Source organism: Clostridium sp. UBA4395, assembly GCF_002390995.1.
GTDB lineage: Bacteria > Bacillota > Clostridia > Clostridiales > Clostridiaceae > Clostridium_J > Clostridium_J sulfidigenes.
Genome location: NZ_DGRF01000072.1, coordinates 1 through 57,671, shown reverse-complemented (window position 1 = coordinate 57,671; position 57,671 = coordinate 1). Strand labels below are relative to the sequence as shown.

50 protein-coding genes and 2 riboswitches (1 of these 52 running past the window's edge) are annotated in these 57,671 nt (G+C 29.1%); of the genes, 14 read left to right on the top strand and 36 right to left on the bottom strand.

From position 1 onward, the window contains the following. The 5 genes from B2694_RS12800 to lepB form a co-directional block, all read right to left on the bottom strand. Window positions 1-1,214: the 5' portion of a HelD family protein gene (locus tag B2694_RS12800; RefSeq protein ID WP_346886066.1), read on the bottom strand. 907 nt of this gene lie to the left of the window's left edge; the window shows 1,214 of its 2,121 coding nt (coding positions 1-1,214); its start codon is at window positions 1,212-1,214; its stop codon lies off the left edge, out of view. A gap of 128 nt (window positions 1,215-1,342) precedes the next feature. Next, window positions 1,343-2,434: a dipeptide epimerase gene (locus B2694_RS12795; protein ID WP_035132568.1), complete on the bottom strand. Its 1,092-nt coding sequence runs from the start codon at window positions 2,432-2,434 to the stop codon at window positions 1,343-1,345. A 247-nt stretch (window positions 2,435-2,681) separates the two neighbouring features. Next, window positions 2,682-3,056 (bottom strand): PqqD family protein, encoded by a 375-nt coding sequence (locus tag B2694_RS12790; protein WP_346886065.1) that lies wholly within the window; start codon window positions 3,054-3,056, stop codon window positions 2,682-2,684. A 117-nt stretch (window positions 3,057-3,173) separates the two neighbouring features. Beyond that, window positions 3,174-5,099 carry an OPT family oligopeptide transporter gene (locus B2694_RS12785; RefSeq protein ID WP_346886064.1) on the bottom strand — a complete coding sequence of 642 codons (1,926 nt, stop codon included), beginning with the start codon at window positions 5,097-5,099 and terminating at the stop codon, window positions 3,174-3,176. Window positions 5,100-5,387: 288 nt separating this feature from the next. Then, complete coding sequence (gene lepB, locus B2694_RS12780) at window positions 5,388-5,894, bottom strand: signal peptidase I (RefSeq protein ID WP_035132574.1); 507 nt, start codon at window positions 5,892-5,894, stop codon at window positions 5,388-5,390. Between the two features lie 254 nt (window positions 5,895-6,148). On the opposite strand from lepB, the gene B2694_RS12775 reads away from it, so the two are divergent. Both B2694_RS12775 and B2694_RS12770 read left to right on the top strand, forming a co-directional pair. Then, entirely contained in the window at window positions 6,149-6,868 is a 720-nt protein-coding gene (locus B2694_RS12775) for a hypothetical protein (protein ID WP_346886063.1), read from the top strand. Between the two features lie 204 nt (window positions 6,869-7,072). Further along, the gene (locus B2694_RS12770; RefSeq protein ID WP_346886062.1) at window positions 7,073-8,023 is read left to right on the top strand and encodes a hypothetical protein; all 951 of its coding nucleotides are present in this window, start codon (window positions 7,073-7,075) and stop codon (window positions 8,021-8,023) included. A gap of 97 nt (window positions 8,024-8,120) precedes the next feature. Here the strand turns inward: B2694_RS12770 and B2694_RS12765 are convergent, their stop codons facing one another. Both B2694_RS12765 and B2694_RS12760 read right to left on the bottom strand, forming a co-directional pair. Further along, window positions 8,121-9,290, bottom strand: a complete 1,170-nt coding sequence (locus B2694_RS12765; protein WP_346886061.1) for a CD0519/CD1768 family membrane protein — start codon at window positions 9,288-9,290, stop codon at window positions 8,121-8,123. Window positions 9,291-9,614: 324 nt separating this feature from the next. After that, complete coding sequence (locus B2694_RS12760) at window positions 9,615-10,349, bottom strand: acyl-[acyl-carrier-protein] thioesterase (RefSeq protein WP_346886060.1); 735 nt, start codon at window positions 10,347-10,349, stop codon at window positions 9,615-9,617. A 124-nt stretch (window positions 10,350-10,473) separates the two neighbouring features. Between B2694_RS12760 and B2694_RS12755 the strand changes: the two genes are divergently transcribed. After that, the gene (locus tag B2694_RS12755; RefSeq protein ID WP_346886059.1) at window positions 10,474-11,775 is read left to right on the top strand and encodes an ectonucleotide pyrophosphatase/phosphodiesterase; all 1,302 of its coding nucleotides are present in this window, start codon (window positions 10,474-10,476) and stop codon (window positions 11,773-11,775) included. A gap of 72 nt (window positions 11,776-11,847) precedes the next feature. Here B2694_RS12755 and B2694_RS12750 read toward each other — a convergent pair whose 3' ends face one another. Beyond that, the gene (locus tag B2694_RS12750; RefSeq protein WP_346886058.1) at window positions 11,848-12,363 is read right to left on the bottom strand and encodes a phosphatase PAP2 family protein; all 516 of its coding nucleotides are present in this window, start codon (window positions 12,361-12,363) and stop codon (window positions 11,848-11,850) included. A gap of 231 nt (window positions 12,364-12,594) precedes the next feature. Here B2694_RS12750 and B2694_RS12745 point away from each other — a divergent pair, with 231 nt between their 5' ends. The 3 genes from B2694_RS12745 (at window position 12,595) to B2694_RS12735 (ending at window position 19,853) form a co-directional block, all read left to right on the top strand. Next, on the top strand, window positions 12,595-17,448 hold the full coding sequence (locus B2694_RS12745; protein ID WP_346886057.1) for a cytidyltransferase: 4,854 nt from the start codon (window positions 12,595-12,597) through the stop codon (window positions 17,446-17,448). Between the two features lie 14 nt (window positions 17,449-17,462). Then, window positions 17,463-18,722, top strand: a complete 1,260-nt coding sequence (locus B2694_RS12740) for a lactate/malate family dehydrogenase (protein ID WP_346886056.1) — start codon at window positions 17,463-17,465, stop codon at window positions 18,720-18,722. Window positions 18,723-18,800: 78 nt separating this feature from the next. Beyond that, entirely contained in the window at window positions 18,801-19,853 is a 1,053-nt protein-coding gene (locus B2694_RS12735) for a flavodoxin family protein (RefSeq protein WP_346886071.1), read from the top strand. A gap of 71 nt (window positions 19,854-19,924) precedes the next feature. Here B2694_RS12735 and B2694_RS12730 read toward each other — a convergent pair whose 3' ends face one another. Both B2694_RS12730 and B2694_RS12725 read right to left on the bottom strand, forming a co-directional pair. Continuing rightward, window positions 19,925-20,230: a rhodanese-like domain-containing protein gene (locus tag B2694_RS12730; protein WP_051824021.1), complete on the bottom strand. Its 306-nt coding sequence runs from the start codon at window positions 20,228-20,230 to the stop codon at window positions 19,925-19,927. A gap of 73 nt (window positions 20,231-20,303) precedes the next feature. Further along, window positions 20,304-21,476, bottom strand: a complete 1,173-nt coding sequence (locus B2694_RS12725; RefSeq protein ID WP_346886055.1) for an AI-2E family transporter — start codon at window positions 21,474-21,476, stop codon at window positions 20,304-20,306. Between the two features lie 236 nt (window positions 21,477-21,712). Between B2694_RS12725 and B2694_RS12720 the strand changes: the two genes are divergently transcribed. After that, entirely contained in the window at window positions 21,713-22,525 is an 813-nt protein-coding gene (locus B2694_RS12720) for a DUF368 domain-containing protein (protein ID WP_346886054.1), read from the top strand. A 47-nt stretch (window positions 22,526-22,572) separates the two neighbouring features. On the opposite strand, the gene B2694_RS12715 is transcribed toward B2694_RS12720, so the two are convergent. Both B2694_RS12715 and B2694_RS12710 read right to left on the bottom strand, forming a co-directional pair. Continuing rightward, window positions 22,573-23,298, bottom strand: a complete 726-nt coding sequence (locus tag B2694_RS12715; protein ID WP_346886053.1) for a hypothetical protein — start codon at window positions 23,296-23,298, stop codon at window positions 22,573-22,575. A gap of 288 nt (window positions 23,299-23,586) precedes the next feature. Beyond that, window positions 23,587-24,750 carry an iron-containing alcohol dehydrogenase gene (locus B2694_RS12710; protein WP_346886052.1) on the bottom strand — a complete coding sequence of 388 codons (1,164 nt, stop codon included), beginning with the start codon at window positions 24,748-24,750 and terminating at the stop codon, window positions 23,587-23,589. Window positions 24,751-24,984: 234 nt separating this feature from the next. After that, a riboswitch (Fluoride riboswitch) is annotated at window positions 24,985-25,042 on the top strand. A 141-nt stretch (window positions 25,043-25,183) separates the two neighbouring features. Between B2694_RS12710 and B2694_RS12705 the strand changes: the two genes are divergently transcribed. Both B2694_RS12705 and mgtE read left to right on the top strand, forming a co-directional pair. Beyond that, a complete protein-coding gene (locus B2694_RS12705; protein WP_346886051.1) occupies window positions 25,184-26,368 on the top strand; it encodes a cation:proton antiporter in 1,185 nt (394 codons plus the stop codon). 142 nt (window positions 26,369-26,510) lie between these two features. Further along, window positions 26,511-26,670: riboswitch (M-box (ykoK) riboswitch) on the top strand. Window positions 26,671-27,076: 406 nt separating this feature from the next. Then, window positions 27,077-28,414, top strand: coding sequence for a magnesium transporter (mgtE, locus tag B2694_RS12700; protein WP_346886050.1), 1,338 nt, complete (start codon window positions 27,077-27,079; stop codon window positions 28,412-28,414). 132 nt (window positions 28,415-28,546) lie between these two features. Here mgtE and B2694_RS12695 read toward each other — a convergent pair whose 3' ends face one another. The 15 genes from B2694_RS12695 to nagZ form a co-directional block, all read right to left on the bottom strand. Then, window positions 28,547-28,702, bottom strand: coding sequence for a zinc-ribbon domain-containing protein (locus B2694_RS12695; protein ID WP_035132598.1), 156 nt, complete (start codon window positions 28,700-28,702; stop codon window positions 28,547-28,549). Window positions 28,703-29,006: 304 nt separating this feature from the next. Further along, on the bottom strand, window positions 29,007-29,162 hold the full coding sequence (locus B2694_RS12690; RefSeq protein ID WP_035132599.1) for a zinc-ribbon domain-containing protein: 156 nt from the start codon (window positions 29,160-29,162) through the stop codon (window positions 29,007-29,009). A 158-nt stretch (window positions 29,163-29,320) separates the two neighbouring features. Further along, window positions 29,321-30,763, bottom strand: coding sequence for a DEAD/DEAH box helicase (locus B2694_RS12685; protein WP_346886049.1), 1,443 nt, complete (start codon window positions 30,761-30,763; stop codon window positions 29,321-29,323). A 196-nt stretch (window positions 30,764-30,959) separates the two neighbouring features. After that, window positions 30,960-31,115: a zinc-ribbon domain-containing protein gene (locus tag B2694_RS12680; RefSeq protein WP_035132601.1), complete on the bottom strand. Its 156-nt coding sequence runs from the start codon at window positions 31,113-31,115 to the stop codon at window positions 30,960-30,962. 177 nt (window positions 31,116-31,292) lie between these two features. Then, a complete protein-coding gene (clpB, locus tag B2694_RS12675; protein WP_346886048.1) occupies window positions 31,293-33,908 on the bottom strand; it encodes an ATP-dependent chaperone ClpB in 2,616 nt (871 codons plus the stop codon). A gap of 60 nt (window positions 33,909-33,968) precedes the next feature. Beyond that, entirely contained in the window at window positions 33,969-34,406 is a 438-nt protein-coding gene (locus tag B2694_RS12670) for a MarR family winged helix-turn-helix transcriptional regulator (RefSeq protein ID WP_346886047.1), read from the bottom strand. 281 nt (window positions 34,407-34,687) lie between these two features. Further along, a complete protein-coding gene (locus tag B2694_RS12665; protein ID WP_346886046.1) occupies window positions 34,688-36,664 on the bottom strand; it encodes a YgiQ family radical SAM protein in 1,977 nt (658 codons plus the stop codon). 181 nt (window positions 36,665-36,845) lie between these two features. Then, complete coding sequence (gene gap, locus B2694_RS12660; protein WP_150843439.1) at window positions 36,846-37,880, bottom strand: type I glyceraldehyde-3-phosphate dehydrogenase; 1,035 nt, start codon at window positions 37,878-37,880, stop codon at window positions 36,846-36,848. A 305-nt stretch (window positions 37,881-38,185) separates the two neighbouring features. Continuing rightward, a complete protein-coding gene (trxA, locus tag B2694_RS12655) occupies window positions 38,186-38,494 on the bottom strand; it encodes a thioredoxin (protein ID WP_156964322.1) in 309 nt (102 codons plus the stop codon). A gap of 174 nt (window positions 38,495-38,668) precedes the next feature. Continuing rightward, on the bottom strand, window positions 38,669-39,121 hold the full coding sequence (locus B2694_RS12650; RefSeq protein WP_035132610.1) for a DUF4870 domain-containing protein: 453 nt from the start codon (window positions 39,119-39,121) through the stop codon (window positions 38,669-38,671). A gap of 185 nt (window positions 39,122-39,306) precedes the next feature. Beyond that, window positions 39,307-39,690: an aspartate 1-decarboxylase gene (gene panD, locus B2694_RS12645; protein WP_346848912.1), complete on the bottom strand. Its 384-nt coding sequence runs from the start codon at window positions 39,688-39,690 to the stop codon at window positions 39,307-39,309. A gap of 15 nt (window positions 39,691-39,705) precedes the next feature. After that, window positions 39,706-40,551, bottom strand: coding sequence for a pantoate--beta-alanine ligase (gene panC, locus B2694_RS12640; RefSeq protein ID WP_346886045.1), 846 nt, complete (start codon window positions 40,549-40,551; stop codon window positions 39,706-39,708). A gap of 56 nt (window positions 40,552-40,607) precedes the next feature. Further along, complete coding sequence (gene panB, locus B2694_RS12635) at window positions 40,608-41,435, bottom strand: 3-methyl-2-oxobutanoate hydroxymethyltransferase (protein WP_346886044.1); 828 nt, start codon at window positions 41,433-41,435, stop codon at window positions 40,608-40,610. 1 nt (window position 41,436) lies between these two features. After that, window positions 41,437-42,285: a Rossmann-like and DUF2520 domain-containing protein gene (locus B2694_RS12630; RefSeq protein WP_346886070.1), complete on the bottom strand. Its 849-nt coding sequence runs from the start codon at window positions 42,283-42,285 to the stop codon at window positions 41,437-41,439. A 299-nt stretch (window positions 42,286-42,584) separates the two neighbouring features. Further along, window positions 42,585-43,826, bottom strand: coding sequence for a beta-N-acetylhexosaminidase (gene nagZ / locus B2694_RS12625; RefSeq protein WP_346886043.1), 1,242 nt, complete (start codon window positions 43,824-43,826; stop codon window positions 42,585-42,587). A gap of 93 nt (window positions 43,827-43,919) precedes the next feature. Between nagZ and B2694_RS12620 the strand changes: the two genes are divergently transcribed. From B2694_RS12620 to B2694_RS12600, 5 genes are all read left to right on the top strand, one after another. Next, window positions 43,920-44,075, top strand: coding sequence for a hypothetical protein (locus B2694_RS12620; RefSeq protein WP_167402876.1), 156 nt, complete (start codon window positions 43,920-43,922; stop codon window positions 44,073-44,075). Between the two features lie 136 nt (window positions 44,076-44,211). Next, window positions 44,212-44,916 carry a glycerophosphodiester phosphodiesterase gene (locus B2694_RS12615; protein WP_346886042.1) on the top strand — a complete coding sequence of 235 codons (705 nt, stop codon included), beginning with the start codon at window positions 44,212-44,214 and terminating at the stop codon, window positions 44,914-44,916. A 180-nt stretch (window positions 44,917-45,096) separates the two neighbouring features. Next, on the top strand, window positions 45,097-45,630 hold the full coding sequence (locus B2694_RS12610; protein WP_346886041.1) for an ECF transporter S component: 534 nt from the start codon (window positions 45,097-45,099) through the stop codon (window positions 45,628-45,630). 18 nt (window positions 45,631-45,648) lie between these two features. Continuing rightward, window positions 45,649-46,083 carry a DUF1893 domain-containing protein gene (locus B2694_RS12605; RefSeq protein WP_051824025.1) on the top strand — a complete coding sequence of 145 codons (435 nt, stop codon included), beginning with the start codon at window positions 45,649-45,651 and terminating at the stop codon, window positions 46,081-46,083. Continuing rightward, window positions 46,080-46,709: an aldo/keto reductase gene (locus tag B2694_RS12600; RefSeq protein WP_346886040.1), complete on the top strand. Its 630-nt coding sequence runs from the start codon at window positions 46,080-46,082 to the stop codon at window positions 46,707-46,709. The genes B2694_RS12605 and B2694_RS12600 overlap by 4 nt, the downstream gene beginning before the upstream one ends. Here the strand turns inward: B2694_RS12600 and B2694_RS12595 are convergent. The 9 genes from B2694_RS12595 to B2694_RS12555 all read right to left on the bottom strand — a co-directional run bounded on the left by B2694_RS12595 (window position 46,706) and on the right by B2694_RS12555 (window position 57,334). Then, window positions 46,706-47,608, bottom strand: coding sequence for a GGDEF domain-containing protein (locus B2694_RS12595; protein ID WP_346886039.1), 903 nt, complete (start codon window positions 47,606-47,608; stop codon window positions 46,706-46,708). The genes B2694_RS12600 and B2694_RS12595 overlap by 4 nt on opposite strands. 148 nt (window positions 47,609-47,756) lie before the next feature. Then, on the bottom strand, window positions 47,757-49,142 hold the full coding sequence (locus B2694_RS12590; RefSeq protein WP_346886038.1) for a DNA recombination protein RmuC: 1,386 nt from the start codon (window positions 49,140-49,142) through the stop codon (window positions 47,757-47,759). Between the two features lie 218 nt (window positions 49,143-49,360). Beyond that, window positions 49,361-50,635 carry a HAMP domain-containing sensor histidine kinase gene (locus tag B2694_RS12585; RefSeq protein WP_346886037.1) on the bottom strand — a complete coding sequence of 425 codons (1,275 nt, stop codon included), beginning with the start codon at window positions 50,633-50,635 and terminating at the stop codon, window positions 49,361-49,363. A gap of 9 nt (window positions 50,636-50,644) precedes the next feature. Then, window positions 50,645-51,343 carry a response regulator transcription factor gene (locus B2694_RS12580; protein ID WP_346886036.1) on the bottom strand — a complete coding sequence of 233 codons (699 nt, stop codon included), beginning with the start codon at window positions 51,341-51,343 and terminating at the stop codon, window positions 50,645-50,647. 236 nt (window positions 51,344-51,579) lie between these two features. Then, entirely contained in the window at window positions 51,580-54,105 is a 2,526-nt protein-coding gene (locus tag B2694_RS12575; RefSeq protein ID WP_346886035.1) for an ABC transporter permease, read from the bottom strand. A 12-nt stretch (window positions 54,106-54,117) separates the two neighbouring features. Then, a complete protein-coding gene (locus B2694_RS12570) occupies window positions 54,118-54,798 on the bottom strand; it encodes an ABC transporter ATP-binding protein (RefSeq protein ID WP_346877870.1) in 681 nt (226 codons plus the stop codon). Between the two features lie 254 nt (window positions 54,799-55,052). Next, a complete protein-coding gene (locus B2694_RS12565) occupies window positions 55,053-56,147 on the bottom strand; it encodes a hypothetical protein (RefSeq protein WP_346886034.1) in 1,095 nt (364 codons plus the stop codon). Then, entirely contained in the window at window positions 56,140-57,006 is an 867-nt protein-coding gene (locus B2694_RS12560; protein WP_346886033.1) for a DUF1700 domain-containing protein, read from the bottom strand. The genes B2694_RS12565 and B2694_RS12560 overlap by 8 nt, the downstream gene beginning before the upstream one ends. Next, on the bottom strand, window positions 56,999-57,334 hold the full coding sequence (locus B2694_RS12555; protein ID WP_035132636.1) for a PadR family transcriptional regulator: 336 nt from the start codon (window positions 57,332-57,334) through the stop codon (window positions 56,999-57,001). The genes B2694_RS12560 and B2694_RS12555 overlap by 8 nt, the downstream gene beginning before the upstream one ends. Between the last annotated feature and the right edge of the window lie 337 nt (window positions 57,335-57,671).

The window sequence follows — 57,671 nt, the reverse complement described above, 5'->3', positions numbered from 1 at the left end:
TCAATAGTTCTAAACTCTTCATCTCTCACATCCCTAATTCTAGAGAATAAAATCCTTTTAATTTTTTTACTTCTTCTAAATAATGGTAGTGAAGTAAAGTCTTTTGTAAACATGCCTTTTATTTCTTCTTTAGTTGCTATAACTTTATCTCTAAATAAAACCCCATGGCTAAAATAACTATCTTCTTCTAGCTTAATAACAAGTTTATCTAGATCTTCCATAAACCTTAATGATCTCTTATAAATAATTTTCTTCTCAAAACCTTTATCTTTATTAAGAATTCTTTCCATAACATCTTTAATATCTATAACATCATCTACATCTACTAAATCTAAAGCTAAATCTAAAAATGTAGTTTGAAACACTCCGGTCTCTCCTAAAGTTGGAAGAACATTTGAAATATAATCTATAAATATTCTATTAGGTCCTAAAATTAAAACCTTATTTTCTAAAAGATTTCTGTAATTATAAATTAAATAAGCAACTCTATGAAGTGCAATAGTAGTTTTACCACTTCCAGCTACACCATCTACAACTAGTATCTTATTCTTATCTTGTCTTATAATCTCATTTTGTTCTTGTTGTATAGTCATAACTATGTCTTTAAGCTTATCTGAAGAGTTTTTGCTTAATACCATTTGAAGAATATCATCTTTTATATCGATATTAGAATTAAATAATCCCTCTAATTTACCTCTCTTTATGATATATTGAACCCTTCTTAAAATAGAAGCTGTAATTTCTCCTTCAGGTGAATTATACTGTCCAATATTTCCTGAATTATTATAAAAAAGTGCTGAAATTGGAGCTCTCCAATCTATAATTAGTGGTTCAAAGGTTTCCTCTAAAGTTACTCCAAACCTTCCAATGTATATATCTTCTATCCCATAATCTTCTTCTCTAAACGTAACCTTACCAAAATAAGGAGAAGATTTTAACACTGTTAGTTCTTTTAATTTTCTATCAGTGATTTTAAAATTTTCTTCTTTTACGTAGTTTTCATGGTCAAAATACTCTATTATCTTATCTTCATCGTCTTTAAATTCTTCTAAAACATTTTTTCTGTATTCTAATATGGCATTGGTTATATGCTTCCTTTTCTCTATACACTTAAGAATTTCATCATTTATTATTTTTATAACATGTTCTAATCTTTCTTCTTCTATGGCAACCTCTAACTGTTTCTTTAATTGGTCTTTAAGATCATTTGACATAAAACCACTTCCTTTATTAGATTCTTATAAATGAATTTTCATAGTAACTTATTATAAGTTCTATATATTAATCTTAAACTCTTTCATCTATGCAAAATTAGTATAATATATAGATGGATAAAGTTTACTTATACTATTTCTTCCCAACCTCTTATATCAGTAATTCCAAGGCCAGGTTCATCGGACAAAGTGATTTTATTTCCTTCAAAGATTGCTCCTCCAACTATAGGGTCCTCTGCAAAGTATATCATTGTATCTAAATCTGCTGTTATCATATTTCCTCTTGAAGCTGCAAAGCTTGCTGCTGCTGTGATTCCAATTTTGCTCTCTAACATACAACCGACCATACACCTTATACCCATGGTATCTGCCATGTTGTAAATTCTTATGGCATTTTGTATTCCTCCGCATTTCATCAGTTTTATATTGATTAAGTCACAAGCTCTATTCTGAATTACCTTAAAGGCCTCTGGGGATCCAAATACTGATTCATCAGCTAAAATCATAGTATCCACATTATCTTTAATAAATTTTAATCCTTCGATATCCCAACCTTTAACTGGTTGTTCTACAAACTCTATGTCTAAATCTAATTGCTCTATCTTCTTAATTATCTTTATTGCATCTTTAGGTGACCAGCCTTGATTACCATCAACTCTTACTTTTATTCCTTTTCTAATAGCACGCCTAATAAATTTCACTTTTTCAAAGTCTGATTCTACATTATTTCCAAGCTTTATCTTTATATTAGTATAGCCATCTCTAGTAGCTTCATAGGCTGCATTTATCATATTTTCCATCTTATCATCATCTTGTATAGTTATATCTGTAAGTACCGTTGAATTAAATCCTCCTAATAACTTATACAAAGGAGTATTTACTCCTTTACTCCAAAGATCATATATAGCAATTTCTACAGCTGCTTTTGCACTATTATTTCCTTTAATGCATTCATCCATAACTTTAAAAATGCATTGAAGACAAGTAAGATCCATTCCCTTAATAAATGTAGTAATATGTTTAATAGCACCTACAATTGAACTTTCTGTCTCCCCCGTCACTCTTGGTGCTGGAGCTGCACTTCCTATTCCTACATCTCCATTTTCTGTAAAAATCTTTACAACTACTTCGTTAGAATAATTATAAACTCCGTTTTTAGTTACGAATGGTTTTTTTAATGGCATTGTAATTCTACCAACTTTAACATCTGCAATAATCATTTTTATACCCCTACTACTTATAAATTTATATTTTAAATATTATTAATCTATGCGGATTATATTCATATAAAATATGCTTAAAATAAAATATGATAGATTTTTTACATTTCCGTAAAAATTTCTATCTAGTCAAGTCATAATTATACACCAAAGCCTAAAGTAGTCAAGCTATATAGTAGGTTGTTTTTGTTCAATTTATTTATTTAAATAGTAGATATTACTCTCAATGTCTACATATTTCCTAATATCAACCCTTGGTATGTTTTATTCCTATGAATTTTATCCATCTTTTTCTAGCAATATATCTTATGTACATTACAAGCCTTTCTATAGCTACTTCTTCCGTATCACCTAATCTCTTTTCCATCTCAAGTGCAATGTCATATATACTTCTTTTACCATCTATTAAAGTCCATGCCAGCGATGATTTATCATCAAAAACTATATCACTAAGATTATTTTTTTTCACTAACCATCTTGCAAACTTTTCTATAGGTTTGTTATGTTCAAAGTATAAAGTAACTATATTATTATCATTAATTTTATAGTTATCATGTTCAATCTGGGGAATATATAAAAGAAAATTCTTTTCTTTTATATTTTGTATTTTTTTACCTTTCATACAAATCACCTACAAATTAGTTAAGAGCCTCAACGGCTCTTAACTTTAATATTATTAATAAATATATCCATATTTTTTAATATTATAAGAAATATTATCAATAATCATAATTTACCTTTAAGTTCTTTCATTATCTCCACTACAAGAAATAAGATAAATAATTACTCCAAGAATTATAAATATACCTGTTGAGAATATAGAATTTTGGGTTAATCCTTCAAAATTAAGTCCAAATGCTACATTAAGTCCTAAAGTAGCAAACCCTGCAACTACTATACCCATTAATGCATCTCCAGCAACTAATCCAGAAGATATAAGAATACCTCTCTCTACTTTTTCTTTCATAAGGGATTCATTTTTCTTAAATTTTTTCTCAACAAATATTCTAATTATACCACCTGATAATATACCTGCATTTAAATGTATAGGTAAGTATAAACCAAGAGCAACTGGTAATACTGGTAGACCGGATATTTCTGCAAATATAGCTATAGATACTCCCACAAACACAAGTACCCAAGGTAATTCACCAGTCATAACACCTTCTATAACCATTGACATAAGAGTAGCTTGTGGTGCTGGTACTGCTTCTGAACCAATTCCATATGTATTATGAAGCATTAATAATACATACCCAGAAACTACAGCACCAAATATTAACCCTAAATACATTCCAATTTGTACTTTCTTAGGAGAACCACCAATTACAAATGTAGTCTTTAAACTTTGAGCTGTACCACCAGCAACAGCTATAGCTACACATACTATACCACCTACCATAACAGCTGTAACCATTCCCTCTTGCCCTATATTTCCAGTTATCTTTAATATGGCTGTAACAAATAGTAACGTAGCAATAGTCATACCCGATACAGGATTATTTGATGCACCAATTATACCAACCATTCTTGCAGAAACTACTGCAAAGAAGAATGAAAATACTACTGCCATTAGTGAGCCTATTATTCCTACTCTAATTTGTGGCAATAACCATGCAAGAATAAATACCAGTATTGCTGAAGCTATCACCCAAACAATTGGCGGATCTTCATTTATTCTAGTAGTTGCACCACTTTCCTTTTTGCCTATACCTGACATGGCTTCTTTAAAGGATCTAATAATGGTTGGTGCAGATTTTCCTAAAGAAATAAATCCTCCTGCAGCAACAGCTCCCGCTCCTATATATCTTATATATTTACTCCATATATCTGAAGCTCCCATCTCAGAGATTAACATAGTTGAAGGAAATAAAGGTTCTGGAACTGTACTACCTATATATTTAATAAGTGGTATTAGTCCAAGCCAAGCTACAAGAGATCCTCCAAACATAAATGCCGATGCTTTTGTACCTACAATAAATCCAACTCCTAGAAGTGAAGCTAATGTATCTATTCCAAATACGGAATTTTGATATGCAGGTATAACCCATTCTGGTCTTTCACTCCAAAGAGCAAATCCTCCAGAAGCTAACTTATAACCTCCACCAATTCCAAGACCCATTAAAACCATTTTAAATCCACTACCACCTTCACTTCCATTAACTAAAACTTCAGCTGCAGCCATGGACTCAGGATATACTAAACTACCATGCTCTTCAACTATTAAAAATTTTCTTAGTGGTGTAACAAAAAATATACCTACTAGTCCTCCTAGAAGAGTAACAATAACTATTGTAGAGACCCTTAAAGTAATTCCCCATAAAATAATTGCTGGTAGTATAAATATAATTCCACCTGCTATAGATTCTCCAACTGCTGCAATTGAAGCAACCATATTAGCCTCTAATATATTGTTTCTTTTAAACAGCCCTTTTAAAATTCCTGTGGCAAGTATTGCCCCAGGAATACCTGCTGAAATTGTAAGACCAACCTTTAATCCTAAATAAGTGTTTGCAGCAGCAAATATCATTGTAAATACTGCACCCATTAGAATAGAATAAACACTTGACTCAGGCATTGCCGTTGTAGTTGGTATAAAAGGCATATAATCATCACCTTTTATACCACCATAGGCAGTATGGGATAATCTTTTATTTTCTTTCATTCTTAATTCCTCCTTTGTAAAATATATCAGTCATATTGATTACCCATCTTTAGACTTATTTTTAATATTTACTTTTCCACTTATTCCACTACTTACCACTTTATTTTATTGCCGATTTTAGTTATTGTTAAATTACCTTATACCTTTAAATATATTTTATGGATATGAATTTATCTTTCCCTAAATATAGTTTAATTATTATTTTATTTAGCATAAATTTAAATAAAAAAAAGTAGTGAAATAAATTTCACCACTTCAATACTTCTTTGAAATTTTACTACTTATATACTATTTTAATTTACCAAACCTATCAAAAGGAAATATAATAAATTTTCCTTCGCCCTGTATATCTTCAAAAGATATATATGGATTTTCCCATAATCGTGCATCAATAGAATTTCCTCTATTATCTCCCAAAAATAAATAACAACCTTCTGGTACATTAAAAGAACCTGTAGTATCACTAAAACTACTTACATAATTCTCCTCTAGAAACTCACCATTTATATATACACTTCCATCTGATTGAATTTCTACATTCTCTCCTGGAAGACCTACTACTCTTTTAATCAAGTCTTTATTTAGCTCATCAGAATGAAATACTAAAATATCTCCTCTTTTAATAGATGATGGTTTATAAGTTCTCAATGAAAATATTCTATCTCCTGGTGTAATAGTGGGATACATAGATTTAGTTGGGACATTTACATTGAAAAAAATAAACTTATTTATTAAAAATCCTAAAATTATAGCAATTAATGCTGGTATTATCCATTCTTTAAGAAATTTTATCACTAATTATTCCCCCCAAAGTCATTTTAAGTTTTTTATATTACTATATTACCACATTTTAAACAATAAATATCATCTTATCATATATTCTTTTATTATCTAATTTATTCCACTTATTAATTTATTTAATAGTAGGTGAAAAACATACCTACTATTAAATTATAAAAACTACAAATACTAATATCGTAAAATAATTTTATATTAATTAAAATTATTTGTTTATATAAATATTTAATTATATAGTGGGAGGTAATATTTTGATTAATAGAAGAATTGTTACTTATAATCAAGAACAAGATTTTTCTTATTTAAAAACTACTTCTAATCTTTATACTTCTATTGAAAATATGAGTTCAGAACTTTGTATCAAAGAACTAAAAAATATTACCCTAGTTCCTAGAAGTGGAACTCATAATAATTTTAAAATAGGAGAAAAAATTATTATGTATGTAATCTCCGGTGAATTACTATATAGCGATAACATAGGAAATTTAGAAACCCTTTCATCTGGAAATTTTCTTTATATTAATTCTATGGATGGGATAACCTATGATATTTTTAATAGTGGCATTGATTTTCTAGATATCATTGAAATAACCTTATACACCAATAATAACTCTTATATTCAAAAAAAGAATAGTAAATCTCCTATATTAAATAAATATGACTTTAAAAATTCTATTGAAAATCAGTGGATATACGCTATTAGTTCTTTAAATGGTCTGGCTCCTATTAAATCTAATTGTGATATTAATATTTATTTTGCATTATTACAACCTAACAATGATTTAACTTTTACAATTAACAAAGATAGACAAGGCTATTTATTTCAATGTTATGGAGAAACTAAAATTTTTACAAATAATTCTGACAATATTACCTTAACAGGCTCTGACAGTGCTTACATTTCCAATGAAACTTTTGAAGTAAAAGCAAATATACCTAGCAATATACTTCTCATTGAAACTGCAACTTAGTAAACATTAAGGCTATGTGAAATTTATTAGAAATTTTAGCTCTGTATATTTTTTCTTATACATAGCCTTAATACTTTTTCTTATCATATCTTATTTAAAAACTCTTTCTTTAAATTTCAATAGTCTAATATATTTATTATGTGATATTTTATTATTTTTATCGTATAAATAATAAAAGAGTTTTTTGGGGAGGTATCAAGTATTATGAATATTATTGCTATTATAGATATTGGTTCAAATACGGTTCACCTACTAATTGTTAATATAGATGATAAGTCCAATCCAAAGATTATAGATGAAGATAAGGAACATTTAAGACTTGGAGCTACCTTAGCTACCAATAAAATTATAAATTCTGAAAAAACCATTCATGTAATAACAGTTTTAAAAAAATTTTTACGTTCTTGCATTATAAATAAAGTTTCTGAAATCATATGTGTAGCTACGGAAGCGTTAAGAGTAGCTGAAAATAGTAACTATGTTCTTGATTTAATAAAAGCTCATACTGGAATTTTAGTTCAGGTTTTGTCACCTAAAGAAGAAGCTTATTTATCTTACCTAGGAGTTTTTTCTACTTGTGATCTAGATAAAGGTATAATAATGGACACTGGTGGAAATAGTACAGAATTAATTTTTGTAGAAGAGGGTAAATTTACAAATTACACTAGTATTCCTCTAGGTTCTATAAATATAACTGAGAAAATAAAAGTTAATAAGCGTGGCAGATACTTGAGCTGTGACTATAACGAGGACTTTTTCTATAAGCTATTTTCTAATATACCTTGGATTGAAAGCTTTTATGGAAGCTCTTTAGTTGGCATTGGCGGAACTTTTAAGAATCTCGGAAAGATATATTCTAATTATTTAACAAATTCATGTTCATCTACTAACACAATAGAATTTTCCAACCCTCATGAATTAAAAACTCTTTGTGAAAGCCTTAAAGTTATAAGTTTAAAAGAGAGAGAAAACTTACAAGGTCTTTCAAAAAAACGTGCTGATATTATATTAGGTGGATGTGAAATAATAACTCATATTGTAAACTATTGTAACTTCTATAACATTATTATATGTGGTGAAGGCTTAAGGACTGGTATATTAAATAATTATTTAAATTCCACTAATCAACCCATTGAAGCACATATAAATATTTAACTATATAACTATTTTAAAAATAAAATAGTTATATAAATGCATATGTATGTCCATTATAATAAAAATAAAAACCACTCTAAAAAGGTGGTTTTTATTTTTATATGAATTTTGATATAAGTAAATATATAAAGTGAGCTGACATACCTGCTATTAATCCACCAAAGGTATGACTAACAATAGCTTTACCTGTTAATTCTCTACACTTTAAACCATCCATCATCGCAACGTGAGTACTTAAATATCCACTCCAACACATCCCCATAGCTGTAAATACTGCAATTTCATTACCACCTATTAATCCATTTTGTAACATTTGCGGTACTAACCCAATTGCAGCTCCTGCTGCCCCTAAAGATGTTATCGGGAAAGCTATAGCTTCAGGACTTTGGAAACCAAATAACGGAACTAATATAAATTGTAGTTTTTCCCCAATCCAAGGTAAGAGTGCGATACCTTCTGATGCAGCTCCAGTGTAAGCTCCAGATGCAGATGGTCCATTAGTAAGCATTAAAACTAAAGTACAAATTATTAAAACTCCTGGAATTATAGCAAGTCCCATTTGTACTCCTGAAGCTCCTCCTTCAAGCATAGCACCAATAAATCTTTCTCCAACACTTCCATCTCTAATTTCTCTATAGTTCATCATGTCAAAACCAGTATCATTGTCTTGTACACACACTTCTTCTTTTCCATAAATTTTTGCGGTTTGTCTAAGCATTAACCTAGTGCTTATAATACTTCCTATTACAGCTCCTACATTACCTATTATAGCTGGCAGTATAAAACTTTCTCCTATAGGTGACTTTTGTCCCATCATATAGGTAGTAATAATCAACCCCATTCCAAAGGCTGTTCCTAAATTAGTTAAAGCTGGCAACTGATATTTTTTAAAATATCTTCTAAATCCTTTATCATCTGCTAAAGTAAGTATAGCAGGATTATCAGACAGATAGGTGGTTAAAACTCCTATAGTACTAGCACCAGGCAAATCATAAAGTGGCTTCATTAATGGTGATAACAATTTGTTAATTAAAGATACCACTCCAAATTCTGATAGAAGTGCAGATATAGCTCCTGCCAATACTGCAATAGCCATTATATAAAAAACTGTTTTCATTAATAAGCTATACGCAGTTTCCATTAGGGTATTAAACATATTTATGGTTCCCATAATGCTTCCCATACCTATGAAAAAACCTAAAAATAAAATTAGAAATATAATACCTTCTTTGCTAACGGCCTTTTTCAAACCCTTCTTATGCGTCAATTATTGCTCCCCCTTATTTTAAATTTTAAATCTTTTATGAATATTCCATATTTATTATGAATTATTTACCCATTAATGTCAATGGTTATTGTTCGTAAATTTTTTCACTTTTTATTTCATGTTTATAAATATTTTTTAAATTAAATTTTATACAATATCATTTTACAGATTTAATTTTCACTTTAATAAATTATATTCTTATGTCATGTATTCCTTTACACTTTTTTTATTTATACTGTATTAGTTATTTCTTAAAATAAAAGGTATCTAAACATTTTATTATCTAGATACCTTTATCTTAATGACTTTTTAATACACATTTGTTTAAAACTTTACCCTACATTGAAAAAATTCTTGTTCTGAAATTTCTGAAATTCCATTAATGCAAAAACTATTACTTTCTTTATCCTCAATATATTTATTCATTATTAGCGAATCATCAAATTTAATTTCCTTAATAAAGTTAAGTTGCATATAAGATATTTTCTTTACTCTATGCCAATTTAAAGAAAAGAAATCTTCTATAAAAGAAATATATTTAGCATTATTAACATGGCTATTTATATCTATATCATTATAGTATAGTTCCCTATTGACAGTTTCTATAGCCTCACCTGGCATCTTTATCTTGTTAAGCTTATTATCAATGACATCCCCTACATTAATATTTATATCGACTGGACACATGGACGGCTTTTGTGGAAGTCTCGTTTCAATATCTACAATTAAATAATATATCAAAACTCTACCAATAACTTGTCCACCCTTATCCTTAATCTTAAATCTTCTTTTCATAAAGACTTTTTCACGGCCACCTAAACAAGTTTCTACTGTTATATCTTCTCCAACCTTAGGATATCTCTCCATTGTAATTTCAACTCTAGATACTACCCAAAATAATCCTTTATTCATCATAGACTGAAAATCCACCCCCAAAATTTGAGAATGACCTTCTGAAACTTGTTGAACATAATCCATTATTGTAAATAATTTAACATTTCCCATAAAGTCTCCTTCATGAAACTTTATAGTGAATTGTTCTTTATAATTTAGCTCCAAAATTACACCTTCTTACGCCACTTTTCTTCTTTATTCCTTATTTATATTATCTTATTATGTAGATTAAATAACAAAATTAGTATATCATAATTTATATATAACATAAAGTTAAGGAGAATAAGTTATGAATAATTTAACAAATAAGCACTTGGTTGTTATTTCAATTGATGGATTAAAAGCAGCTGATTTTGATATAATAAGTAACTTACCAACTTTTTCACAATGCATTCAAAAGGGGTCAGTAGTTAGAAATGTTAAATCTATATATCCATCATTAACATATCCAGCTCACACTACCATAGTTACAGGTAAGTATCCTAAAAACCATGGGGTTGTAAACAATAAATTATTAGAACCTGAAAAAGCTGCTCCAGATTGGTTTTGGTTCAGAAAATATGTAAATGGTCCAACACTATATGATATGGCAAAAAGTAGAGGGCTTACTGTAGGATCTATATTTTGGCCTGTTACTGGTAGATCCTCTATAAAATATAATATGCCTGAAATTTTCTCTAACAATAAATATATATCTCAAGAAATGGCATCACTTCTAGGTGGAAGCCCTATATACCAATTCAATTTAAACAGAAAATTTAAACATCTCCTTGATGGTATAAAGGAACCTAACTTAGACAATTTTGCTACTGCTTGTGCTATAGAAACCATTAAAAAGTATAAACCTAACTTACTTTTACTACATCTCTTAGACTTAGACAGTCAACGTCATGGTTATGGTACTGATTCTAAAGAAGCTGTAGAATCACTTCATCGCCATGATGGAAGATTAGCTGATGTAATAAAAGCTCTGAAAGAAGCTGGTATATATGATAATTCTTCTATAGTTATTTTAGGTGATCATGGATTTCAGGACTTTAATAAAGTTATTACCTTAAACACCCTATTTAAAAATCAAGGGTTAATAAGCGTCGGTGATAATAATAGACTTAATTCTTGGAGAGTATATGTAAAATCTTGTGATGGAAGTGCCTACGTATATGTTAAGGATGACTTTAATAAAAATCTCTCCTCAAAAGTCTATAATATTTTAAAAGCCTTATCTCTTGATGAATCTAAGGGAATTGCAAAGATATATAGAAATGATGAGATAATAAATTTAGGTGGTGATCCTAAGGCTACATTTATGATTGAAGCAAAAAGAGGTTTTATTTTTATAGATAAATTTAATGATAGCATAGTGACTTCAACCACGCCTAAAGAAGGAAAATCTAACGGAAATCATGGTTATCATCCTAATAGTCCTGATATTCATACTCTCTTTATTGGATGTGGTGAGGAGTTTAAAGAAAACTTTTTTATGGATAATATGAATTTAGTGGACATAGCCCCTACTCTATCAAAAGTTTTAGATATTAAATTTCCAAAATGTGATGGAAGGGTAATTGATGAAATATTGACTATTCCTTAATTCTTTAAGAGTAATCTATAATGTAATAAAGAGACAAGAATTTAAGTTAAATTCTTGTCTCTTTTATAATTTTTATACTATCATATGCATACAAAGGGCACTCAAAGTTCCAACTACAACTCCTGCACCTACATCTGTTGGATAATGTACTCCAAGATAAACTCTTGAAAATCCCACAAGACTAGCAATTACTATAGATACTACTGCTAATCCAGTAAAGCTTAATGCAATACTAACTCCAATTGAAAAAGCTGCAGTGGTGTGACCAGATGGAAAAGAATAATCATCTACCCCTATCTTCTTTATATTTAAAGTTGGAAACTTTATATATGGTCGTATCCTATTTTTTACTCTCTTTAAAAAGTGAGTAATACCTCCAGAAGTAATAATTGATAAAGATGCTAGAAATCCTAGGTTCTTAATTTCTTTACTTTTAGACATAACAGTCATCACAACAAAAATCATACAGAATGTGGCAGATCCTAAAAATGTTATATATGGCATAATTTTATCTAAAAACTTGCATCGTAATTTTTTATTTATAAACTGCAATAGTGTTATATCCACTTTTTTTATTAATTCTATCATAGATCCTCCTAAAAACATCATAAATAGATTATATATAAAAATAAGATAAAATAAAAGTTTTTCATTTAATTCTTTCTTATTTCTCTCTTATAATAAATAATTAGATTTTATGAATATATTATTTAGATTATTATTATAGTATATTTATTAGGATAAATGTAGTTTAAATGATAAAATATTAATAGGAAATATGTTTTATACATGTTATATATTCATGTTTAGGAGGTCTCTATGGAAATTTTACAATTAAAAGAAATAAAGAAAAAGATTTTAAGAAAGCTTTATAACTCTCATTTCTTAAAATCTGAAAATATATCACAAAATTTTCTTGATAAGCATATAAACTCACCAGTTTTTTTATACACACTCCAAGACATTTTAGTGGAAAAAGATTTTTCTCCATCTAAAGTTCTTTATCTATGTACTCCTTTATTAAGTGATTTATACGAAAGTGTTCCTAATGAATGGTTAGTATATTTATATAATTATACCTTAAGCAAGAATTTTAAAGATGCAGTAACTATACAATTAGATTCAAAATTAACTTCAGGATGTGAAATATTCCTTAGAATTTATAAGGTTCTATGTAATGTAGAAAAATCCATATCTGATTCAAATAGTTGGCAAGCAAAATATCCTTTAATAACTTTAACAGATAGTGAAATTGAAGAACTAGAAAGAAAAGATGAATATTTAAAATTTATTAAAGCCTTTGACCGCGACTATGTATATGAAATGATGAAGCTTAATGGAGAAATATTTAAGTATAATACTCTAGATCACATCTGTGGTGTACATTACCTAGCTATGTTTTTAGCACGCCAACTTAAAGCTAAAGGGTTACCTATAGATTTAGGAAGAGTCTCTGGAGCTGCTGCTGGACATGATATTGGAAAATATGGATGTAAAGGTGAAGAGCTAAAACGAGTTCCACATCTCCACTACTATTACACAGACCAATGGTTTAGAAAACACAATATAAACTATATTAGAAATATAGCTATAAATCATTCTACTTGGGATTTAGAACTTGAAAATCTATCCTTAGAATCATTAATACTCATCTATTGTGATTTTAGAGTTAAAAATATATTTACTAATTCATATCCTACTATGCATATTTTTTCTTTAGAAAACTCTTTTAAAGTAATTCTTCAAAAACTAGAAAATGTTGATGCTAAAAAGGAATCTCGTTATAAAAAAGTATATGGCAAGTTAAAAGACTTCGAAGATTACATAAAGAGTATTGGTGTAAATGTTGATTTAGATTTTAAAGAAGACAATTTAACTTCTGCAAACCCTCCAATATATTCTTTGCTTAGAGGAAAAGAAATAACTGATAGTATGAAACATTTAGCAATAAATCACAATATAAATCTTATGTATTTATTACGTGATGAATATTCGTTAAATACTATATTAGAACAGGCTCGAAGTGAGAATAACTGGAAAAACCTTCGCCAATATATAAGAGTATTAGAAGAATATTGTACTTACTTTACTCAAAAACAAAAGCTACAAACTCTAGAATTTCTTTATGATAATTTAGCTCATAGAGAAGATGACATTCGCCGTCACTGTGCGTATCTAATAGGAAAATTAATAGCTATTTTTGATGAAGATTATAGTAAAGAATTACCTAAAAATGTATCTATAGATAAACCTAACATAAATAGTTATCAATTATTTGAAGAATATATTTCATTAATGCTTTATCCTAGCGGTAAACTAGTAAATGCTCATAAAAACTGGATTGGCTATAATACTAAAATCATGGTTAACTCTGTTTTTATAAATTCCAGAAAAATTTTTATGAAAATATATAGAAGTATTCTCTTGAAACATTATATGTCTCAAAATATAACTTCTTTTGAAACTCAGCTGTATTTACTCTATACCGCAAAGTATATATCTTTTGAGTCCTATGATGAAACTTTAGATTCACTCATAGAATTCATTATTGATAAAGCAAAAAAAAGAAATGTAGTTGTAAGATTAGCTGCTCTTGAAAGTTTAAACGATATAATTCCTAAAATACCACCTACTCATTCTATACTTGATTATATAATTAAAAATCTTGGAGAAATTAAAACTAGAAGGAAAAATTCATCTGAAAATTATTTATATTTAAAAATTTTCACAACTCTTAATATGAATGATCATATATCTCTTTTTAAAACTTACTGTAAGGAAGATTATAATAAAATCCCAGATATCCTCCTTAGCAACTTAAAAACAGCTACTAATTGGGTGGTAAAAAAACATCAGATAGATATACTTCTTAATTATACACTCTATATTGCGCCAACTACAGGACTTCATACTTGCATCCACTTTTGTAATATGTTAAAAGTTAGTGCTATGGAAAGTGTTAGAAATAATGCAGGCTCTTCAATACTTAAAATTATGCCTAACCTAAATGATTCAGAAAGAAATGAAGTAGCTATAGAGCTTTTACGTGGACTAGAAATTGAAGGCCAGAAATTCACAGAATATATATCACCTTTCTTAGGTCAGATAATCTTATGGCTAGCACCTAATGAATTAGATGAAATTATTGATGATTTAAAAAGTAAAATTAAAACCTCAAATGAAGATGTTAAGATACTAATTCTTAAAGCTATAGGAACCTCCTTGTCTAACTATGATGTATATAAATCTCGTTATAATGAAAATGAAAAAATTTATAATGAAAGGTTAAAATCAATGTTATCTATTATTTTAAATGGTATAGGTGATTATAAGGATAAGGTTAAACAAGCAGCCATAATCACTCTTGGTAAGGATATATTTGGAAGTTCAACAATTTCTATAAATGATAAGTTATATGTTTTCAAATTAGTAGCTAAAAAAATTCTTACTCTTGTAGGTAATGATGACAATAATAGATTACTTTTACTAACCAATGCAGCTGCTATAAATCACATCTATAGATTTATAGCAGACTATACTTTTTTAAATGGCAATATTCTTATAGATATCCCTAAGAAAATAGCATTTTTCCCTGGTACCTTTGACCCTTTCTCTTTAGGACATAAGAATATTTCTAAAGCAATTCGTGATTTAGGTTATGAAGTATACTTAGCCGTGGATGAATTTTCTTGGTCTAAAAAAACCCTACCTAATCTTTTAAGAAAAATATTAATTAATTTATCAATTTGTGATGAATTTAATATTTATATATATCCTGAAACTATGCAAGTGAATATATCTAATACTAACGATTTAAGAATGCTTAAGGAATCATTTTCAGATTCTCAAATATTCTTTGTTTCAGGTAGCGATGTACTTTTAAATGCCTCTTGCTATCGTAATCCTATGGAAGAGGATTCCATTCATACTTTTAATCACATAATTTTTGAAAGAGGTAATTCAAAAAAACTTTTAGCTGCTAAATCTCTTATAAATGGCACTGTAGAAGTATTAAAACTTCCAGCTAAATACTCTACCATAAGCTCTAGTCAAATTAGAAACTATATAGATAGAAATAGAGATATTTCAACCTTAGTAGATCCTTTAGTTTCTCAATATATTAATGAAAATGGTTTTTACCAACGGGAACCCCTAGATAAGCTATCTCTAAATGAAAGTCACTTAGATTTTGAATTTGTTGATGAAGTTACTGATAATGTAATATTAAAATTATTTTCTCATTTAAACCTTAGTAATGAAATAAAATCTATCTTATCAGAACTTAAAGATAAGGAAGCTCCTAAACTAATAATCATTAAAGATTCTAAAAAAAGTGAAATTCTAGCTATTGCCGCAATGCATTGGGTTCGTTCAACTAATCTTTACGATGAAGTTAAAGATGAGAATATTTCTAGATCACTTCGTTCCCTATCTACAGGAAGAATGATATTTATAGATGGAATTTATGTTACTGATAGAGAAAAATATAAATTTCTTGAGCAAATTATTTTAACTGAGGCACTATCTTATGCTATTTCTAAAGATTATGAGTACGCTGTCTTTAATCCATCCCATAGTTCATTAACTAGCTCAACCTTAGTAGAAATAATGCTATCCCAAGGTTTTGTAAATATTGGTTCTGAAAATAAGGAGTCTCCTGTATTAGCAGTTAATATGACTAGTCCATGTATTTTGAACTTAGACGTAGAAAATATTTTAAAAGAACCTTTTAGAAGTAACTCTAAAATTAAGAATGTAATTAATTCTAGAAGAAAATTATTGCAAGGCGCTCTTTCAAAATTATATCCTAATGAACTTTTACTTTGCTTTAATAGCGAAGTACTTCATCAAAAAATGATAAGAAATATTTGTCATGAAAATAGTATTTCTACTTATGTAAAAGCATCTAAGGAATATGGTGAAGCTATGTGTGTACCTTATGGTGATATTTTAGATAGGGATTTAGTACCAAATACCGTTACCAAATCCCTTCATACAGAAAAGTATTATTATGGTGATATGAAGAACTTCTTTATAGGCGAATCTCCCTATTACCTATCTTTAAATAACCAAATGAAAATGATAAAGTCCTTTAATCGACCAATTTTTTTAGTAGATAATATTCTCCATAAGGGGTATAGAATGAGAGCCTTAGACCCTATACTAATTAATCAAGGAATTAATGTAAAAAAAATCCACTGCGGTATTCTCTCTGGTAGAGGAAAAGATTTAATGGATATGCAAAATAGGCAAGTCTCTAGTGTATATTTCATACCTAGACTCAAAATTTGGTTTAATGAGAATTCTTTATATCCATTTTTAGGTGGAGATGCTATATGGAGAGGAGAATTTCCTAAACGAAACTTAATTCCATCAATTAATAGTATATTACCATACACTTACCCAGTATTCATAAAAAATACTTCCCACGAAAATGTTTATAATTTTTCTAAAGTTTGTCTTGAAAATTCTATAGAAATACTAAAAATACTTGAAAGAGAATATCATAACATATATGGGAGAAATCTAACCCTTTCATCACTAGGCGAAGTTATAACTACTCCTCGAAGTCCAGATATTGGAAAAGGAATTGAATATGATTTATCATCTACTCCATCAGCCTTAGTTAAAAAGGATTTAGAACTACTTACAAGACTTGAAAATATGCTATAAAAGGAGAACTATACATGTTTTACTATATATTTAATAATAATTTAATTATAACTAATGAATTTATAACACGAAATGACTTTATCTCTACAGATGAAAATTTCTGTAAAAACTATACTGGTAAGATCTTTGCTTTAACTTCTATAAATTGTGAAATTTCTAGAAGATCCTTTATAGTCTCTACTGAAAATCTTTTATTTTTAGAAAAAGAGGATTTAAGTATACTTAAGTCCTCTTATAAAATAAATAAAACAATACCTATCTGGCTTAAAAATGCCATTAATGAAAAAAGAGTTATATCCTTAAATACTAATTATCCAAACTTTCTAGATGCAGTAGTCTATTCTACCCCTCTAAAGTGGAGAGTAAATGTAGTTGGTTTAGGAGATGTAGGTGCTACTCTTTTAACCGGCCTTAAACTTCTAGGTAATGATGTAATATCTAGTTTAGGCATTTATGATAAGGATTTTAAAAAAGTGAATAGACTTAACCTTGAATTATCTCAAATTTTATCTTGCGACGGTAAAGAAAACAATCTACAAATTCTTCCCTTAAGGGAAGAAGATTTGTTCAACTGTGATATGTTTGTATTTTGTGTATCTGTAGGTATTCCTCCTATAGGAAAAGAAGAAAAAGATGTAAGACTTGTACAGTTTGATGGTAACAGAAAAATCCTTAAAGTATATGGACAAATGGCAAGAGATGCAAAGTTCAAAGGAATCTTTGCAGTAGTATCTGATCCTGTAGATTTATTATGCAAATCTCTTTTTATTGATAGCAATAAAAATAAGGATGATACCCTTGATTTTCAAGGTCTTGCTCCAGAGCAGATTCGCGGATATGGATTGGGGGTTATGAATGGTAGAGCAGCTTATTATAGTAGTTTAAGAGAAGATACTGCGAATTATTTACAAGAAGGTAGAGCTTTTGGTCCCCATGGTGAAGGATTAATAATTGCTAATAGTATTGAAAACTTCAATGAGTCTGCCTCGGATTTTCTTACTGAAAAGGCTAAAACTGCAAATTTGGAAGTTCGTGCTACCGGATTTAAACCTTATATAGCTCCAGCCCTATCTTCTGGTGCTCTCAGCATCCTTGATACCATTAAAGGTAACTTCCACTATTCTTCAAACTTTATTGGTGGTACCTATATGGGGTGCAAAAATAAATTTCTAAATGGATGTACAGAAAACGAAACATTAGATTTACCTTTAGAATTAATGAATAGATTAAAAAGTACCTATAATCTTTTAAATGAATTGTATAATAAAAAATAATAAGAATAAACTGTTTATATATCTAATATTTTTTATAACAAAAATGTTATTAATAATAATTTGTTAGGAGGGATAATAATAGAAACTTTATATGTGATATTACCAAATAAAAATACATCTCCTATATTGAATACTATGGTGTCTCATTCACTTAAAAATATACATCATGTAGTAATAGATGATGTATGTAATTTTCCTGATTTATCCTATAAAAAATTACTTTTTGTAGCTCAGGTTGAGGATGTTGGTTATGATATCCCTATGATTAACCTTCTATCAAAACTTCTAGAGAAAGGTAAAGACACCTTACTTGGATCTACCGGTGCTATTCTTATATATAGTATTGATGACCATGGTACAAAACGTTTTGCTCAAGATATTGTATATATTGCTAATAATATGGGCTGTGCTTTTATAGGCCATCCTCTAGTAGAAGCCACTAGTTCTTTAAAAAATTTTTTAACGTGGCAAAAGACTATGGATATGTCATTGAATGATATTTGTTATGATCTCTGTAGGAAACTAGTAAATCGCCTTGTAAAGGATAATCCTAAGACTCTTCAAAGTGGAAAGATTTCTGTTATATACTCTAGTCCACATAAATCATCTAATACCTTAGACCTATGGCACCTAGTATCTCATCATATTAATTATTTTCAAATTAATGAAATACAAATTGAAAGAGGAGAAGTTCTAGATTGTATAGGATGTCCTTATAAACTTTGTCTTCATTATGGAAAGAAAAAGGGTTGTTTCTATGGAGGTATTATGACAGAAAATGTTCTTCCTGCCATTGAAGAAAGTGATGCAGTAATTTGGCTATGCCCTAACTATAACGATGCTATAGCAGCTAATTTAACAGCTGTAATAAACCGTCTTACAGCACTATATAGAAGATGTAATTTTTATAATAAATCCATCTTTGCAGTGATAGTATCTGGAAATTCTGGTAGTGATTCTGTTGCTAAACAATTAATAGGTGCCCTTAATATAAATAAAGGATTTAGGCTTCCACCTTATTTCTCCATTCGTGCTATAGCTAATGATCCTAAAACGATTTTTTATGTGGAAAATATAAAGATGAAAAGTGAAGATTTCGGTAAAATAATTATAAATAATATAAAGGTGTAGAGATTGCTCTCATACACCTTTATATTATTATTATTTTTATTTACTTACTAGCTACTTTAAATAAATTGAAGCTATTTTTTAAGATCATAACTCCAATTTGTAATACCACCTAAATCACACACATTAGAATAATCTAAGTATTCTAGCATCATTGCAGCTCTAGCACTTTTATTGCCGCTATAGCAATATACACATACAGTTTCATCTTTATTCTGAACTATATCTTCAATGTCATGAGAAATATCACTTAAAGAAATCAATATGGCCCCTTCTATATGTCCTTCTCTGTAAGCCTGCTCATCTCTTAAATCTAGTATAACTAATTTCTCATTGCCATCCATTTTTCTCCTTAATTCTTCTGCTGAAATTTTTCCCATACTTATTATCCTCTCTTTTGCTTCTGTTTACAGTACCTACCCTTATATTCATAACTAAATCAGTTTTATTATACTATATAATTGACTTTTTTTTATAAATTCTGTGAACATATACACTTAGTATAGCTGCAATAGGTACTGCCACTATCATTCCAATAGCTCCTGCGTACCCTCCTCCAATTGTTAAAGCAATTAAAGTCCAAACAGCTGGAAGTCCTACACTACCACCTACCACCTTAGGTTGTATAATATTACCATCAATTTGTTGATATATAATTAAAAGTATGAATCCCCAAATTCCAAGTGTAATACTAGAAAACATACCCAATATAAATGCTACTACAGCTCCTATAGCAGGTCCTATATAAGGAATTACATTACATATACCTGCTATTACTCCAACAAGTACTGCAAAGGGATGATGAATCATTAACATAAGTATAGATGAAACTATACCTACAATAAGGGCATCAAGTAAAACTCCTCTTACAAATCCTCCTACAACTTCATCTAAATCTATAATAAATTGTTTAAGTACTGTTCCTAACTTTCCTGGTATAAAAGCTCTCCCAAATCTCCTAATAGTTTTAAATAACATCTCTTTATCTTTTAAAAAATAAAATGTAAATATTATGCTTAAAACAAAATCTATCATAAAAGAACCAAATCCATAAATGCTATTGGTAATTATGTTAACTATCTCTTGACCAATAACTGCAAACGCTGCTGTTACCTTATCCATATAAGTACTAATTTGTTGATAATTTATATCTAAAGTAGCAAAATACGAATTCAAGTTATTTATTCCATTTCTTACTACACTCTCATATTGTGGAATATTATTTATTAATGATTTTGCATTCTCTAAAAGAGGTGGAATTATAAAGTTAAATATCAATACTACTGATAGTATTATTATAAAAAAAACTAATACTATACTTATAATTCTATATATCCAATTAAATTTATTATTTTCCTTTACACTAACACATTTCTTAATAAAGATTTCAATACGCCTTACTAAAGGAAATAACAAATATGAAATTATAGCTCCTATTATTATAGGTCTTATTACACTTAAAAATCCTAATATTGCATCTTTAAATGTAGTAATAAAAGTACCACTTCTACTTACTATTTCATAGCCTATAAATAAGGCTACTCCTGTAATAACAGCTACAACTCCAATATTTATATACTTTCTATCTATATCTAACTTTTTATCTATTCTAAACCTATCCCACATATGATTTGCTCCTTTATAAAGCTTGCTTTTATGTTGATTTAATAATGTTATAATGAAAATAATCCATCTATATTTGCATTATAACACGAGTAACCTAAAATTAACAAAAAATAAATATATTATTAACTTTTAAATAATTAATTTGCAAATTAAATGAGTTCTCAATATAATTAGATTAGTTATTTGTAACCTTAGTTTATTTTAACTACAAATTTAATTATACGAGGAGATAAAACATGGAAAATATATTTGTTATTTTAAAAGGAATGGTTATTGGTGTCTCCAATGTTATTCCTGGTGTTAGCGGAGGAACTATGGCAGTAGTTCTAGGTATTTATGATAAACTTATATCTGCTGTAAATAGCTTTTTTAAAGATTGGAAAAAAAACATTTTCTTTCTTTGTGAAATAGCTATAGGTGCCGGCTTAGGTATAATACTTTTTAGTAAATTAATTACAAATTTGTTAACAAATCACCCTGAACCAACCAACTTCCTTTTCATAGGATTGATTTTAGGGTCATTTCCTATGCTATATAAAAGAGCAACAATAGGAAAAGTTAAAAAAATAAATTATCTTTGGTTTCTTGCAACTTTCATACTAATGGTAATTATGTCTATATATAGTGATATAGAGGTTAGTGCTATAGCTATGACTAGTTTAAACGTAAAATCTTTTATCTCCCTATTCCTAGCAGGATTCATTGCAGCTGCTACTATGATTCTTCCAGGAGTAAGTGGTTCTTTAGTACTTTTAATTCTTGGACTATATACTACTTTTACTAATGCAGTTTCTTCCTTTAATATTCCTTTACTTATTCCTGGTGGTTTAGGTGTTCTTGTTGGTATATTGACTATGACAAAGCTCATAGAATCCTTTATGAATAAATATCCTCAACCTGCATATTTTGCTATTTGTGGATTAATTTTAGGTTCCGTCTTTCCAGTATATCCTGGTTTTACTTTTAATTTATCAGGAATGCTATCAATTATAACTTTTTTAATTGGCTTTATTCTTACATATATACTTGGGAAAAAAGAAAATAATTAAAACATAAAAAGTAAAGACTGTTTCTAAATTGAAACGGTCTTTATTTTCTATGATAGATTATTTTCGTCCTTTAACCAAGTTTTCCATTGAACTTCAAAATCATCAATAGAACACTTTAATATATTAAAAATATCATCTACATCATAGTTTCTTATAATTTTATTTATTGTTTTCTTACCATGGGTTTCTTCTATATACTTGACTATAGTCCATGCCCATATCTTATATAGACTTTCATTTTCTTGAATTTCATTTAATTTTGGTATCATGTCTTTCTTTATAGCTTCATTTATTAATTTTTTTACTTCACCATCTTTCCATAATTCAGATAAATACATAGCTATTCCTTGTCCTATCCATGTAGATGAAACTTCTGAATTTAAAGATAGAAATTCATGAAATATATGAACTACCTGACTGTAAATTACTTTTTTAAGCTTATACTCATCATAAGTATAAGTAGATTCTTCTTCATATGCAAAAGGTGATAATATCAATAGATCATTTTTAGATGTAATAGCTACTTGACTTTTCTTAGATTCATTATTCCCCCTAAGTTTTAAAATAATTTTACTTATATAATTATATTCTCTTCTGTTCATAGCTATAATAGCCCTTATAGAAAATCCTTTATCTATTAAATGAAAATAATTCTCTAATTCTTTATATGCATAAAGTATTCCCTCTTTAACTTCTACTACAAATCTCATATCATTTCCAATATAATAAACCGTTATATTTTCATTTTGTACATACCTATAACTTTCTAACATTAATCTATTCCCCCAAACTCCAGTAATCCAGTAATCCAACCCATTTTTTCTTATATATTCTATAAATACGTTACTATTCCTTTTTATTTTTATAAAATATCTTTAATTAGTATATTATTAAATTTATTAACATTAAATTATACTTTAATTTTGTAAACTATCTTCTGATATACTTATAATTCTTTTAAAATATTTTATAATATAAAATAAAAAACATCACATTAAATAAACTAAGATTTATTTAATGTGATGTTTACTTTAAGTTAATAATCTTGTATTCTTATAAGTTTATTCAAAAGCAATTTCTAATATATTATATATATCATCTCTTTTTAAAGGTTTAAGTGTTCCAAGAGGTGCAAGGATTGCAGCATTATCAGCTATAAAATCTAATTCTTCTCTCTTAACTCCCACTTCTTTTAAAGTTATAGGTGCTCCTATCTCCTTATAGAAATCTCTCAGCGCCTCAATACCTTTTAGGGCCTTTTCTTCGTCACTACCTTCATTTATAGTAAATACATGGATTGCAAATTTCGCAAATTTCTTAACATCCTCTTTATAAACATATTTCATCCATGCAGGCATTATAATAGCAAGACCTGAACCATGGGCAATATCATTAAGTACTGAAAGAGAATGTTCTATAGAATGAGATGCCCAATCACCTTTCCTTCCAACTCCATTCAATCCATTCAAGGCTAAAGTTGCTGCAAAAGCAAGTTCACTTCGTGATTTATAATTGTTGCTATCTTTTAATAACTCTCTAGTATGTGTAATTACAGTTCTTATAATACCTTCTGAAAGTTCATCAAGCATATCAGTACTTTCTGTTCCACCATAATAAGCTTCAAATACGTGACTTATAGCATCTATTGCTCCATTAGCCGTCTGATTAGATGGCAGAGTTCTTTGAACTGAAGGATCTAAAATAGATACTTTGGGATATAATAAAGGTGAACCAAAGCTCCACTTTTTACCTTCATCTTCATTAGTTACTACACCACCTGAATTCATCTCAGATCCTGTTGCTGATAGAGTCAATATGGTAAATAGAGGTAGTGCTTTTTTAACACTTCCTTTACCTTCAAATAACTCCCATACATTGCCCTCATAGCATACTCCCGCAGCTATGGCTTTAGACGAATCTATTACACTTCCTCCACCTACAGCTAAAACTCCATCTACCTCATTTTCTTTAGCTAACTTTATGCCTTCTTGAACCTTTGATAATACTGGATTAGGCTTAACTCCTGATAATTTAATATAATCTATGTTATTATTCTCTAAAGATTCTACAACAGTATCATAAACTCCATTTTTCATTATGGAGCCTTTTCCATATACTATTAATACCTTTCTAATTCCACTCTTAACTAAATGTTTTCCTATAGTTTCTATAGTACTTTCTCCAAATACTAATTTTGTTGGATTGTAAAGTGTAAAGTTTAACATATGCTTTCCTCCTCATAAACTTATATTACTTGTAACAAACATCTTTTTATTTAATTCTATCTTAAATTTAACTTTATATCTAATAAAGCTTATGTAATTTTTTCTATATTTATCATATTATCATAATATTCTATAAAACTCCACAAAAATTTCGTGTATCGAAATTTTAATTCTTTGCAAAGTTTTATATTTTTAAATATTGACTTTATTTTTAAACATTGGTATACTAAAAACATAATTTATGGTGATGGAGTTCACCTTAACCGCAATTGCTAATGACTCCTACAGACAACACTTTGAGTATGTCTGTAGGAGATTTTCATGTGTAAAAAAACTAAATTATTACAAAATAAAATTTTTCTATGTTTTGTGTTAATAATTTATGACCTTAATCTTGACATTGTAAAACTTTAATTTAAAAGGAGGCTATTTTATGGCTACAAGTATAGCAATTATTATATTACTTGCTTTTGTTTCTAACTTTATATTTGAAAAAATTAAACTTCCTGGACTTTTAGGTATGTTAATTTTAGGAATCACTATAGGTCCCTATGGATTTAATTTGATTCATGGAGATTTACTAAATATCTCTTCTGATTTGCGTAAAATAGCACTTATTGTTATCTTATTAAGAGCTGGTATGGGGATAAAAACATCTGATTTAAAGAAAATTGGAAAACCTTCAATAAAAATGAGTTGTATACCTGGAGTATTAGAAGGTTTTTTTATAGCCTTTATTTCTACTAAATTACTAGGATTCACCTTTATCCAGGGAGGAATCCTTGGCTTTATAATTGCTGCTGTATCTCCTGCTGTAGTTGTACCTCAAATGATTAACCTTATAGATAACAAAATTGGCACTAACAAGAGCATCCCAACTTTAATATTAGCTGGTGCTTCTATTGATGATGTATTTGCAATTACAATATTAACCAGCTTTCTTGCCTTATATTCTGGTAAGAACGTTAATATAGCTTCTCAACTTTTACAAATACCACTTTCCATAATTTTAGGAATAGGACTAGGATTAATATCAGGCTTTATAATTATATATTTATTTAAAAAGTGTAGTATTAACGATGTAAAAAAAATACTAATTGTTCTAGCTATTTCTATACTTTTAACTACCTTAGAAACTCTCTTTAAAGATAAAGTATTAATTGCAAGTCTTTTAGGAGTTATGACCATTGGATTTATTCTTACAGAGAAACTTCCTAAGGTTGCTGGTCCTCTCTCTCAAGGGCTTAATAAATTATGGATATTTGCAGAAATTCTACTTTTTGTTTTAGTGGGAGCTCAAGTAAATATATCTGTAGCATTCACCTCAGGCGCAATAGGTATAGTAATTATTTTTATAGGACTAGTAGGTAGAAGTATTGGAGTTATAATTTCACTTATAGGTACTAATTTAAACATAAAGGAAAGGATTTTCTGTGTCATCTCCTATATACCTAAAGCCACAGTTCAAGCAGCCATGGGGGCATTACCTCTATCTCTAGGTGTCGTATCTGGAGATTTGATTCTAGCAATATCTGTATTATCCATTTTAATAACTGCACCTTTGGGCGCCATTGGAATAAAAGTTTCAAGTAAATCCTTATTACACGTTGAGAACTAAAAATGTAATAATACATAATATAGGACTATTTCATTTGAAAGAAATAGTCCTATATTCTATCAAATGAAATAATTTAAAAAAATTCCCCTTTTACTGTTGACTTATATTAAACAAAGTAATACAATTATTTAGTAGAAAATTTTATATACCTCGGTAGGTGAGGTTACTACAAGGATACGGGTTGCTACCGTAAAAGAGTGGAAACATTCTTAACTGGTTAGCAGATTTTGCCGAACAAAGAAGGCTTAATCTAACGCAATTTCATTGCCTTGCAGAGCTAAAACTTGAACGAGACATACTATTATTAGTATTTGCCTGCGTTTTAGTTTACGGAGGTTTTTTATTTTGTAAATTTTAGGAGGTGTAAGAAACATGGACGATGGTAGTAGTAATATTGACAATGAAGATTTAATAAGTTTATTGTTTAATCCAAAAATAAAACTCTATGTAACTTCTTACCCTCTTTATGGCATAATTTAATTTTACTTTAACTTTTTCAAAGTTAAGTCTATCATTAAGAATTTTACTTCCATAAACAGATAGAAAACATTACATAGTTATTTATCAAGGCATTAAACATGAGGTTTAATGCTTTTTTATGTCTTCATTGTTTTTTACCCACTACAACCTAGAAATTATAATTTTTCAATTTTAGTCAATACTTACTTTAACAGTTCATAATGTATTGAATCAATAGGAGGGGTAACAATGGAAAACACAATAAAACTAATCAATGAAAAAAAATTTATTGACGCAAGAAAAACTCTTGAAAAAAAGAATGTAGTAGATATAGCTACTTTATTAGGTGAAATGGATAAAGAATCTGTAGTTAAAATTTTTAGAGTACTGCCTAAAGACCAAGCTGCACATGTATTTTCTTATCTAGACCACGAGGAAAGACTATTTATAATTGATTCTATTACCGATAGTGAAATTTCAAATATTATAAATGATTTATTCATTGATGATACTATAGACTTTCTAGAAGAACTACCTGCTAATGTGGTTAAAAAAGTTTTAAAAAATACAGACGAAAATACTCGTAAGATTATAAATCATTTCTTAAAATATCCTGAAAGTTCAGCTGGAAGTATAATGACTATAGAATTTGCCGATTTAAAAAAGCATATGTCTGTAAATGAAGCTATTGCTCATATAAAGAAAACAGGCATAGATAAGGAAACTATTCACACTTGCTATGTTTTAGGCGATAACAGAGAGCTAGAAGGTATTGTTTCTTTAAGAAAACTTATTTTAAGTGATGAAAATATTCTAATAGAAGATTTAATGAAAACTGAATTTATACATGTTAATACTTTAGATGATCAAGAGAATGTTGCTCAACTATTTAAAAAGTATGACTTATTATCTATTCCAGTTACTGATAATGAAAAAAAATTAGTTGGAATAATCACCATAGATGATATAGTAGATATTATAGACCAAGAAAACACAGAAGACTTCCAAAAAATGGCCGCTATGGAGCCAAATGAAGAAGAATACTTAAAGACCAGTGTTTGGACCCTTTCTAAGCATAGGATAGTTTGGCTTCTTGTATTAATGATTTCAGCAACTTTTACAGGAAACATTATAAGAAGATTCGAAGATGTCCTATCCTCAGTAGTTATTCTTGCTTCCTTCATTCCAATGTTAATGGATACAGGCGGCAATGCCGGATCTCAATCTTCAACGCTTATCATAAGAGGTCTTGCTTTAGGCGATATAAAATTATCTGATGGATTTAAAGTTATATTTAAAGAACTAAGTGTTAGCATTATTACAGGTTCTGTTCTTGCCGTAGTAAATTTTATAAGAATATATTATTTTGAAAAGGTTAGTTTTTTAATTACCTTCACCGTATGTATAAGCTTATTCTGTACTGTTGTTGTAGCCAAAATAGTAGGGGGAATACTACCAATCTTAGCAAAAAAATTAAAATTAGATCCTGCTATTATGGCAAGCCCATTAATCACAACTATAGTAGATGCGGTTGCTCTAACTCTATACTTTACATTATCCGTAAATCTACTACACCTAGCAGTTTAATTTATATTTTAATATAATAAAGGACTATTCTAAGGCAATTTATTATCTTTTAATTATCTTAGAATAGTCCTTTAACTAATTTTAAAAAAGAACTACAAGACTTTAGTCTGTAGTTCTATAGAAAATAGATTATTATCTTCTATTTCTTTCTGCTTTTCTTGCTCTTCTGCAATCTGGGCATCTTACTGGCTCATTTTCGAATCCTTTTTCAGCGTAGAAAGCTTGCTCTCCCTCTGTAAATATAAATTCTTTACCACAGTCTTTGCATAATATTGTTTTATCTGCCATTTTAATTCCTCCATTTTTAAAGATTTACATTCAATTAACCAATTCCCTAAAAACGGAGAAAGTTATAATAGATGTGAATCTTTTTATTTTATGGTTTAAGTTTATCACTTTGTTAGTTAAATTTCAAGTATTTTTTGAATACTTATATCCATTTTTATACCAATTATAGGATTATTTTATTTTTAAATAACTCATATACTATATATAAAATCAGTCCTTATATTTTAATAAATTATTATAATTTTATATAAAAATAAAGCTATAAGATTAATTCTTATAGCTTCTATTGAAATATTAAATATTACTATCTTCTATTTCTTTCTGATTTTCTTGCTCTTCTGCAATCAGCGCATCTTACTGGGTCATTTTCGAATCCTTTTTCAGCGTAGAAAGCTTGCTCTCCTTCTGTGAATATGAATTCATTTCCGCAATCTTTACATGTTAATGTTCTATCTGCCATTTTTCATTCCTCCATTTTTAAAGATTTACTTTTAACTAACTGATTCTCTAAAACTGGAGAAAAGTGTTATTAATCTTAAATCTTTATAATATATTTTTGTATTTACTACTCTTTTAGTATATCATGGTGATAATAATAATTCAATATATATTTTAATTTTATTTCCTAGATTTTTGCACTTTAACTTTTTTACCTTTAATAATTATCTCTCCATATTTTTTTAAGAAGTTCTCACCTTTATTATTCAGTATATCTACATAAGAAATATTATCTTGTATATCTATTATACCAATATCGTCTCCATTCAAATCTGGAAGATTACTAAGAGCTCCCACTATATCTATATTCCTTATTTTCTTTTTTTTACCAGCCCCGATGTATACTTTTAGGATATCTTTATGAATTACTTTCTTTTTATTTCTCTGTCCTTCTTTAAGTTCTTTCTGACTCTCCTTAAATATACTCTTACCTTCTCTAATCTCTAAATCACTTGGAAAATTCCCCTTTTTAATACTATACCCTAGGTATTCTTCTATAGAAATCAAATACTTCTTTTCATATTCAGAAACTAAAGTTATAGCTGTACCTTCCCGTCCTGCTCTTCCTGTTCTACCTATTCTATGAACATAACTTTCCCTTTCCATTGGAACTTCATAATTAAATACATGGGTTATATTATCTACATGAATCCCTCTAGCTGCAATATCCGTAGCAACCAGTACTTTAAATTCCTTATTCTTGAACCTTTCCATAGTTTCAATCCTTATTTTTTGCTCCATATCTCCATGTAGTTGTTCTACTGAAATTCCCTCTGACTTTAATTCTTCATACACTTTTTTAACTTTATCTTTGGTATTACAAAACACTATAGCTGCATCCGGTGTGCATGCATATAAGTTCTTCCATAAGGCTTTAAACTTATCTTTATGTTCTACATTTAAATATGATTCTTTTATTTTATCACGATTAAATACCTTGGATTCTATTTCTAAAAATCTAGGGTTTATCATATAATTAGTGCATAGCTCCTCGATACTTTCTGGTATTGTTGCAGAAAATAGAGCTGTTGTCCTTTTTTTCGGTAGTCTATCTAATATATCACTTATCTGATCTATAAAACCCATATTTAGCATTTTATCTGCTTCATCAATGATTACATATGTTAAATCCTTAAAGTTTAAGTTCCCTCTATTCATATGGTCACTTATCCTCCCAGGTGTTCCTATTACTATATGTACCCTCTGCTTAAGTTCTCTAACCTGCTCATTAAAAGGCTGCTTTCCAAAAACAGCAGCACATCTAACTTTTTTTATTCTCCCTATATTGGATATATCATCTTTAACCTGTAATGCAAGTTCTCTTGTGGGAACTAGAACTAATGCTGTTATTTTCCCTTCTTCTACCCTAACTTCATTACAAATAGGAACTCCAAAGCTCGCTGTTTTCCCACTTCCAGTTTGTGATTTCACTATAATATCTTCTCCATCCAAAAGACTTGGAATTGTTTTATCTTGAACTTCAGAAGGATTTTCAAACCCTAGATTGTTTAGAGCCTGTAATATGTTTTCATTTAAATTATATTTTTTAAATCCACTTTCCATAACTATCTCCTTGTATCTAATTAATATCTAATCATTTTTCCTATTTCACATCATATTAGACTTATATATATATTTCTACTTATTTTTAAAATTTTATACATTAATACTTTTATATAAATAGTTAATTCTATATAGCTCAAAAATAAAAGCTATAAGAATCACTTCTTATAGCTTTCATTGAAATATTAAATATTAATTATCTTCTATTTCTTTCTGCTTTTCTTGCTCTTCTGCAATCAGCACATCTAGTTGGCTCATTTTCGAATCCTTTTTCAGCGTAGAAAGCTTGCTCTCCCTCTGTGAATACGAATTCGTTTCCGCAATCTCTGCATGTTAATGTTCTATCTGCCATTTACAATTCCTCCATTTTAAAGATCCACCTATTATTAACAAATCCTCGAATTGGAGAAAATTATTATATATGTTAAATCTTTATTTCAATTTTATTTGTGTTTAACCACTTACTCAGTATAACATACACTTTACGTATAATGCAAGTAATTATATAAATATTTTATTTTTTCTTTATTTATACAGTAGTAATCCTTTTATTACTTATTTCAAATACTATTTGTTCATCCTTACCATCTACTAAAATATTGCATCCATCGTAAACTTCCCCAGCTATAATTTTTTTTGCAATCATGGTTTCTAAAACATTTCCAATATATCTTTTTAGTGGTCTTGCCCCATAAACTGGATCATAGCCTTCTGTTGCTAAAATCTCCTTAGCTAGGTCAGTAATTTCTAAACCTATATTTTTGTCATATAATCTTCTTTTAACATGGTCAATAAATATATCAATAATTTTCTTTATACCTTCAATATTTAGTGGTTTAAACATTATAATATCATCTACACGGTTTAAAAATTCTGGCTTGAACCTACTCTTCATTTCACTCATTACTAAAGCTTTAGTTTTTTCAGTAATCACACCACTATCCTCTAGTAGATGACTACTACCTATATTAGAAGTCATGATTATTATAGTGTTTTTAAAGTCTATAGTTTTGCCCTTATTATCAGTGAGTCTTCCATCATCTAATATTTGTAGAAATACGTTAAATACATCTTCATGAGCCTTTTCTATCTCATCAAATAAAACTACTGAATATGGATTTCTTCTTACAGCTTCAGTTAATTGTCCCCCTTCTTCATAACCTACATATCCTGGAGGCGCTCCTATAAGTCTTGATACTGAATATTTTTCCATGTACTCTGACATATCAATTCTTATAATATTTTCTTCACTATCAAATAAATTTCTCGCTAAAGTTTTAGCCAGTTCTGTTTTACCTACCCCTGTAGGACCTAAGAAAATGAATGAACCAATAGGTTTATTTTCATCTTTCATTCCTGCTCTAGCCCTAATTACGGCATTAGCAACAGCTGTCACTGCTTCATCTTGACCTATTACCCTATTGCTAAGTTCCTCCTCTAATCTTAATAGTTTTTCTCTTTCCCCTTCTACTAATCGTGTTACTGGAATTCCAGTCCACTTAGATACAATTTGAGAAATTTCTTCTTCTGTAACTTCTTCTTTAAGAAGAGCTGTTTCATAATTATTGTGCATGCTTTCTTCTTTTTCTTTTATTTCTTCTTCAAGACGTGGTATAACCCCATATTTTAGTTCTGCAGCACTATTTAAATCATATTCTCTCTCATACCTTTCAACCTTACCTCTAGCTTCATCCAATTGCTCTTTCAAAGTTCTAACTTCAAGAATCTTACTTTTTTCTTGTTCATATTTAGCAGTCATTTCATCATTTTTTTCTTTTAATTCTGCTAACTCCTTTTGAAGTTGTTCAAATCTCTTTTGAGATGCTTCATCACTTTCTTTAAGCAGAGCTTCTCTTTCAGTCTCTAATGTAAATAGCTTTCTTCTAACCATATCAAGTTCTGTAGGAAGAGAATCTATTTCACTTCTTATCATAGCCCCAGCTTCATCAATTAAATCTATGGCTTTGTCTGGTAAAAACCTATCTTGAATATACCTATTAGATAATTTTGCTGCTGTTACTATAGCTGAATCGTGAATTCTAACTCCATGGTGTATTTCAAATCTTTCCTTAAGTCCTCTTAATATTGAAATTGTATCTTGTACTGTAGGCTCTTCTGCAATAACTGGTTGAAATCTTCTCTCTAATGCTTTATCTTTTTCTATATATTGTCTATATTCATCAAAAGTAGTAGCTCCAATACAATGTAATTCTCCCCTTGCTAGCATAGGCTTTATAAGATTTCCTGCATCCATAGCTCCGTCAGCTTTTCCAGCACCTACAATGGTATGAATTTCATCTATAAATAATATTATCTTCCCATCAGAACTCTTAACTTCCTTTAGTACAGCTTTAAGTCTTTCTTCAAATTCACCTCTATATTTAGCTCCTGCAATTAAAGCTCCCATATCTAAAGAAAAAATTATCCTGTCTTTTAATCCTTCTGGTACATCTCCACGTACAATTCTTTCTGCCAAACCTTCAACTATGGCAGTCTTACCTACTCCAGGCTCACCAATAAGCACTGGATTGTTTTTAGTTCTTCTTGACAAAATTCTAATTACACGTCTTATCTCTTCATCTCTTCCTATTACAGGATCTAATTTATGTTCCTTAGCAAGGTCAATTAAATTAGTTCCATACTTAGCAAGAGCATCATAAGTTCCCTCTGGATCATTAGTATCTACCCTTTGATTTCCCCTAACCTGAGATAACACTTCCATAAATCTTTCTTTATCTATACCATATTCCTTAAGTATTTTCCCTGATATACCTTTTGCATCAATCTCCATAATAGCTATCATTATGTGTTCTACACTTATATAGGAATCATGAAATTTCTCTGATATATCTTGTGCCTTAACTAAAACTTCATTGATTCTTCTAGTGGCAGTAACTCCAGATGAACGAGCTCCTTCTCCTAATACTTTAGGCATTTTCTCTAACTCTAAATTTACTTTTCTTTTAATTCCTTCAACATCCACAGCCATTTTTTCAAGGACATTAGGTATTAATCCATCTCTTTGATTTAGAAGTGCAGAGAATAAATGAATAATATCTACTTGTTGATGATTATTTCTTACTGCTTCCTCATAGGCATCATTTAAACTTTGTTGAACTCTTATTGTTAATTTTTCTGTTTCCATAACATCACCTACTACTCCAATTCTATATCTTGTTAAGTAGCATTTCTCCTTTCATAAAACTTAAATATTATTTACTATCTTTCTAAATAGCTTTAAAAATTCTTCTCTTTCATCAGTTGTGTCTAAGGCATTTAAAACATATCCATACAATTTTCTTTCAAAAGCTAGATGTTCATTTTTCACTTCTTCGCCTTCATCTGTAAGTTGTAATCCATAGGATCTTCTGTCTCTCTTACTAATAGTTCTATTCACATAATTAAGTCTTTCTAGCCTATCTATAGCGCTGGTTAAAGTACTTTTAGGTATGTCTAACATATTACAAATTTCCTTTAAAATTATATCCTCCCTATCATAGACAATTCTTATAATACTAATTTCCATAGTATTAAGTCTTTCTATTCTAGGAAATTCCTCCATAGTCCTATATTGATTTGAAAAAGACAAAAACATTTTCCATAAATTCGCAAATTCTTCAATTAACTTGTCATTATCCTCCATTACATCTACTCCTTTAAAATCTTCTTATATCCTATAATCATCATAATTCAATTATTAAATCAATAGATTACAACCTATATTATTGTTTGCTAAACATAAAATTTAATTAGTACGAAATTCGTACTTTATCTTTAAATAAATAGTACTACTGTCGTACTATTTTGTCAATAATGAATTTTTTTATCAAAAATAAAAGTAATAATGAAAATCTACTACCATTATTACTTTTATTATATTTACAATAAATTTTGATTTAATTATTTCTTATTTCTTTCCGCTAACTACTGACGAGTTTTCTTCATAGATTTTCTCTTATTAGTAGAAGTGTTTTTACCCTTTTTTCTTTCTAAAGAAGTTCTTCCATTACTTCCTCTATGTAAAACTGTTTTACTATTACTATGTTCTTTTCCAACCTTTTTATGTCTACTGTAATTTCCACCATGGTTAAGATTTTTTCCTTGTGTTTTAGGCCTTATTAAACACTTCGGTCCATTTCCTATTAAATCTTCTCTTTCAGCTTCCACTAAAGCTTCATATACTATATCATACTTTTTAGGGTTTCTATATTGAAGAAGAGCTCTTTGCATTGCTTTTTCCCTCTTGCTCTTAGGTACATATATCTCTTTCATAGTTAATGGATCTACCCCTGTATAGAACATAGCTGTAGATAAGGTTCCAGGTGTTGGATAAAAGTCCTGAACTTGCTCTGGCTGATAATTAATATCTCTTAGATATTCTGCTAACTCTATAGCTGATCCTAATGTGCTACCTGGATGACTAGACATTAAGTAAGGTATAATATACTGTTTCTTTCCAACTTGCTCAGTAAGATTATAAAACTTATCTACAAATCTATCATAGGTCTTCCCAGATGGTTTTCCCATATACTTTAAAACATCAGCACAAACATGCTCTGGAGCTACCTTTAATTGTCCACTCACATGATGTTCTACAAGCTCTTTAAAGAAGGTATCATTTTTATCTGCCATTATATAATCATAACGTAACCCTGAGCGTACAAATGCCTTTTTCACCTTAGGAGTAGCTCTTACCTTTCTTAGTAGTTCTAAATACTCAGTATGATCTGCATCTATATTTTTACACGGTTTTGGATATAAACATTGTTTATGCTTACATGCACCATGCTTAAGCTGAGTTTTGCATGCTGGACGTCTAAAGTTTGCAGTAGGACCTCCCACATCATGAATATATCCTTTAAAATCAGGCAAATTTGTTATTTCTACCACTTCTTGCAAAATAGAATCTTCGCTTCTACTCTGAACTATTCTTCCTTGATGGAAAGTTATAGCACAAAAAGAACAATTTCCAAAGCAACCTCTAGAACTAACTATACTAAATTTAACCTCTTCTATAGCAGCTATTCCACCTTCTTCTTCATAACAAGGATGATAATTTTTGGTATAAGGCAATCCATAAACATGGTCTAACTCTTCCCTAGTTAGAGGCATCTCTGGTCTATTTTGTACCACATATCTATTGGCATGCTTTTGTACTAGAGTCTTTCCTCTTACTGGATCTTGTTCTTCATATTGAACTTTAAATGCTCTGGCATACTCCATCTTATCTATAGATACAGCTTTATAGGACGGTATCTCAATATACCCGCTTACATATTCTAAGTCATCTATCATATAGCATGTTCCAGGCACATGTCTTATATACTGAACTTCTAATCCATCATTTAAACAATTTGCCACTTCTACTATTTGCTTTTCACTCATTCCATATATAAGTAAATCAGCACCACTATCTACTAACATTGATTTTCTTACCTTATCACTCCAGTAATCATAATGGGCAAATCTCCTAAGACTAGCCTCTACTCCACCAATTATAACCGGAATATTCTTATATGCTTCTCTAATTTTATTACAGTATACAATAGTAGCTCGATCTGGCCTTAAACCCATTTTTCCACCCGGGGAATAAAGATCCTTTTCTCTAACTCTTTTAGCTACAGTGTAATGATTTACCATGGAATCCATGTTACCACCATTAACTAAAAATCCTAATCTAGGTCTTCCTAATTTCATAAAATCTTCAGTGCTATGCCAATCAGGTTGAGGAATTATTCCTACTTTAAATCCTGCATCTTCAAGAACTCTAGAAATTATAGCAGTACCAAAGCTATGATGGTCTATGTATGCATCTCCTGTTACTATTATAAAATCTAACTGTTCCCATTGTCTTTCTAACATATCATCTTTACAAATTGGTAAAAATCTATTTTCTAACATTTAATCACCTACTCAAATATAGTTCAAATTTATAATTCAACTCAAGGTCTAATTATACTATAAAAAGAATCAAGAGACTATTTCTTTTACAAAATAATCTCTTGACTCTAAATTAAATATATTGGTATTTTATAATAGTTGGCTAAATTAATTTATATTGTTACTTAAAACCCTTAACACCTTAAGCTATTTTAGTAACTTTTTCTTCCTTTAACATCTGTGCAACGTAGTTAGCTAAATCAACAACTCTTGCTGAATATCCCCACTCATTATCATACCAAGATGCTACTTTAATCATGTTTCCATTTACCATAGTTGATAATCCATCTACTATAGAAGATCTACTATCTCCTTTAAAGTCTACAGATACTAATGGTAATTCACATAAACCTAATATTCCCTTAAGTTCATTTTCAGATGCTTCTTTAATTACTCTATTTATTTCTTCTACTGTAGTTTCTTTTTCAACTTCGCATACTAAATCTGTGATAGATACAGCAGCTGTTGGAACTCTTAATGCAAATCCATCTAATCTACCCTTTAATTGAGGTAATACCTTTGCAACCGCTTTAGCAGCTCCAGTTGTAGTTGGCACTATAGATTCCCCTGCCGCTCTTGCTCTTCTTAAATCTTTATGACTCTTATCAAGGATTTGTTGGTCATTTGTATAAGAGTGAACTGTAGTTATAAATCCTTTTTTAATTCCAAATTTATCATCTATTACTTTAGCTACAGGTGCTAGACAATTAGTAGTACATGATGCATTTGATATGATTGTATGTTGTGATAAATCTAAATCAGAATCATTTACACCCATTACTACCGTTATATCTTCATCTTTACCTGGCGCTGTTAATATAACTTTCTTAGCTCCTGCTTTTACATGATCCATAAGTTCTTCTTTTGTTTTAAATTTTCCAGTAGACTCTATAACTAAATCAACCTCTAAGTCCTTCCAAGGAATTTCTTTTGGTGATCCACATCTTGTTATCTTTATTTCTTTATTATTAATTATTATTGAATCCTCTGTTGTCTTAACGTCTCCTTTGAAGGTACCAAAGCATGAATCATAAACAAATAAATGTGCAAGTGTTTTTATATCTGCTCTAGCATTTATAGCTACAATATTAAAATCCGTCTCAGGACTTTCACATGCTATCCTTAAAAAAGTTCTCCCGATTCTTCCGAATCCATTTATTCCAACGTTTATCATAATTGAACCCCCGCAATTCATTGTTATACTCTTTATATCAATATAGTATATCACATTAGGATATGTGTCAAATATAGTATATCATATTTTTTCTTAATTTCCCGTTGAAACATAGTATTTACTTTAATTTTCTTTTATTTACTACCATTTTCATATTTATATTTATGTAAAAAATATTTAATTTACTAGGTTGATTATTAAATTTCATTAAAAACTAATCATTTAAATCTGATATATGTGCTACACTTTTTCATTTGAAATATAAATAAAAATCCCACCAAGTTTGGTGAGATTTTTATTTGTTACTTTTAAAGATGAGTTTGAAGTTTAGCTTTAATGTCTTCTGGAGACATATACCCTACCATTCTATCTACAGGAATTCCATCTTTAAGTACTACCATAGTAGGTACACTCATAACAGAGAATTTTTTAGCAAGAGATCTACTTTCATCAATATCTGACTTTAAAAATTTAATTTTACCATCAAAATCTCCTTGAATATCTTCTAATACTGGGGTTAATCTTTGGCATGGTCCACACCAAGTAGCAAAGAAATCCACTAAAACTAAACCTTTGCCTGCTTCATTTTCAAAATTATTTTCATCTATAACTTTCATAATAATCATCCTCCTATTCTTTTAAAGGTTAATACCTTTATTTTACTATAAATACATAAATTAAAAAAGTCTTCTTTTCATCATTATCCCATTTTATTTCGTATATCTAAGTATAATCCTTAAAAATCCTTTTAATATCATCATCAATCTACGAATTTCAAAGATTATACCATATCAATATTTTTTATATGCTATTTTTCTAGCCATTAACCCTATAAGAGGAATTTCATATTCTTTATATTCATAACACTTTACCATTGAAATAATTTCAAATATAGTTATAACTATAGCAACTATACCTGTTATTATTGCTGATAGTAATATAGTACCTAGGGCCCCATATGCTAGAGGTCTAAAAAACATTAATCCTATACTCCCACCTATAATCATAAATATAATAGAACTAAATATAATACCTACAATATTTATTAAAAAAGCTTGCATAGCATGAAACTTCACAAAACTGCTATCCTTTTCTAAAATATAAATTACAATAGGAGCAAGCCATGCTATAATCTTTATTCCTGGAATAAAAATTACTACTATTGCTGCACCGTAAGCAATCAGCGCCATAACATTAGCATCTATATTTCCTATTGAAGACTTATGTGGTTCATAAATATTCATATAATACCATCTCCTTTTATATCCATATAATTATATTATTCCTTAACATAGTTATAATTACAATATATTTAATTCCTTATTTTTAAAATTTATAAAGAAAGGAATGGAAAAAGCTCATAAATAGTTAATTTCGATTTATGAACTTTCTACACTCCTAATAAATATGAAATTATATATGTTTATACTTACTTAAGCTCACCATGTTTTTCATAATGTGCAATTTCTTTTATTTTATTGCTATGATCTACAAAAACCACTGTTGGTTTATGTTCTTTGGCTTCTTCTCCATTCATTTCACAATAACTCATAATTATAACCTTATCTCCTACTTGAACACATCTAGCTGCTGCTCCATTAAGGCATATAAGACCACTACCTCTTTTTCCTGCTATAGTATAAGTTTCAAATCTACTTCCATTGTTAATATCTACAATTTGAACCTTTTCATATTCTAGAATTCCTGCTGCATCAAGTAAATCTTCATCTACTGTAATACTCCCTACATAATCAAGCTCAGCTTGAACTACAGTAGCTCTGTGTATTTTTCCCTTTAACATCGTTATTGTCATTGTTTTTCCTCCTAATTATATGTGATAAGTAAAGTTATCAATTAATCTTGCTTTTTTAAAGTACACTGCCAATGCTACTAGGACATCCTCCTTAATCTCTTTTACCATCTCTAAACTTTCACTGCTTACCACTTCTATATAATCTATTTTGGCTAAATCTTCTTTCTCTATATCTTCCCTAATTAGCTTTTTAATATTATCTGGATTTCTTTCTCCATCCTCTAATAGTTTTTTAGCCATAGAAAGAGATTTATTAAGCACTAATGCAGCCTTTCTTTCTTCTGGAGATAAATATATATTTCTTGAACTCTTCGCAAGTCCATCAGTTTCTCTAATAATTGGACATCCTACTACTTCAATATCAAAATTCATATCTCTTACCATTCTTTTTATAACCGCTAATTGCTGAGCATCCTTTTCTCCAAAATATGCTCTATGGGCAGGTATAATATTAAATAACTTAGAAACTACAGTGCAAACTCCTCTAAAGTGCGTTGGTCTACTACTTCCACAAAGTCCAGTGGTCAAACCACTTACCTCTACAAAAGTTGAAGCATCTTTATAATACATATCTTCACTTTCTGGATGAAATATTAAACTTGCTCCAGCATTTTCACAAAGTTTTGAATCCCTTTCTAAATCTCTAGGATATTTATCTAAATCTTCATTAGGTCCAAATTGAGTTGGGTTTACAAAAACACTAACTACTACTCTATCATTTTCTGATACAGCCTTTTTAATCAAACTTTCATGACCTTCATGTAAATAACCCATAGTTGGAACTAATCCTACTTTTAAACCTTGAGCCTTCCACCCTTTAACTACTTCTCTTACTTTTATTATATCATTTAATATTTCCATAATCTTACCTTCTTTTTAGTTTAATTTTATTAATTTACTCAGCACTAAATTTACTTTTAATATAGTTTAGATATAACCTCTTCACTTATTTTAAATCCATGCTCTAGTGCTGGAAAAATTCCCTTACTTACATCTTCAATATAAGCTTTAAAAGCTTCTGTCATTGTAGCTCCTAAATCCGCATATTTCTTAACAAACTTAGGTGTAAAATCATTAAACATTCCTAACATATCTTGATATACAAGAATTTGCCCATCGCAACTAGCTCCTGCACCAATACCTATTGTTGGAATTGATATTTCTTTGCTAATTATCTCTGATAACTTAGCTGGAACACACTCTAAGACCACTGAAAATGCGCCAGCTTTTTCTACTGCTTTTGCTGCTTCAATAAGTTCTTTAGCCGCTTCTTCACTTTTTCCCTGCACCTTAAATCCCCCTAAGGAATTTACTGATTGAGGGGTTAATCCTATATGTGCCATTACAGGAATAGATGCTTTAGTTATAGCTTCAATTCTATCGCACATATCTACTCCACCTTCTAGTTTTACACATTGAGCACGTCCCTCTTTCATAAGGCGTCCTGCATTAAAAACAGCGTCATAAACAGAAGTTTGATAAGACATAAATGGCATATCTGCAACTACTAAAGCATTTTCTGTTCCTCTTGCTACGGCCCTTGTATGATGAATCATATCCTCCATAGTTACTGAAATTGTATCCTCATAACCAAGGCACACCATCCCTACTGAATCTCCAACTAAAATACCATTAATTCCTGAACTATCAATAATCTTAGCCATGGAATAGTCATAGGCAGTAAGCATAGTTATTTTTTCACCCTTTGCCTTTGCTTCTCTAAATGTTATAGCCGTATTTTTCATTTTATTTTTCCTCTCCTAGAAATTCTTCAATCTCACTATAATCTCTATTTTTATTTTTTTTCTTTGCCACCTTTAACAAATTATTATTTAACATCCTATATAAAACTTTATCTTCCTCACTTAAACAAGCTATATGAGCCTTCATGGTAGATAAATCCCCTCTTTCCAATGGTCCTGTAAGGCTTTTTACCATTCCTGAAGATTTTATATTCTCTATATTATTGGTTATAAGAGGATATAAGGCTTCAATGGCTAAATCTTCACTAAAACCACACTGTTTAAGATAATTTACACCATTATTAATAAGCCCTAGAACCAAGTTACTGCTAATAACTGATGCTAAGTGATATAAACTCTTACTTTCTTTTTCAATAATTTTTACCGAATTACCTAGAGAACGAAAAACTCCAGCTAATTTATCAATATATTTTTCATGTCCCTCAATAGTTATAAAAGCCTTTTTAAAATTTTTATAGGAATTATATTTGTCTGATATGGCAAACATAGGATGTATAGAATATGGGTAAGCACCAAACCTGCTTATATCTGAAAAGATTTCCGAAGATAACAAACCACTACAGTGGCATATTAATTTATTTTTTATAGACAACTCTTTAAGCTCATTCCAAACCCCCTGAATTTCTCCATCTGGGGTAGTAATAAAAATCACATCACTTTCTTTCATTAACTCCTTTAAGTTTATGAAAGATTTTGTGCCAGTAAATTCTGCGGCTTCCTTTGCTGAGCTATGATTCCTACTATAATATCCAATAAGTAAGATACCATTCTCTTTAAAGTATTTTCCTAGTGAAAAACCAACCTTCCCGGCTCCAATGAATCCAAATTTTATAACAATCACTCCTCACTTTATCTGTTTTCTAAGTTAATATTAAAACAATACATAGATATTAACTGCAATTTAAAACTAAAAATCATGTGAAGTAATTTGTTATCTAAGTCTCATTCTAAAAGATATGAGCTGTCCGTAAAACTTTTCCTTTATAGCTGTTTTCCCTAGAGAATAATAGCTATATACAAATTAGAATATTATTTTTCAATCTATATTCTAATTTAAAGATATAATCAAATTATAGGTGCAGTTATTTCTATACTGCCCATAATTACTTATAACACAATTATATAAGTAATTCAATGTATATAAATTGTATTTTTTAGTTTTAAAATTCTATAAACACTCTCATTAATTCTTTTTTCGGTAATGATACCATTTCTAACAGCTTCTACTACTCCATCTATGGCTCTATTTTGATCATGTATACCTGCTGATACTATTATTACGTCAATCCCTGCTTCTATAGCTTTAACCGCTGATTCATTAGTTGGATACTTACCTTTAACTCCCTCCATAATCATATCATCTGTAACAACTACTCCATTAAATCCTAACTCTTCCCTTAAAAGCTTTGTGACAATATTTTTAGATATACTTGCTACGTAATTCTTATCCAGTTGAGGTAAATATAAATGACCCACCATTATCATATCAATACCATTCTCTATTGCATATTTAAATGGGATTAACTCTAGATTTCTTATTTCATCAAGGGATTTATTTATAACTGGCACCCCCACATGAGAGTCAACATCTGTATCTCCATGTCCTGGGAAATGCTTTCCTGCTCCTAAAACACCTGCACTCTTCAAACCTTTATAAACTTCCGTCCCCATTTTCTTAACAATTTCAGGATCATCTGAAAATGCTCTATTACCTATAACTGGATTATTAGGATTAGAATTCACATCTAGCACCGGTGCGAAGTCAAGATTAAAACCTAAAGACTTTATAGTTTCACCTATAGCTTTTCCATGTTCAAAAGCATAATTTAAATCTCCAGTAGCTCCTACATCCCATGCAGATTCAAAACGTCCTATTTCCTTAGGAATTCTACTTACAACTCCACCTTCTTCATCCACTGACATAAAAAGTTTAATCTTGTTTTCATTATTTAACCCATTCAAACTTTCTATTAATTTTTTTGTCCCATTTACAGTGTTAATATTTTTACTAAATAATATTATCCCTCCTACTTTTTTATTTTTTATTAAACTAATAATATTATCATCCACCTCATAACCATCAAATCCAACAATAAACAGCTGACCTACTTTTTCCTCTAATGACATAGCATCTATTTCATCTTGTATTGAGTCAACTTGAGGCTCCTCTTCACCGAATTCTTCTACCTTATTATTATTTTTCAAATTCCTATTAGAGTTATCTTCTATATCTATTTTATTATTATACTTTGATTGTTTACTTATAAAGCTACATCCATAGAATAAAATATTTGATGTGCAAATAACTACGACAATCATTATAACCTTTGTTAATTTACTAATTACCTTGAAAATATTTCTATTGCTTTTCATTTATTTTACACTCCTTTAATTTCCTATAATAAAATACACAAAATAAACCACACTAAAATTATATTCAAATTTATTTTTTTAGGAGGAATTCTTATGACAAAGGATAGTCAACCAGATAACAAACAAGCTAGAATGGAAAAATGTAATTATCAAACACCAATTACTAGTGAGACAGGAAAAAATCATAATAGAACTGCTAAAAAGCACTCTATTAAGAGAGAAGGATTTCAAAGCCCTCATATAAATTAAAATTATAACCGATCCTTAAGTAATGGGGAATTTCCCCATTACTTTTTTAATATATTTTAATATATTATTCTTTTATCACATATTAACACCTTTGTTAAACTGTAATAATATATTTATATACGGAGGTGTATAAATTATGATTTATTTTGCTCATAGAGGTGCTAGCAAAAATTATCCTGAGAATACTTTGCTTGCCTTTCATAAGGCTATTATTGCAGGTGCAAAAGCAATTGAACTAGATGTTCATAAAACAAAGGATAATAAACTAGTAGTTATTCATGATGAAGATGTTGCAAGAACCTTTAAGGGTAAAGGACTTATAAAAGACTTAACCCTCGAAGAAATTAGTTCCTTCAAATCTAAAAATATTGATTATGAAAATAGCAAGTTATGCAAGATTCCAACTTTATACCAGGTCTTAGAGTTACTTAAACCTAGTAAAGTCCTTATAAATATAGAACTTAAAACTGATGTTATTCACTATAAAAATATAGAAAAAGACGTGATTGATTTAATAAAAAACTATGGTATTGAAAACCATGTATTACTTTCTAGTTTTAATCACAATTCCCTTGAAATATGTAAGTCTATAGATAAAAATATAAAATTAGGTGTGTTAATTGATAGAAAAATTGATAATATAATTTCCTATGCTAAAAATCTAGGTGCTTATTCTTTAAATCCTAATGTTTATTTAGTAAATGAGCCTTTAATCAAATTGGCTCATAATAATAACTTAAAAGTATTTACCTATACCGTAAATAAACCATTTATAGCCAATCACCTTGATAAAATTGGATGTGATGGTATCTTTACCGATAACATAGAGAAATTTATTTAAGTATGATTTTAAGTTCAGTAGACAAAAGAAGTTAAATTACTTGCTATAACACTTTATATTATACTTTATACTAAGTTATTTTAATATTCATAATTTAAAAATAATCGTAGAAGTACTTTTACTTATAATGGTATAATTATTTAGAGTCCAAAAATAATTATTGAAAAGGTTGTGATAAAATTGAAAACAAAACGAATAGTTTACAGCGGACTTTTAATTGCGTGCAGCATTTTACTTCCCCAATTATTTCATTTAGTGGGAGGTCCCGGTATTGGAACAACACTTCTTCCTATGCATATTCCAGTTTTAATTGCTGGATTTATCCTTGGTCCTATTACCGGATTAATAATTGGAATTATAAGTCCTATTTGTAGCTTTTTATATACTGGAGGAACAATGCCTGCAATACCTATGCTATATCTTATGATAGTTGAGCTAGGTACTTATGGATTATTTACAGGTCTTATATTTAAGAAATTTAAATTCAACATATATGTATCACTTATTGTATCTATGATTGCAGGTAGAATAGCTAGAGGTTTAGTTTTTGTCGTTGCTACAAAATTCTTGGGAATTTTTCTTCCTCCTGCTATGGGTATATCTCTATCAATAACTCAAGGTATTCCCGGAATAATACTTCAAATGCTAATTATCCCACCAATTCTCTATTTATTATGTAAGCTACCATATACTAAAAACTTAATGACTCAATAAATTTGGAGGCGTATTAAAATGAAAACCCGTATAAAAGCTTTACTTGAAGAATATAAATATAGCTGTATCCTTATGAGCAAAGAAAAAACTGTGATGACTTCCTTTGATAAAGGTGTAAGCCCTATATATAAATATATCAAAGAAAATGGAGTGTCTCCTATACCATTAATAATGGGGGATAAAATTGTTGGAAAGGCAGTTGCTCTGATGGCTATTTATGGTGGTGTGGAATATATTTACACACAAATAATCAGCCAAGGTGCTATAGATATTTTAAATTCCCATAATATTAAGTTTGACTACGAAGAAATAGTTCCTTATATAAATAATCGTAAAAAAGATGGGCAATGTCCTATGGAAGCATCTTTGTCTGGCACAATAAATCCTGAAGAAGGATTTAATATAATTGATACATTTATCAAAAATAGAGAATTAAAGGAGTGTCCAAAATGATTTATAAACCCTATGGTAAAACTGGTAAAATGGTTTCTGCCCTCGGCTTTGGTGGAATGAGATTTAAAGATGATTGTTCCATTGAAGAAGGAGCTGAAATAGTTAGGTATGCAAATAGCCTTGGTATAAATTACTTTGATACTGCACCTAACTATTGCAATGATAGAAGTGAAGATATCTTTGGAGAAGCTTTTAAAAATATGTCTGGTGAATTCTATGTATCTACTAAAAGCAGTCTTGGTAGTGAACCAGATGCAGATTCAGTAAGACGTAGAATAGAAAACTCACTCAAAAGACTTGGTATAGACAAAATTAACTTTCATCACATGTGGTGTATTATGGACCTTAATCACTATAAAAAAGTTATGGCCAAAGGTGGTCCTTATTGGGGAGCTCTTAAAGCTAAGGAGGAAGGCTTAATAGACCACCTAGTATTTTCTACCCATGCTTCTGGTGAAGAAATTAGAATTATGGTAGAAGAAGGTTATTTTGAAGGAGTAACCTTAGGGTACAACATTTTAAACTTTCCGTATCGACAAGAAGGTATTTTAGCTGCTCATCAGCATGGTCTAGGAGTAGCAACCATGAACCCTTTAGGTGGTGGATTAATTCCTGAAAATCATTAATCTCTTAACCTATTTTTATTAACAACGGTAGTATTCCTCCCCTTTTCCTTAGCCTCATAAAGGTTTATATCTGCTCTATGTATTATATCTTCCGTATTCATATCTAAATCTCTAAAGCCATATACTCCGAAACTACAGGTTATACTAAACTTATTCCCTTTATGTTCAAGGGTCGTTTCCTCTAAATTCTTCCTAATTCTTTCTGCAATAATTTCTGCTTTATCTTCATCTGTATCATTTAAAACTATTAAAAATTCTTCTCCACCATAACGTCCAATCCAATCACTTCCATTACTTCTAATATATTTTGAAGCAATTCTCGTAAAATCTTTTAATACATTATCTCCAACTATATGACCATAGGTATCATTAATTTCCTTAAAATAATCTATATCTGCCATTATAACAGACATAGATTTTTGTTCCCTTATAGATTTCTCAACATCAACTTCTAATCGCTCTCTTATGTACCTTCTATTATATACACCTGTAAGATCATCTATTAGGGTAGTTTCTTGTATATTTTTCAAAAACTTCTCAATAGATTCTGCATATTCCCTCTCTCTATCTATAATAGCTCCTCCTTTTGATATATCCTTCACTAACTCAACTATATAGGTTTCCTTGCCAATATTTATAGGAGAAGCCATAACTAGAAAAATCCTGTTTTTATTATACTCTATTTTTACTACTGTTTCATTGCTTTCATATGCTTGTTTAGAAATACAATTTTCACATATACCATTTCTATACCATAACTCATAGCAATGTGTATCAGTATTTATAGTATTGTTATCTGTTGATAAAATTTTATTATTATTGGGATTAATTATTCTTATCATATCATATATATTTTTAAAAATTGAAAGTCGCTCTTTCACATCATCCATTATATCCATACTTCAAAAACCTCCTTGTTTAAAATATGGCTTCATTTGTTATGTATTTTTTATTTTTCAGCTGTAATAAAGTACATTTCTACATGTAATTCTAAAATATCTTTCATATATATTTTGAAAAAATGATCTAGAATATACCTCTTTTTAACTATTCATCTATAGGAAGTACATTTATATATTTCTCTGATACATCATTTGTCAAACTTTCTACACTCATAAGTTTTTTATTAATCTGCTTAGTCCTTGTACCTACAAGCTTATCTAAATCTGTACTTGCTTGATTTAACTTTTTCTGTGTAGCTTTAAGCACCTCTTCAAATTTTCCAAACTCTGTTTTAACTGCTCCAAGTACATTCCAAACTTCACTTGATCTTTTTTCAATTGCAAGAGTCCTAAACCCCATCTGTAAACTATTTAAAAGTGCTGCTAAAGTTGTTGGTCCCGTTATATTTATCTTATATTCTCTTTGAAGAATTTCAACCAAATTAGTCCTTTTAACTACCTCTGCATAAAGACCTTCTATTGGTAAAAACATAATTGCAAAATCAGTGGTGTAAGGTGGGTCTATATATTTATCTCTAATATCCTTAGCTGATTTCTTTATGGCTGTTTCTAACTTTTTATACCCTTCTTCTATTAAACTTTGGTCTCCTGTATCATAGGCATCCACTAAATTATGGTATACATCCAAAGGAAACTTTGAATCTACAGGAATGTATACTACATCAGAGGTTTTATCCTTACCTGGAAGTCTTATTGCAAATTCCACATTATCTCTAGATCCCTTCTTAGTTACTACATTTATATCGTACTGTTCTTTAGTAAGAATTTGATCTAAAATTCTTCCCAATTGAATTTCTCCTAAAGTTCCTCTAGTCTTAACATTAGAAAGAACTTTTTTTAAATCTCCTACTCCCATAGCTAAGGTTTGCATTTCTCCTAGTCCTTTATGCACAACTTCCAATCTTTCACTTACCAACCTAAAGGATTCTCCTAATCTTTTCTCTAATGTACTTTGTAACTTTTCATCCACAGTTTCCCTCATTTTTTCTAACTTATCCTCAGTAGATTTAAGCAACTCACCCTGTTTTTGGGATAAATCATTAAATTTTTCCTTTTGAAGATCGTTAAACTCATTAACACTTTTAGAAAATTGATTTTCAAAGGATTTAAGTGATTTTTCTATAGTATTAGAATATGTATCTAGTTGATTCTTTTGAAAATTTGCTATTTCACTCATTCTACCTAAAATAGCTTCACTTAACCTCTGTATTTGAAGATTCAACTCAATTCTAGCTTCTTTTTCACCTTTACGAGATTCTTCCCTATTTCTAGAGATTTCATCTCTAAAGGCTTTTTCTAATTTATCAACACTTTTATCTATATCTCCTACTCTTTGTTCTATATGTAAAATTGAACTCTCAATATCACCTGTACTGCCCTTATGCATTCTGCTTCTAGAATCCTTTAATTTTAAAGTAAAATATATATTTATAATTAACAATATAATTACAATAACCAATAAAATTTCCATTACCTTATCCCCAATCTTAAAATTTATATAAGAATATTACTCTCAAATACCATTTAAAGGCTAAATAGAAAATTTTATCTATTTAGCCTTATATTTAAGGTAAAATAAGAAACATGAAAATATGTTCCCTTGGTCATTATATCATTTTTCAGTATAAAATTACAAATAGATTAAATTATTAAACTCTTCAATGTTTTTTACTACCCATTTAATTTATATTAGATAATTTTCATAAGTACAATTTTAAACTCAGTACCTATGTCCACTTTACTTTTAACTTCTATATATCCTCCTTGGGCTTCAATAATTGATTTACTAAGAGATAATCCAATTCCAACAGACTCAGATTTTCCCCCTTTATAAAATCTCTTAAAAATATTAGGAAGATCCTTTTCACTAATTCCCACTCCATCATCCCTTATTACAATTTTTGTATTTATAGGGTTTTCTTCAAGCTCTATATGAATTTCACCATTATAACTATGTTCTACACCATTCTTAACTATATTAATCAACGCTTCTCCTAACCATTTCTCATCATAATTAAACATAAACTTATTTTTATTAATCTCTTCTTGATTATTTATTAACATTTCTTCATACATATTACTTTCAAATACTATATTAACTTTATTTTCTGCTGCCATCATTGCAACATTGTCTATAACTTCATAAATAGTATTAACTAAGCTATTTTCCTTCATGTTAAATTCAATTGCTCTTGCATCTACCTTGGCTAGCTTCAATATACTTTTTATAAGCCAATCCATACGATTTAATTGTGTCTTGCTATTATGTAAGAATTTTTCCCTATTATCTTCACTAATTTTCTTATTACTTAAAATATCATTATAAATAATAAGGGCAGATAGTGGTGTTTTTAATTGATGAGATATGTCTGATAATATATTTACTAGAAACTCCTTTTCTTTTTTTAAGTCTACCATCTGACTTTGTAAAACTTGTCTCATATTTTTAAATCCATAGGAAAGTTTTGCAAAATCTCCTTCCTTTTCTTCATAAAGATTTACATCATAGTTTTCCTCTAGTATTTCCTTTGAGGCTCTTGTCAAATTTCTTACTCTACTATATATACCTCTATACTGAATATAATTTAATAATATTAGTAAACCTCCAAATGTACTACCTATAATTATAAATATAAATTTACTATTTTTAAAAGCTTCATTTATTCCATCTATATACATTATATTTATATTGTCTTTATAACCATAATTATCTATAATTTTTTCTCCTAATTTTATCTCTTCCTTTGTTGGTACCTTAAAGGCTGCCTCTACTAAATCCCCTTCAAGATTAGGAAATTTTTCTACCATTGTAGATAACATTGCAGCCCTGCCATCTATATATTGACTCTTTATGTTATTAAAATAAAAGGTAATCCACATATTAACGATAAATATAAATATTATAATTATAAATAATAACACTATAGAACTCTTTTTTAATTCTGGATTTATAAGCTCTTTCATTAATTTCTCCTACTTTCCATTAACAACTTCTTTTACCCACATATAGCCTAGTCCTCTTTTCGTTATAACATATTCTGGCTTACTAGGATTATCTTCTATTTTTTCTCTAAGTCTTTTTATATAGACTGAAAGAGTATTTTCCTCTACATATGCTCCTTCTTCACCAAATAATTCCTTTAATATATGATCCTTGCTAAGTAATATTTCTGGACTCTGTAGAAATGCTAAAAGAAGCCTATATTCCTTTGCCGTTAATGATATCTTTTCATTACATTTGGATACTTCTGCACTAGATGTGTTAATAATTATATCCCCAGATCTTAAAGTTGTTATATTATTATCACCTTTGCCAACTCTTCTTAAAACTACACGGATTCTTGATAATAACTCCTTTACTCTAAAAGGTTTTGTTATATAGTCATCACCACCTATATCTAATCCCAAAATTATATTTACTTCTTCATCTAAAGCAGTTAAAAATATTATAGGTGTGTCCTTCTTTTCTTTCACGTATTTACAAAAGTCATAGCCACTTCCATCAGGTAAATTTATATCTAGAAGTATTAAATCGAACTCCTCATTATTAAATTTTTCTTTTCCATTCTCTATAGAACCCACTCTAAAAACCTGATACCCTTCTTCTTGAAGAGTATATTCTACTCCTAAAGCCAATGCCTCATCATCTTCAACTAATAAAATTCTATTCATTACATAACCTCCTCCATAAACAAATTTTCAAATTATTTATTAACACTATTTTATAACTTGCATTTATAACTTAATTTTATCATTAAAATCATATAACATTATAGGAATTTTAAAAAGCCTAGGTTATAATTATATTAAAACAAAAATCCAAAGAATATTTCCTTGGATTTTTGTTTTATCTATTTCTTATTCTTATTTTGGAATAACTGTTTTATTTAATAATAGGTCTATATTATTTATTCGCCTCTTATACTATCAATAATATTTTGTTTACTCAATCTTCTAAGAGGTATTAATGCCGAAACATATCCCATAATAATTACAGCTACAATAGAAATAATAATACTATTCCATGGTAATGTGAATTTGAAATCCCTAATATTTGACATAGGATTATATAGTATATATGCTAGTATAGTACCTGCTACTGAACCAATAATTCCTCCATATAGTCCAAATAATACACCTTCAAAGGTTATCATTTTTCTCACTTGTTTCCTTGTCATCCCTATAGCTTTTAAAGCTGCTATTTCCTTATTTCTAAGAAGAATATTTGTAGTTACTGTATTTACAATGTTTACTGCACTTATTAAGGTTATTACTATTATAAATCCCATAAGCAATATACTCATTTGCAATTTATACGCCTTTTCACTTTTAGCAGATTCTATTTTATTATAATATCCAATTCCTGCATTTGTATTTTCTATCTTTTTTAGCGATTTATCTATTTTATCTAAATAACTTTCATTCTTAATCTTTATTCCCACATCTGTAACTTTAAAATTTTTCATCTGCTGCTGATTGCCTTCTATTATATTCTTAACAGTATTCTTACTTCCTATAACGTTTAATACTCCTTGATAATCTAAATCACTAAAAGGCTGAACATCCATAATTGCTGCTACTTTAACCTTCTTAAGCTCCTTACTATTAAAGTTCTCTTGTCCATCTGAATATTCCACATCACTAATTAGTATCTCATCTCCCACTTTAAGTTTAGCCATGGGTGCAATAAGACTTCTCTTATCTCCAAAGAATGTTGTTTCTCTAACTATAATTACTTCTCCATCCTTAAGATTATCAATGCTACCTTCCTTAATATATTTCTTAGCCACATTTAACTTATTATCTTCATAGGCTTGAAATACAACACTAATTTTCGATTTGTTTTTTCCATCAACTTTACTCTTGAATAAATCTTCATCCCTATTTTCTGCTGCCCACTGTCTTACTTCTTTAGGTATAGCAGAATCCTCAACAAATCCTTGAGTTAATATGAAATTATAATGTTTATAGACTTCACTTACCCCTGAAATATTTCTTACTTCTTCAATTAATTTATTATTTATAGCATCTAGTTTTTCAGTATTGCCATTATCATAAATGGTAAATGCAATGTCATTATCTTCAGTAACCTTCTCAGAAAAATTATCTGAGAACTTAGCAAAGCTCATAAAAGTTACAAATAAGGTTACACTTATAGCCATAGATAATACAGTGATATAAAATCTTCTTTTATTTCTCTTAACATTTTTTAGAGCCATTGCTGTATCTATTTTAAAGAATTTTCCTAAAAATTTACCACTCCTATTTCTCTTTTCTTTCTTAATTAAAGATTGACTACTTATAGCTATTAATGGCGAAATCTTACCGGCACTTCTAGCTGGTAGATAAGCTGAAACATATATAGTTGCTGCTCCTATACCACTACTTAATAATAGTACAAATGGTGATGTTACTACTTTAAGGTTTGAAAACTCACCCAATCCTGACATCTTATTAAAGGTAAATGCAATACAATATACAGCCACTATTCCAAAGAATACTCCAAGAGGAATACCTATAAATATCATAATAGATGCTTCTCTAATTACTAAATTCATAATTTGTTTTTTAGTAGTTCCAATAGCTCTTAACAATCCAAACTGCTTCATTCTTTCTGCTATGCTAATATGGAAAGCATTATAAATAACCACTACTGTAGCCAAAACAACAATTCCTATAACAATGAAAACTATCATAAATAGAGATTTATTCATATCAGCATTACTAGACTCCCCTATAAGTCTTAGTAAATCTTTATTTTGTACTACTTCACTTTTACTACTAACAAGATTAGATACTTCCTTAATCACTTCTTGTTTATCAGCTTCATCCTTAATTTCAACTAATACTGTGGAATCTTCTTTCACATTACTATCATTCTTTATTAAATAAGCCTTTGATATTCCTTCACTTTGATTTTGCCAATCATCTTTAGCTATTCCAGATAAGGTATAATCTTTTTCATCTCCATCTTCATCTTGTATTTTAATTATATCGCCTACTTTAACTTCTTCATCAAAATATCTAAGAATCCATCTTTCAATAACAACTTCATTATTACTCCTAGGTAATTGGCCTTCTTCCAAATTTATATTCATAAGTTTAAATGCAGCTTCATTTAAATAGTTAAGTTCAATGTTTTTATCCTTTATAAATGGAACAGCGTTTTTACTAATCATAATCCCTAAACTATTAACATTTATATTAGTTTGAATCTTATTTATTTCATCTTCAGATACATTAGTTATAGCAACATGAAATGCCCCTATACTTTTCTTTGAATTTTCAATCATAGAATTCTGCACTGTTAATATAAAAGTACATATTGATGTTATAAGTGCTACTGACAATATTATTCCTATTATAGTTAATATTGTCCTTTTTTTATTATCCTTTAAGTATTTTCCACTTAAAGCTTTATAACTATTAATCAATGTTTCTTCCCCCTATGCCATAGTTTTATCACTTTCAATTTTTCCATCACTTAAAGTTATAACTCTATCTGCTTGTTCAGCCACATTCCTATCGTGAGTTATAAGTATTAGAGTTTGATTATACTTTCTAGCCGTAACCTTTAAAAGCTCTATAACTTCCTTAGAATTCTTACTATCCAAATTACCCGTTGGCTCATCTGCAAGAATTATAGATGGCTTATTTATAAGCGCTCTTGCTATTGACACTCTTTGTTGCTGCCCTCCTGAAAGCTCTGATGGAATATGTTTTCTTCTATCTTCAAGACCGATCATAGATATAATTTCATCTAAATATTTTTTATCTACCTTCTCACTATCAAGAAGGGCAGGTAAAGATATATTTTCTTCTACATCGAGAATAGGCATTAAATTAAAGAATTGAAATATAAATCCTATATTTCTTCTTCTAAAGATACTAAGACCAGTTTCATTTTGTTTGTATATGTCTATATCATTTATAAATACTTTTCCACTAGTAGGTATATCTAATCCTCCAATTAAATGAAGTAATGTAGACTTTCCAGAACCTGAAGCTCCTACTATAGCTACAAATTGTCCTTTATCAATGCTAAAGCTAATATCATCTAAAGCACGAACCTGACTATTTCCTTCTCCATAATACTTCTTTAAGTTTTCAACTCTTAAAATCTCCATACATAATTCTCCTTCAATCTATATTAAAATTTTATAGTTACAATAATTTAACTCTTAGCCTCAATAGTATTTAGATTAAGGTTATATTAATCACTGCACTTCTCTTTACAAATATCATTATATATATTTAACTATTTTTTCACCATAAACCTTACCTTACATAATTAATAGTTTTCTTACATTTTAGTCATATAAGAAAGAGTGTAGCAAATTGTCATTAAACAAATTTAACTACACTCTTCCAATTCTAAAAGTTAATTATATAACTCCATTTCTAAATCAGTAGTAGATGAATGTTCAAATTCACATATATCATATCCAGATACACTTAATTGAAAATCCTTCTTTTTTCCTCTCCCTATATACCCTTCATAACTACTATTAGAAGTTACTGAATTAAAGTTTTCTTCATTACCTAAATCAGCTCCATCAAAGTATACTCTTCCTCCATGATTATCTTTTAAATTAACCTTCATAGCATAATTGTCAAAATCAGTGGTATACTCTACATCCCTTCCAACTAATATAACATTTTTTCCTATTGGCATGTAGGATTCTATATTTATATAATTAGCATTGATGGTAACATTATTAGGTAGCACTTTTCCTTCTCCATAATCCTTATAAGTACCTCCTGAATATACCCTAGCATTATTACAATCTATTTTAACATTTTCAGCATTTATAAATTCCCTTAAGTCTATTTCTAGATAATTGCTAGTTTTAATATTAATATTTTTAAGAGTATTATTATGTGGTAAATTTACATATCCCCCTCTAGGACTTGTAAAAATCAATGTATCTTTCAAAACTTTACTATCCTTTATTGTTAGGTTTGTATAATAATTACTATTAAAATTAATGTCTACTCCCACTGGAACTTCTATAACAATTTGAGCATTATTATTTTTTTCTTCCATAAGTGTGTAAATAATTGCATCATAAGATTTTTCAAAAAATCCCCTTATATTTTTTGCTTCAAAAAAATTATACATAGTTCTGTCTCCTACAACCTTAAGACCCTTTGTATTAGCATCATAGGAAGTTTGTACCTTCATATCATTTTCTATATATTCTAGTACCTTAACCCTTGTATTTTTATCTGATGAAGATTTAATTTCTACATTATACCCTTTATTTTCTAAGGATGAAATATCAACAACATCAACTTGTTTATCTGTTACGAATACTTCTCTTTCCGAAGGAGTTGCATTTATTATTTCTCTTTGAACTCTATACACTTCATTTGCAATTTTAGGCATCATATATGCTCCACTTATAATGGACCCTGTAATTCCTACTGCAAGAAACACTCCAGCCACAATAAGAGATTTTTTCCATCTATTCATTAAATTTTTCCTCCTTATCATCTATATTTTCTGCTTTATAATCTCCATCTATATCTTCTGTAAAAATAGGCTTTTCTTCGTAAGCCTTATCTTCTACAGAAATTTCTTCTATCTCTTCATTTTTCTCAGTAGCACTTTCAGTATTCTTCTCATTACCTTCAGTGTTTTCTTGTTGATTTTTAACTCTTACATACATATTTCTAGTTTTAACCCAAGATATATAGCTCACTACTAAGTATTTTAATCCTTTATATACTAAACAGTATAAGATCCAACATAAAATAATAAATCCAGTCCATGCTATACAAGCAAAGAATCCAAACACTCCCATAGATATATCAATTCCACAAAGGAAGGCAGCTCCTAGATAACCTATAAAGTTTGCAATTGACATTCCAACAAGTCCTAAACCACTGGCTATCATAGACATAACTATTGTTAAACCTGGGAAAAATAATAAAATACTTATAACAACTATTATTAATTTTACTCCAGCAGAAGATATCTTTCCGTTAATTACTGAGTTGGAATCTAAAAATTCCTTAGTCTTATTACCTGCCTTTTTTCCTTGTCTCTTTACATTTTTCCAAAGATTTTTAGCGTCCTTAGAAACTTTATCTTTAAGTTCACTATTGCTACTACTTGTAGATTTGCCTTGTCCCTTCATCTCTTCAGTTAATTCTTTTGCAATGCTCTTAGGAGAACCTAATGTTTTTATAATCTCCTCATCACTCTTTCCCTGTAATTCTCCATTTAAGAAAAATTCTTCATAGTCCCTTAATATATCATTTATCTCAAGTTCACTAAAAGCTCCCTTTAAATAATCTCTAAGTATATCTAAAAAATCATTTTTAGTCATTATTCTTATTCTCCTTCCTATAACATCCTAATATTAAATTTACATCCCTTACAAACTCATCCCATTCTTTAACTAAAGTACTTAAATTACCTTTTCCATAGTCTGTAATCCTATAGTATTTTCTATCTGGGCCACCTTCTGACTTCACCATATAGGTTTCAAAATTTCCTTCTGTAGTAAGTCTTCGTAATAATGGATATATAGTGCTTTCCTTTACTGACATAACTCTTGAAATATTTTCTACAATTTCATACCCATACATATCTCTGTCATTTATAAGTGTGAGAACACAGATTTCAATTACACCCTTTCTGAGTTGTGTACTCATATCTAAACCTCCTTTATTAAGTTTTAACAACATATTTTTCTTTGTATATATTTTAACTATCCTTATACTATGTAAAACACAATAGTATCTTAAAAAATATAGAAGTTACTGTGTATTACTCAACCCTTCTAAAACTCTAGCAACTTCACTATGTAAAACATAGTAGTCCCTTTTAAATTTAGTACTACGTTTTACATAGTACCCTTACATACTTATGTTATCATAGTATCGTGTTATACACAATAGATACATATTAAAAATATCATAAATATATTTAACTCCTATATTCTAATTAGTGTATAAGTTCTTTATATTAAAATGGGGGCGTCGCAAAATA

Excerpts from the sequence above, each read along its gene's own strand:
- B2694_RS12690 (WP_035132599.1), bottom strand. The coding sequence starts at position 29,162 with ATGGCAGATAGAACATTAACATGTAAAGATTGCGGAAATGAATTCATA.
- B2694_RS12695 (WP_035132598.1), bottom strand. The coding sequence starts at position 28,702 with ATGGCAGATAAAACAATATTATGCAAAGACTGTGGTAAAGAATTTATA.
- B2694_RS12650 (WP_035132610.1), bottom strand. The coding sequence starts at position 39,121 with ATGAATATTTATGAACCACATAAGTCTTCAATAGGAAATATAGATGCT.
- B2694_RS12710 (WP_346886052.1), bottom strand. The coding sequence starts at position 24,750 with ATGTTAAACTTTACACTTTACAATCCAACAAAATTAGTATTTGGAGAA.
- B2694_RS12785 (WP_346886064.1), bottom strand. The coding sequence starts at position 5,099 with ATGAAAGAAAATAAAAGATTATCCCATACTGCCTATGGTGGTATAAAA.
- clpB (WP_346886048.1), bottom strand. The coding sequence starts at position 33,908 with ATGGAAACAGAAAAATTAACAATAAGAGTTCAACAAAGTTTAAATGAT.
- B2694_RS12580 (WP_346886036.1), bottom strand. The coding sequence starts at position 51,343 with ATGAATAGAATTTTATTAGTTGAAGATGATGAGGCATTGGCTTTAGGA.
- B2694_RS12620 (WP_167402876.1), top strand. The coding sequence starts at position 43,920 with ATGACAAAGGATAGTCAACCAGATAACAAACAAGCTAGAATGGAAAAA.
- B2694_RS12750 (WP_346886058.1), bottom strand. The coding sequence starts at position 12,363 with ATGATAGAATTAATAAAAAAAGTGGATATAACACTATTGCAGTTTATA.
- B2694_RS12755 (WP_346886059.1), top strand. The coding sequence starts at position 10,474 with ATGAATAATTTAACAAATAAGCACTTGGTTGTTATTTCAATTGATGGA.
- B2694_RS12615 (WP_346886042.1), top strand. The coding sequence starts at position 44,212 with ATGATTTATTTTGCTCATAGAGGTGCTAGCAAAAATTATCCTGAGAAT.
- B2694_RS12670 (WP_346886047.1), bottom strand. The coding sequence starts at position 34,406 with ATGGAGGATAATGACAAGTTAATTGAAGAATTTGCGAATTTATGGAAA.
- B2694_RS12725 (WP_346886055.1), bottom strand. The coding sequence starts at position 21,476 with ATGTGGGATAGGTTTAGAATAGATAAAAAGTTAGATATAGATAGAAAG.
- B2694_RS12595 (WP_346886039.1), bottom strand. The coding sequence starts at position 47,608 with ATGGATATAATGGATGATGTGAAAGAGCGACTTTCAATTTTTAAAAAT.
- panB (WP_346886044.1), bottom strand. The coding sequence starts at position 41,435 with ATGAAAAATACGGCTATAACATTTAGAGAAGCAAAGGCAAAGGGTGAA.
- B2694_RS12685 (WP_346886049.1), bottom strand. The coding sequence starts at position 30,763 with ATGGAAAGTGGATTTAAAAAATATAATTTAAATGAAAACATATTACAG.
- B2694_RS12715 (WP_346886053.1), bottom strand. The coding sequence starts at position 23,298 with ATGTTAGAAAGTTATAGGTATGTACAAAATGAAAATATAACGGTTTAT.
- nagZ (WP_346886043.1), bottom strand. The coding sequence starts at position 43,826 with ATGAAAAGCAATAGAAATATTTTCAAGGTAATTAGTAAATTAACAAAG.
- B2694_RS12565 (WP_346886034.1), bottom strand. The coding sequence starts at position 56,147 with ATGAATAGATGGAAAAAATCTCTTATTGTGGCTGGAGTGTTTCTTGCA.
- B2694_RS12795 (WP_035132568.1), bottom strand. The coding sequence starts at position 2,434 with ATGATTATTGCAGATGTTAAAGTTGGTAGAATTACAATGCCATTAAAA.
- B2694_RS12590 (WP_346886038.1), bottom strand. The coding sequence starts at position 49,142 with ATGGAAATTTTATTGGTTATTGTAATTATATTGTTAATTATAAATATA.
- B2694_RS12600 (WP_346886040.1), top strand. The coding sequence starts at position 46,080 with ATGATTTATAAACCCTATGGTAAAACTGGTAAAATGGTTTCTGCCCTC.
- B2694_RS12560 (WP_346886033.1), bottom strand. The coding sequence starts at position 57,006 with ATGACTAAAAATGATTTTTTAGATATACTTAGAGATTATTTAAAGGGA.
- B2694_RS12730 (WP_051824021.1), bottom strand. The coding sequence starts at position 20,230 with ATGGGAAAAATTTCAGCAGAAGAATTAAGGAGAAAAATGGATGGCAAT.
- panD (WP_346848912.1), bottom strand. The coding sequence starts at position 39,690 with ATGACAATAACGATGTTAAAGGGAAAAATACACAGAGCTACTGTAGTT.
- B2694_RS12665 (WP_346886046.1), bottom strand. The coding sequence starts at position 36,664 with ATGTTAGAAAATAGATTTTTACCAATTTGTAAAGATGATATGTTAGAA.
- B2694_RS12705 (WP_346886051.1), top strand. The coding sequence starts at position 25,184 with ATGGCTACAAGTATAGCAATTATTATATTACTTGCTTTTGTTTCTAAC.
- B2694_RS12740 (WP_346886056.1), top strand. The coding sequence starts at position 17,463 with ATGTTTTACTATATATTTAATAATAATTTAATTATAACTAATGAATTT.
- B2694_RS12570 (WP_346877870.1), bottom strand. The coding sequence starts at position 54,798 with ATGGAGATTTTAAGAGTTGAAAACTTAAAGAAGTATTATGGAGAAGGA.
- B2694_RS12555 (WP_035132636.1), bottom strand. The coding sequence starts at position 57,334 with ATGAGTACACAACTCAGAAAGGGTGTAATTGAAATCTGTGTTCTCACA.
- B2694_RS12680 (WP_035132601.1), bottom strand. The coding sequence starts at position 31,115 with ATGGCAGATAGAACATTAACATGCAGAGATTGCGGAAACGAATTCGTA.
- B2694_RS12585 (WP_346886037.1), bottom strand. The coding sequence starts at position 50,635 with ATGAAAGAGCTTATAAATCCAGAATTAAAAAAGAGTTCTATAGTGTTA.
- trxA (WP_156964322.1), bottom strand. The coding sequence starts at position 38,494 with ATGAAAGTTATAGATGAAAATAATTTTGAAAATGAAGCAGGCAAAGGT.
- panC (WP_346886045.1), bottom strand. The coding sequence starts at position 40,551 with ATGGAAATATTAAATGATATAATAAAAGTAAGAGAAGTAGTTAAAGGG.
- mgtE (WP_346886050.1), top strand. The coding sequence starts at position 27,077 with ATGGAAAACACAATAAAACTAATCAATGAAAAAAAATTTATTGACGCA.
- B2694_RS12745 (WP_346886057.1), top strand. The coding sequence starts at position 12,595 with ATGGAAATTTTACAATTAAAAGAAATAAAGAAAAAGATTTTAAGAAAG.
- B2694_RS12720 (WP_346886054.1), top strand. The coding sequence starts at position 21,713 with ATGGAAAATATATTTGTTATTTTAAAAGGAATGGTTATTGGTGTCTCC.
- B2694_RS12790 (WP_346886065.1), bottom strand. The coding sequence starts at position 3,056 with ATGAAAGGTAAAAAAATACAAAATATAAAAGAAAAGAATTTTCTTTTA.
- B2694_RS12770 (WP_346886062.1), top strand. The coding sequence starts at position 7,073 with ATGAATATTATTGCTATTATAGATATTGGTTCAAATACGGTTCACCTA.
- B2694_RS12605 (WP_051824025.1), top strand. The coding sequence starts at position 45,649 with ATGAAAACCCGTATAAAAGCTTTACTTGAAGAATATAAATATAGCTGT.